Raw genomic sequence first — 56619 nt, forward strand, 5'->3', positions numbered from 1 at the left:
CCCCCGGCGGGCACCGCGTCCCTCGCGCATCGCGGTGGTGGCCGGGGGCTATGGCGATGGCTACGACCGCCACGCCCAGGATGGCACGCCAGTGCTGGTGAACGGTCAGCGCTGTTCGCTGGCAGGCAAGGTCTCCATGGACATGTTCACGGTGGATGTCAGCGGCGTGCCCGATGCCGTCATTGGCAGCGAGGTGGTGCTTTGGGGGCGTGCAAGCAATGGCACGGTGCTATCGGTGGATGACGTTGCTCGCCACTGCGATACCATCAGCTATACCTTGCTGACAGGGGTGTTGCCCCGCGTGCCGCGCCGTTATCATGGCGCTTTTGTATAAATGGCGACGAGACACATGTCAGGTTCATCGTATCCCCGTTCTTTCGCGCACCCGCGCTTTTGGCCCACCTGGGCGGCCATTGCGTCCATGCATGTCGTGGCATGGCTTCCCTGGCGATTGAACATGGCGATCGGGTCGGCAATCGGGCGTTTGGCCTGGCGCTTTGCCAAACGCCGTCGGCACATTACCGACGTCAATATAAGGCTTTGTTTTCCTGAAAAAAGTCCTGACGAACAGCGCCGGTTGGTCAAGCAGACCTTTATTGCCAATGGTATCGGGCTGATGGAAACCGCCGTTGCGTGGTGCCGCAGCCCCGAGGACTTTCGCCATCGCGTCGCGTGCATCGGCGAAGAAAATCTGGCCAGGGCCCAGGCGCAGGGGAAGGGGGTGCTGATTATCGGCGTGCATTTTTCGCCGCTGGATCTGGGAGGCGCGCTGCATTCGCTGTTTTTCCGCTCGGACGCGGTCTACCGCCCGCACAATAACCCGCTGTTCGACCGCTTCATGACCCGCGCCCGTCGGCGGGTGTTCGATGAGATGATTCACCGTCATGACCTGCGCAGCGTTATACGGCGGCTGAAGGCCGGACACTCGGTATGGTATTCACCCGACCAGGACTTTGGCCGTGATGCCAGCGTGTTTGCCCCGTTTTTTGGTCAACAGGCCGCGACCGTGCGGTTAACCGCCAAAATTGCGCGGATGACCGGGGCGCAGGTCGTGCCGTTGATTTTCTACCGCAACCCCGATAACCGTACCTACACCTACGAGTGGCTGCCCGCGCTGGAAGATTATCCCAGCCACGATGAAGTGGCCGATGCCACTCGGGTCAATGCCTTTATCGAGCAGGCGATTCGCCAGCACCCCGAGCAGTATCTCTGGTTGCATCGGCGTTTCAAGACCCGGCCCGAGGGTGAGCCGGGGGTTTACTAGCCGAACGCCCTCAGTCGAGGTTGCGCGAGTAGAAGATCTCGAGCATTTCCTTGCGCAAGCGGTCTTCAATGTCTCGCGCTTCCTCGAAGGTGATATCCCGGCTCGAGGTGCCGAACAGGTAGTTGTCCAGCTCGAAGTCCTTGAGCAGCATCTTGGTATGGAACATGTTTTCCTGGTACACGTTCACGTCGATCATTTGATAGGCATGCTTGGTGTCTTCGGCCAGGTAATCCTGGATCGAGGTGATGTCGTGGTCGATAAACAGCTTCTTGCCGTCCACGTCGCGGGTAAAGCCGCGAACACGGTAATCCATCGTCACGATGTCGGAGTCGAAGCTGTGGATCAGGTAGTTCAGCGCCTTGAGGGGGCTGATATGACCACAGGTCGAGACATCGATATCCAGACGGAAGGTGCTGATGCCGTTATCCGGATGTGACTCAGGGTAGCTGTGCACCGTGACATGGCTTTTATCCAGGTGCGCGACCACGGTTTCAGGTAATGGCCCCGGCCCGGGTTCTATTTGCTCGGGATCTGTTTCATCCAACTCATGTTCGGCAATCAGAATCGTCACGCTGGCGCCGTGGGGCTCATAATCCTGACGTGAAATGTTCAGCACATGGGCGCCAATGATGTTGGTCACGTCTTTAAGAATCTGCGTTAGCCGTTCGGCATTGTAGAGCTCATCGATGTAATCGATATAAGCCGCACGCTGCTCTTCTGTCTTGGCGTAACAGATATCGTAAATGTTGAAGCTTAGCGAGCTGGTCAGGTTGTTAAACCCGTGGAGTCGGAGATTATCTGACACGTCCGAGCCTCCCTATGGCAGATGAAAACACCCCGACGAGCCAACGCCGGAACCGATCATGCGTTAGCGACGCATGGTGATGAGCACTCAATTCAACACCTGGTCATCCCAGGCACTCAATAAGCGGGCGTATTATGCCCGCCCCGGACGCAGGATGCATCCAACAGGGCAAGTTTTTTGGCCTGCCTGCCTAAGCTTGAATGCTTTTCAATGCCACGGCGTTCAAGCGTCGACGATCTCGTAAGAATGGGTGATCTCGACGCCGCCGTTGGTCAGCATGATCGATGCACTGCAGTATTTTTCTGCGGACAGCTCGACGGCGCGCTGGACCTGTTTTTCTTTCAGCGCGCGACCGGTGACCACAAAGTGCACGTGAATACGCGTAAACACCGAAGGCACGCTGTCGGCCCGCTCAGCGTCAAGCTCTGCCACGCAGTCGGTGACGTCGGCGCGGGCCTTGTCGAGAATGTTCAGGATATCAAATGCCGTGCAGCTGCCCATGCCCATCAGCAGCATTTCCATGGGCCTTGGGCCGGTGTTGCGGCCGCCGTGATCGGGCGGGCCGTCAATCACCACGCTGTGGCCGCTGCCCGACTCAGCGACGAACTGGCGACCATCTGTCCATTTTACGCGTGCTTTCACGTTGCTCTCCTCATTCAGGCGGCTGGCTGATAAAAAGTAAGTCGCGCAGCATAACATCTCTTACCTGGTTCGCACTGCACTGTCTCATGGTGGCCTCATTGGGGCGGCCAGCCACCCTCGGCAATCATCACGCGGCCGTCGACGCTGGGGTTATAAATATACACCCAAGCCTTGCCGAAACGGGTCGTGAGCAGTTGGCGCTGGTACTCGCCCTGTTCAGGCGCCTCGTGGCGGTGATCTTCCAGAGCGTCCAGGTGGGCAAGCTGGCTGGCCGTCACGCGATACACCTCAAGGCTTATCCCGCACGATGCCTGCCATTTTGCCCCGGGGTAGGGGCCGATGTCGTAGAGGGTCAGTGCCGTGCAGGTATCGCCGCCCAGCCGGGTTGCTGTCGACAGCCAGTGGGCGTTATTCAGGCCTTGCTTAAGCGTGCCGTATACCGCCACCAGGGGAGTCGTGGCGACGGCGGCTTCCAGGTGCCTGGCGGTCATTGGGGATACCTCCGGTCTTGCAGGTGAGTGTCCAGCTCGGCAAGGCGTTCCGGGGTGCCCACATCGACCCAGTGCTGTGCGGTGTATTCGCCGCTGACGCGCTGGCTGTCGATGGCGTGTTTCAACAGCGGCGCCAGGGCAAAGGCGCCTGCCGGGTGATTCGCCACCAGCGCCGGGCGTATCAGGCTGATGCCCGCGAAGGTCAGGCGCGGGGCAGGGCCTTGGTAGATGCGATTGCCGCGCAAGGCGAAATCCCCGTCAGGGTGGTGCCCAGGGTTATCCACCAGCACCAGATGCGCCAGATCATCCTTCGCCAGGGCGCCTACATCCGGCAGGTGATCGCACCAGACATCGCCATTGATGAGTAAAAACGGGTTCTCGCCCAGTAAAGGCAAGGCGTGAAGAATACCGCCGCCGGTCTCGAGCGGGGTGGCTTCACGGCTCCACTGGATATGGACCCCATGGGCGTGGCCGTCGCCCAATGCCTCGATAATCTGCTCGCCGCGGTAGCTGACGTTGATCACCACCTGATCAATGCCCGCGCGTTTGAGCCGTTCAAGATGGTGGACGATGAGCGGCTTACCGGCAACGGGCAGCAAGGGCTTGGGGCAGTGGTCGGTGAGTGGGCGCATGCGTTTGCCGAGACCGGCCGCCAGAATCATTGCCTTCATTCGCCTACCTCACTTAAACGTGCCGTGATGGCGGGGCGCAGGGTGCTGGACGCCCAGTGGGCGAACTCGGCATGGTTGGGCAGGCCGGCCAGGCTGTCGTCCAGGTGGTCCAAAAAGTGCGGCAGGCGCGCCAGGTAACCGGCTTTTTGGTCGCGCAGGGTAAGGCGGCAGAAAATACCCAGTACTTTAAGGGTCCGCTGGGCGGCCATGGCCTGGCTCTGGGTGAGAAACGTGTCGGCATCAAGGTGCTGCGACAGGCGGCCGTCCTGTTGAGCCTGCGCGTGAAAGGCACGAATGAACGCCGCAAACTGCTGTTCGCTGAAACGCAGGTAGCGTCCCCGCAGCAGCGAGATGGCATCGTAGCTGAGTGGCCCGGCGACGGCGTCCTGAAAGTCGATCATGTAAAGGCGCTGATCCAGCACCATCAAATTCATGGCGTCAAAGTCGCGGTGCACGCAGACCACGGGCTGGGTCAGGGACTGTTCAATGAGCTCGGCCCGCAACGCCGTCCAGCTCCCGGGCGCCTCGATGCCCAGCCATTCGCTGAGGCACCACTCGGGAAACAGGTCGAGCTCCCGGCCCAATAGCGCGGCGTCATAAACGGGCAGCGCCTCGGGCGATACACGATTTTGCAAATCGGCAATCAGCGATAGCGCCTGATTATGATAGCCTCTAATACGCGCATCATCAGAGAACAACTGCTGCAAGGGCGTGTTACCCAGATCGTCCAGCAGTAAAAAACCCTGCGCCAGGTCGGCCGCATGTACCTGAGGGACGGGTAAGCCTGCGCTGCGAAAGCGTCGAGCGATGGTCACGAACGGTTGACTATCTTCCTGCAGGGGAGGGGCATCCATGACCACCCGGGTCGTACCGTCGGGTAGCGTGAGCCGGAAGTAGCGCCGAAAACTGGCGTCACCCCCGGCCGGGGCAAGGGAAATAGCGTCTATGGAAAGACCGTGTTGTTGCGCGGCCCATGAAATGAGGGCGTTAATCCGCGATGAAGACATGCAAGCTCCTGGCTGGTCGGGCATGATGCGGACTGTATAATACCGATTCTCGATGCCAAGGATAACGAACATGGGCAAGCGATTTTCGCGCGCGGTGCCAGTGGCGCAAACATTGATGGGCAGTTTGCTGGCAAGCGCCTCTTTTTCCGTCGTGGCACAGAGCGAGCCACTCTCGGCGGAGGCGCTGGACTGGCAGCCTTGGGGACGAGAAGAAGCGGCAACTCAGCTATGCCGTGGGCGTTACGTGATGCCCGGCTACCGCCTGGCGGAACAGGACAATCCGGAAACGCTGGCGGCCGAGGCCACTGAGGCTGACTACGCTACCGATGGAAAAACGATTCTGCGTGGCGACGTGGTATTGCGACGAGCGAACGAAGAGGTTGAAGCGGAACAGGTCACCATGCCCGCTGACCGCGAGCGGGTATACGCCGAGGGCAATATTGCGCTGCGCGACGGCACTGCCCTGGTGCGGGGCAATACGGCTGAGATCATGCTCAACGAGGACCGCACGCAGCTGGACGATAGTCAATTCGTGCTTTACGACCAGCATCTGCGCGGGCAGGCGGTCCAGCTGGAACAACTGGAAAAGGACCAGTACCGCCTGCAGGATGCCAGCTTCACCACCTGTGATCCCGGCCAAAATACCTGGCAGCTGGTGAGTAGCGATATTCGCCTGGATCAGGCGGCGGGTTTCGGCACTGCGCGTCATGCGCGTCTGGAAATCAAGGACGTGCCCGTGATGTACGTCCCCTGGGTACGCTTCCCGATCGATGACCGTCGCCACACCGGCCTGTTGACCCCGGCGATTTCTGTGTCCGGTGACGGGGTCGACTATACACAGCCGTTTTACTGGAACATTGCGCCCAATCGCGACGCGACCATCACCCCCCGCTGGATGACCGACCACGGGCTGCTGCTGAACGGCGAGTTCCGCTATCTGCAGGACGATATTGCCGGCACCGTAGAAGCGGGCTATCTGAACAGCGATGACGGCGGCTCGGGTGGCGCGGAAGGCCGTTTTGCCGGGCAGGATCGCTGGTATTTCGAGACCCAGAACGCCGGGCGCATCAACCCGCGGAGTCGTTACCGTTTAAATTACGGCGCCGCCAGCGACGGGCGTTACTTCGATGACTTCGGCGGTGAGTTCGGCAGCAGTGACCGGGTCAGCATGGAGCGCCTGGCGCAGGTCGATTACCGTGGCGAACGTTGGCAACTGGATGCCCGGGCTCAGGGGTTTCAGCGCCTGGATGACCCGCTTAACGAACGCAACAAGCCTTTTTACCGCCTGCCAAGCCTGACCGCCAACGCCCGTTGGCAACTGGGTAACGGTTTTTACAGCCAGTGGCGCTCCAACGCGACCTACTTCTGGCGTGATGTGAACGAACAGCGCGTTATTGAGCGCGAAGCGGCGACAGGGAGTCGCTTGCACCTAACCCCCGCCGTGGGTTGGCGGTTCGAGCGCCCGTGGGGTTATATCGAGCCCCGCACAGAGCTTTGGCACACCGATTATCAGTTGGACTATGGTAACCGGGTGACCGAAAACAGCGAATCGCCGAGTCGTAGCGTTGCGGTGACGTCCGTGGACAGCGGCCTGGTGTTTGAGCGTGAACTGGCGCTGGGTGGGCGTGACTACCGGCAAACCCTGGAGCCACGCTTGAACTACGCCTTTGTGCCGCGTACCGACCAGAGTGATCTACCTAGTTTCGACAGTCGCGAGCGCCCCTTTTCCTGGAATCAGCTTTGGTCGGCCCAGCGTTTTTCCGGTGCCGACCGGGTGGGTGATTTGAATCGACTGTCGTTGGGGGTCGAGTCACGGGTGCTTGAAGACGCAACCGGCCGCGAACGGCTATCCGTGGGTGTCGGGCAAAGCGTCTACTTCGACGAGCGAAGAATAGATATTGAAGGCAACGCCGATGAGCTGCCAGACAGAGGCACTGAAAGCCGCTATAAAGCCACCCGTGATCGCTCGCCGCTGGTGACGCAGGTTGACTGGCAGATTAATGACCGCTGGAGCACCGGCTACGAGTGGCTCTACGACGACAAGCGCGAGCGTACAGAAAGCTCTACCGTCGACGTACGCTATCGTCACCCTGAGGGCCATGTAGTGAACCTTGGCTACCGTTGGGAAATCGAAGATTTCAACCCGGGCGTGGAACCCAGCGATGACGAATTCCGCAACTATGATCGTGAAGAATGGGACCTGTCCTTTGCCTGGAAGGCCAGTCCACAGATTGATCTGATCGGCCGTTACCTTCACGATCAAACCAATGACCGCTCACTTGAGCAACTGGTGGGCGTGCAGTGGAACGACTGTTGCTATGGTCTGCAGCTGGTGTGGCGTGAATGGGTCGATGACAGTGACACTGCGCGTATCGATGATGATTTTAACGACCGCGGTATCTTCCTGCGCTTTGTGTTCCGCGGTTTAGGCGGCGTTGGCCAGAATGCCGATGGGTTCTTTGAACAAACCATTCCGGGTTACCGCCCGACGCCTTTATAAATTAGCCTTTAGAATGGCGACTGATTGAGACTGACGTTATGAAATTGAGAAAGACCTTGTTCGCCCGTGCCACCCTGCTTTCATTGGGAGGTGCGCTGGCTCTTTGCATGGCGGCCGCTGTGCCTCTGAGTGCTCAGGCCCAGACCTCGGCGCCCACGGAGCGCCAGGCGCTGGACAGTGTGGTCGCGGTGGTCAACGACGGCGTTATCATGCGCAGTGAGCTGGATAACCGGTTGGCGCAGATCGAAAGTCAGGCGCAGTCGCGGGGTGAATCGCTCCCCTCCCGCCAGCAGTTGGAAGAACAGGTGCTGGAGCGCATGGTGCTTGAAGAGATTCAGTTGCAGATGGCTCGCGATGCCAACATCACCATCGACGATACCGAACTGAACCGGCAAGTCCGTTCCATCGCCGAATCCAACAACATGACCCTTGAAGAGTTTGCCGATGCGGTGGAAGCCGATGGCATGACGCTGGCCAGTGTTCGTGAGAATGTGCGTAGAGAAATGTTGATACGCCAAGTTCAACAGAGACAGGTCGGTCGTCAGGTCAATGTCAGCGACAGCGAGGTTGACCGCTATTTGAGCCAGCAGATGGGGCAGGCAGACGAAGAAGCCGTTATCCAGGAGACCCGTGCCCGTCACGTGCTCATTGAGCTGACCCCCACCCGGGGTGAGGACCAGGCGCGGGCGCAAGCCGAGGAAGTGCGCGAGCGCCTGGCGCAGGGCGAAGATTTCGCCAAGGTGGCCCGTGAAATGAGCGACGACGATGGCAGTGCGCTTAACGGGGGAGATCTCGGCTGGTTGCGCCCTGGGCAGACGGTGCCAGCGTTTGAAGAAGCCATGCGTGGCCTAGCGGTCAACCAGATCTCCGAGCCGGTCCGTTCGCAGTTCGGTTATCACATTATCGAGGTGCTTGATCGGCGTCAGCAAGATGTGACCCAGGAAGCCCAGCGTGAAGAAGTCCGCCAGGCCATCTTCCAGCGCCGCGCCAATCAGGAGCTGGAAACCTGGCAGCAGCAAATCCGCTCGCAAGCCTTCGTTGATATTCGTCTTTGATGGAAGCTCGTGGCTCAACGCCGTTGGCGATAACCACCGGTGAACCCGCCGGTATCGGACCTGAATTGACGCTGATGCTGGCAGCTCAGGGGGCCTTGCCCGCCGGTACCGTCGCGATTGGCGACCTGCAGATGTTGCGGCAACGCGCCGCGGCCTTGTCGCTTGAGGTCGACATCATTGAGGTATCGCCGTCGCAAGCACTGCCGGCACAGCGGGCGGCAACGCTTGCGGTCTGGCCGGTTGAACTCGCCGAACCCGCGGTTCCAGGCGAGCTCAACACCGCTAACAGTCGCTACGTGCTTGAGACCTTGGCGCTTGCCGTGACGGCTTGCCAGGCTGGACAGGCGGCGGCGATGGTCACCGCGCCGTTGCACAAAGGCGTGATTATCGACGCAGGTTTTGCGGGCTTTACCGGGCACACCGAATGGCTGCGCGACGCCTGCGGCGTTGACGAGGTGGTCATGATGCTAGCCACCGATCGCGCCCTGCATGCGCAAGCGCCTGGTTGGGAGGGCAGCGGTGACCTGCGCGTGGCGCTCGCGACCACGCACTTACCGCTGCGTGAGGTGGCGGATGCCATTACCTTTGAGCGTGTGATACGTATCAGCCGCCTGCTGGAGGCCGATTTACGCCACCAGTTCGGCCTTTCGACCCCGCGCATTGCGGTGTGCGGCCTGAACCCCCATGCCGGGGAAGACGGCCATCTCGGGCGCGAAGAGCTGGATGTCATTATTCCCGCCCTCGACAAGCTGCGCCAGACGGGCATGGCGATCAGCGGCCCTTTCCCCGCCGATACGCTGTTTACCCCGCGCCATCTGGCCGGTGTCGATGCTGTCCTCGCCATGTATCATGACCAGGGACTGGCGGTGTTAAAATACGCAGGCTTTGGGCAGGCCGCCAACATCACCCTGGGCCTGCCGATAGTGCGTACCTCTGTTGACCATGGCACGGCGTTAACGCTGGCAGGCAAGGGCGTTGCCGACCCCGGTAGCCTGCAAGTGGCGCTATCGCTGGCGCGGCGGCTCGCCGACCAGCGCGACGCCTCGTTGGGCTAGCACCGCGCGACGCAACCATGTAGTTATTCAGGCCTTTTGGCCAACGACCGACCCCCAAGGAATCGTGTTAGATGTCTCACGCGCCCCAGCAGCACCGCGCCCGTAAACGTTTTGGTCAGAACTTTCTCCGTGACCTGGGGATCATTTCGCGCATTGTGCGGGCCATTGGCCCACGCGAAGGCGACCGGCTGATTGAAATTGGCCCGGGTCAGGGCGCGCTTACCGAGCCCCTGCTGGAGGCCGCCGGTGCGCTGGAGGTTGTCGAGCTCGACCGCGACCTGATTCCAGGCTTGCGCGTGCAGTTTTTCAATTACCCGGATTTTGTCATCCATGAAGGCGACGCGCTGAAATTCGATTTCACCGCCCTCAAAGGCGATGGCCCCGGGTTACGTGTGGTGGGCAACCTGCCCTACAACATCTCGACGCCCTTGATTGTGCACCTGCTGACCATGGGCGATGCCATTGCCGACATGCATTTCATGCTGCAAAAAGAGGTGGTGGAACGCTTGGCGGCCGAGCCTGGCGGCCCTGACTGGGGGCGCTTATCGGTCATGGCCCAGTATTACTGCCAGGTCGAGCAACTCTTTATTGTCCCGCCTGAGGCCTTTGTACCGCGTCCAAGTGTCGACTCAGCCATTGTCCGCCTCACGCCCCATGCAACGCTGCCCCATCCGGCCGATGACCCAGCGCTGTTATTTGAACTGGTCAAGCTTGCCTTCGGTCAGCGGCGCAAAACGCTGCGCAATAACCTGAAAGGGCGAGTGAGTGCCGATGTTTTGGAGGCGCTCGGTATTGACCCGGTGCGCCGCCCGCAAACGCTGACGGTGGCCGAGTTCGTGGCGATCGCCAACCGCGTGGCAGCCAGCGAAGGGGGTGTCACACAATGAGCGACCTGGCGATCGATGTCACGGTGACCCCCGAATACCGTGCTGAAGAATCCAGCGAAGCAGAATCACGCTTCGTATTCAGTTATACCGTCAGCGTCCACAACGGCAGCCCGCACAGTGTTCAACTGATGGCGCGCTACTGGAAAATCACCCATGGCAGCGGCGAACACCAGGAAGTGCGCGGCAAGGGGGTCGTGGGTCAGCAACCGCTGATTGGCCCGGGCCAGCAGTTTCGTTATACAAGCCGCGCCATGCTGCAGACGCCCGTGGGGGTCATGGAAGGCGTCTACACCTTGCTGGATACCTCGACCCAACGGGTTTTTGAAGTGGCAGTTCCTACCTTTCGACTTGCGGTACCTTATCAACTGCACTGACGACCCATGACCGGAAAGGCCTTTGACAATGAGCACCTATGCGATTGGCGACCTGCACGGCTGTTATAGCGAATGGATGGTCCTGCTGGATAAGCTAAGTTTCAATCCGGCGCAGGATACCCTCTGGCTGGTCGGCGACCTGGTCAACCGAGGGCCCGACTCCCTGGCCTGCCTGCGCGAAGCTGAAAGGTTGGGCAGTCGCGTTCGCTGTGTGCTGGGCAATCATGACTTTCACTTGCTGGTAGCCGCACGGGGCGGTGGCAAGGTCAAGAAGCATGCCAGCCTCGAGGCCGTGTTGGCGGCGCCTGACCGTGAGCGTTTGCTCGACTGGCTTCAGAGTCAGCCACTGGCGGTGCATGAAGGGAACCGGCTGATGACCCACGCAGGCCTGCTGCCCCAATGGGATCTTGCCCAGGTGGTATCACTTTCCGGCGAAGTGCAGGCGGCATTGATGAGCGAGACCTCAGGGCGCTTTTTAAACCAGCTTTACGGTAACCACCCGGCGCAGTGGAGCAACGCGCTTGACGGTATGGATCGCCTGCGCTGCATTGTCAATGTGCTCACCCGCATGCGCTTTATCGATGCCGCAGGGCGCCTGGATTTCGATGCCAATCAGGGGCTTGAAAGCGCTCCTCCGGGGTTTGCGCCGTGGTTCCAGTTCCCCCGCGACGATGATCCTCAACTAGTGTTTGGCCACTGGGCGGCACTCGGTGGAGAAACGCCCGGTGCCCGTGTGCGAGTTGACGCCCTGGATACTGGCTGCGCCTGGGGCGGGAAGCTGACCGCCCTTGATCTGGCGACGGGGGAGTGTACCAGTGTACCAAGCCATCAATCACAAGGTTCACCACGATGACGGACGCCAGCGATCCGCGTATCGCCGGTCTGGATGTTTACCGAGTAGGCGGGGCGGTGCGCGACAAGCTATTGGGCTGGCCGGTCTATGACAACGACTGGGTGGTGGTCGGCGCCACGCCTGATGAGATGCTGAAGCGTGGGTTCAAGCCAGTGGGGCGCGACTTTCCGGTGTTTCTTCATCCTGAGAGCGCTGAAGAATATGCTCTGGCACGCACCGAGCGGAAAGCCGGGCATGGCTACGCAGGTTTCGAAGTGATCGCCAGCCCCGACGTCACCCTTGAGGATGACTTGCTGCGTCGCGATCTGACCGTCAATGCGATCGCGGAAGCACCGGATGGCACCCTGATCGATCCTTTTGATGGTCAGCAGGACATCGAGCAGCGACAGTTACGGCATGTCTCCCCCGCGTTTCGCGAAGATCCGCTGCGTGTGTTGCGCACGGCGCGCTTTCTGGCGCGCTACACAACGCTGGGCTTTGTGATTGCGCCGGATACGATGGCGTTGATGGGTGAGGTCAGCCGCAGCGGTGAGCTGGCCTATCTGGCCGCTGAACGGGTATGGCGGGAAACCGAAAAGGCGCTGGGTGAAGAGCAGCCGGCGAGCTACTTCACCACGCTTGACCAGTGTGAAGCGCTGACGACCTGGTGGCCTGAATTAACGGGTGGTCGCTTGAGTGATTGTCTCAACGCTATGTCGCCGGGGCTGGATGATGATGCGCTGGCCAGTGCCGAATGGCGCTATGCGCTGCTGGTGTCGCCACTGGACGATGCCGCACGCGAGTCGCTGGCCAGGCGGCTACGGTTGCCGAATGCGGTGGCACAGCTAGCGCGGCATGCGGCCCTGAGTCGCCACCTGGTCGAGGGTGCGCTCGATGCCGCGGCGGTATCTCACTGGCTCGAGCGCCTCGATGCCTGGCGGAAGCCTGCTCAGGTATATACCCAGTTGACGCTGGTGGCGGCGTTGGCCCCGGAGCAAGTGGATGCCTTGAATGCCGCTTGGCAGGCCGCGCAACAGGTAAGTCCACAGTCGCTGATGGCCGAAGGTTTTCAGGGGGCCGAGCTGGGGGCTGCGCTAAAAGAGCGTCGTTACCTGGCTATCGAGAAAACGCTCCATTGACGTTGCCGGTTTAGCGGGCCAGCGCTTGGCGCAGCGGTGTGTCGGCCCGGGAAATCCACCTGCCTTGCCATTCGAAATCGATGGCCCACAAGCGCTGGGCGCCCAGGTCAAATGCTGCCCAGAGCGTTGCATAGGGGGTGCGACAGTGGGGGTGGCAGTGCGTGGGCAGGAGTTCGGCCAGGGGCTGCAAGACAAAGGCGTTGTAGTTGATTTCGGCGCGGGGTAGCGTGATCCCGTCGACGATGCCGCAGGTATCACCCACTGTCAGCAGGTCGATATCCAGCGCGCGGGGGCTGTATTTTGTTGTCTCCGGCGTTCGGCCGTGGTTGGCTTCCAGCTGTTTGGCCCAGGCTTGAAGCTCGCCGGGTCGCCAGTCGCTCTCGAATGCCACCACCAGGTTGAAAAAATTGCGCCGATCGCTGAAGCCAACGGGTTCACTCTCGAACACCCGGGATACCTCAAGCGTACCGAAGGTGTCGGCCAGCGCATCAAGGCATAGGCGAATGTGTCTGGCGGGCTCGATATTGCTGCCCAGGCTCACGGTCACTAAGCTCATGAGGCGGGTGCTCCGGTTTCTTCGGGGAGCGTACCGCGGGTGATTTCCAGGCCGACGCTGCGCGCATTGGGGACGGCGCCGGGTTTGTGGACGGTAAGTCGTAGCCAGCTGATCGGAAAATCATTGCGTAGGCAGGCGGCCAGGCGCTCGGCGAAGGTCTCCACCAGGGCAAACTGATGCGTATCAGCAAACTGTTGAATACGCTGGCAAATGGTAGCGTAATCCAGCGTCAGCCGAAGGTCATCGGTGGCCGCTGCCGAGCGGATATCGGTCGCCAGGGTTAAATCCAGGCGCAGTGACTGATGAATGGTGCGCTCCCATTCGTAGACGCCAATAATGGTATCTACCTCAAGCGCTTCGATGAAAATGCGGTCCATGAGCCTTCCCCAACACAACGAGCGAGCGATTGTACGTGAGCAAAGCGCTCAGCAACAGTAGCCAACGTGAGCACAATGGCATGATATGGATACTAGTGGGATACGCGAGCGGTAGTTGGCTGGCGGCGCTTAGCGTCTGCCGCTGGGCAGGGGTGCCCGACCCCCGCCAGCACGGCTCGCACAACCCCGGCTTTTCCAATGTGCTGCGCCTGTACGGCGCCCGTCTGGCGGCAGCCACGCTGCTGCTGGATGCGCTGAAAGGCATGCCCGCGGTGCTCGCCGCCAAGCTGCTGGATTTTCCCGTCTGGCTTCAGGGGATGGTGGGGCTGGCCGTCTTGCTGGGCCACAGCTACCCGTTATGGCATGGGTTTCGTGGTGGCAAGGCAGTGGCCAGTGCATTCGGTGTGCTACTGGTATTGGTGCCCGCCGTGGCGCTAATCAGTGCCCTGGTCTGGGCCCTGCTTGCCTGGCGGCTGAAAACAGCAGCGCTGGCGTCGCTTTGGAGCGCTATGGCGGCGCCGCTGGTATGCAGTTGGCTGGCACCGTCTTATGTGCTGGTGGTTGGCGGGTTCAGCCTGCTGGTGCTGACCCGTCATGCGCTGAATATTCGTCGGCTAAAGCGTGGTGAGGAGCCGCCATTTGGCGGCTCCTGAGAGGCGGCTAGGGTGCGGCCGGTGCCACCAGGTCGGCGAGCGGCCAGCGCGGTGTGGCCTGCATGATGCCGCTGGCGTCCTGCTCGCCGGTGGCGAGTCGTTGGGCCCCCACGTAGGCAATCATCGCGCCGTTGTCGGTACAAAAACGCCCGCGTGGGTAGTAGGCCTTTGCCCGGCGTTTTTCACAGGCCTGGGCGAGTCGTTCGCGGAGACGGTGATTGGCGCTTACGCCGCCCGCCACGACCAGGCGCTTAAGGCCGGTTTGATCCAGCGCCCGGCGGCACTTGATGACCAGGGTGTCTACCACGGCTTCTTCAAAGGCGCGGGCAACGTCAGCACGGGCCTGCTCATTTAGCTCGCCCGCCGCTTCCAACTGGCGAATCGCCGTGAGGGTGTGGGTTTTCAACCCGGAAAAGCTGAAATCCAGCCCCGGGCGGTCGGTCATCGGGCGGGGAAAGCGAAAACGCTCAGGGTCTCCCTGTTCGGCCAGCGCTGCCACGTGAGGGCCGCCCGGGTAGGCCAGTCCAAGCATTTTGGCGGCTTTGTCGAAGGCTTCGCCAGCGGCATCGTCGACAGACTCGCCGAGCAGTTGGTAGTGGCCAAGCCCCTGCACGTTCACCAGTTGGGTATGGCCGCCGGACACCAGCAGCGCCACAAATGGGAAGTCCGGGGCATCGTCTTCGAGCATGGGGGCCAGTAAATGGCCTTCCATGTGGTGCACGCCAAGCACGGGAATGCCCAGCCCGCGGGCCATGCCATGGGCGGTGCTGGCGCCCACCATCAAGGCACCGACCAGCCCGGGGCCAGCGGTGTAGGCGATGCCGTCAAGGTCGTGGCGCTGGAGCCCGGCGTCGTCCAGAACTTGCTCGATGAGCGGCAGCAGCTTGCGGGTGTGGTCGCGGGAGGCCAGTTCGGGCACAACGCCACCGTAATCGGTGTGCATGGCAATTTGACTGTAAAGTGCATCGGCGAGCAGGCCTTGGCCGCCGCTCAGCGAGGTGTCGTAAATGGCGACGCCGGTTTCGTCGCAGGACGTTTCAATGCCCAGTACGCGCATAGGACAATAACTCTGTGAAAAAATAGTTGCCGTAGTCTAGCATTCTCAGCGCCAGGCGGGTGGTAGCATTTGCAAAGCGTGTCCAGCAGGATTAGAATATTGTGCGCTGTAAAACTGAGTCGTGCACTGCGCTCGCATAACATGCGTCACGGTGCGCGTACTATCCGAACTCAAGACTCCTTAAGGTAGGTGAGTGCTTAATGCCTTCTGTAAAAGTACGTGATAACGAGCCGTTTGACGTCGCCCTGCGTCGCTTCAAGCGTTCTTGCGAAAAAGCTGGCGTTCTCTCTGAAGTACGTCGTCGCGAGCACTACGAGAAGCCAACTGCTGAGCGCAAGCGCAAAGCGGCTGCGGCCGTAAAGCGTCACGCCAAGAAGATTCAGCGTGAACAAAAGCGTTTCGAACGGCTCTATTGATCCGTACCGAAACACGCTGTGTTATGCATAGTGTGTTTCTAGAGGGATGCCGAGCGGCCGCCATCTAGGTGGCCGCTTGTTTTGCGTTTATCAAAGCGTGTTTAAGGTGATCGGGCATGGCCGTTTCTGGCGATAGTGTCTGATGACGTTAGGTTCGCGAATCAGCGCCCCGCGCGAGGATGCCTGCATCCATGGCTGGCCAAATTCCACAGCGTTTTATCGACGATCTTCTGGGCCGCGTTGATGTGGTGGAGGTGGTCGGTGAGCGTGTACAGCTGAAAAAGGCAGGCCGCAACTACTCGGGGCTATGTCCTTTCCATCAAGAGAAAACCCCTTCGTTTACGGTGAGCGCCGACAAGCAGTTCTATCACTGTTTCGGCTGTGGGGCACACGGCAATGCGCTGCGGTTTTTGATGGAGTACGACAAGCTGCCGTTTCCCGAAGCAGTTGAGCAGTTGGCCGGGCGCTTGGGAATTGAAGTGCCCCGGGAAGGGGCTGATGACCCGCGCGCTCAGCAACGCGAAAAAAAGCGTAAAGAGGGCGTTAACCTGCTCGAGCTTGCCGCCAGCTTTTACCGCGAACGGCTCAAGATGCAGGAGGGTGGCGAAGCCAAGCGGTACCTGCATGAGCGTGGTCTTTCCAGTGATGTCATCAGTGACTATGGCATTGGCTATGCACCAGGGGGCTGGGAAGCGCTCAAGCAGCATCTGAGCGAACGGGGTGTCAGCGAGTCGGTACAGGTTGAATATGGTCTGTTGATTCACCGTGAAGACACGGGGCGCACCTACGACCGCTTTCGTGACCGGGTCATGTTCCCGATTCGTGATCTGCGCGGTCGTACAATCGCTTTCGGTGGTCGGGTAATGGGGGATGGTCAGCCCAAGTACCTCAACTCCCCGGAAACCCCCGTGTTTCATAAAGGGCGTGAGCTTTACGGCCTTTATGAAGCCCGCCAAGCTTCCAGCAGGCTTGAGCAACTGGTGATGGTCGAGGGCTACATGGACGTCGTGGCGCTGGCCCAGTACGGCATCCATAATGCCGTAGCCACCCTGGGAACGGCCACCACGGAAGACCACTTGAGTCGCCTGTTCCGTCTTGTGGGGCGCGTGGTGTTCTGTTTCGACGGCGACCGGGCTGGCCGCGAGGCGGCCAGTCGGGCACTCGAAACCGCGCTGCCGATGATGATTGACGGCCGAGAGGCGCGATTCCTGTTTCTGCCGGAAGGCGATGACCCGGATACGCTGGTACGCCGGGAAGGAACCGAGGCTTTTCAGGACCGCGTCACCTGTGCCATGCCGCTGTCCGAGTTTCTCTTCGAGCAGGCAGCCCAGGGGCGTGACCTGAATACCGTGGAGGGGCGTGAACGGTTTGCCAGTCAGGTGCTTGAGGCATTGAACAAGGTGCCGGACGGCATGCTCAAGTCATTGATGCTTGAGGCGCTTGCCAAGCGTAGCGGCTTGGCTCAGGAGCAGTTGAAAGAACTGCTTGAAAAGCGTGTCAAGGCGGTGGCGCGCCAGCAGCAGGCGCGTGGGGAGTCGGTTGAAGCCCCCGGTACGGCGGATTCCAGGCAGAAGAGCGCGCCTGGGCGTCGGTCGGTTCGTGAGCAGGCGCTGTCGCCGGTTGGGCGAATTATACAGCTACTGCTTCACGAACCCGGCCTGGTGGCGAGCCTGCCTGAGAGTGACGCCTGGTTGCCGGACAGTGACGGGCCGGAGGGTAGTGATGTGCGTCTCTGCCAGGAATTGCTGGCACTCTTGAGGGCCGGGCGTTATCGCAGTCCTCAGGTGGTTCTGGCGCATTTTCAAGGCAGTGCGGAGGGTGCCCGGCTGGCTGATTTTGCAAAGCGGGAACTGCTGATCCCAAGGGCAACGCGGGAAACAGAGCTAACGGGGTTAGTGGCGCATTTGAGCCATGTACAGCGCCAGCAATCGCCGCGAGAGGAATATGAAGCATTGCTGGCGCAAGAGCGCGACGGGCAAAAGCTCGATAAAGCACAGCGGCAGCGTCTGGCTAGCTTGGTAATGGAACTGTCCCGGCGACCGCATTAACGCTGCTTGTGCAGCATGACATGAAGAGAGGCGGGTTGAATTATTACCGTGCCGCCTCCAGATCTAATGCCACGGGTTAAAAAGTGGCTAACCAATCAACCTAACACACCTGAATGACAGCGCAAATACACAAACTGGAAAAACTCAAGCCATTCACGCTATAATGTTAGGCTTGCAGGTTTTTACATCAGCGCTTCAGGTGCTTCATTCTTCTTCGTCGAGATAGGGTTTCTATGGCTGGAAATGCACAGCAGCAGTCGCGTCTGAAGGAGTTGATCGCGCGCGGCAAGGAACAGGGTTACCTGACCTATGCCGAGGTCAACGACCATCTACCCGAGGATATCGCCGACCCGGATCAAGTGGAAGACATCATTGGCATGATCAACGACATGGGTATCAGTGTCGTTGAAGAAGCGCCAGATGAAGACACTTTGATGATGTCGGATCACTCCACGGACGAGTCCGCTGCGGAAGAGGCCGTTGCGGCCCTTGCCGCCGTGGAAAGCGACGTCGGTCGCACTACCGACCCAGTGCGCATGTACATGCGTGAAATGGGCACGGTTGAGCTCTTGACCCGCGAAGGCGAGATTGAAATCGCCAAGCGGATTGAAGAGGGGACACGCGAAGTCATGTCGGCGCTGGCCTATTTGCCTGGTGCCGTGGCCTCTATTCTGGACGCCTACGACGCGACACAGGATGAAGAGGCTCCCGGTCGGCTGTCCGACCTCTTCTCGGGGTTTATCGACCCGGATGAAGGGATCCCTGGCGTGGCGGAAGCAGAAGTGCCCGAACCGGAGCCCGTGTCAGAGATTGATGAAGACGTTGAAGGCGACGACGAAGACGATGACTCCACCGCGAGCGAAGGCGGCCCGGATCCCGAAGAGGCGCGTGCGCGTTTCGAACAGATTCGTGAGCAGAACGCAGCGGTGGAAGCGGCCTTTACCAAGTACGGTCGTGGAAGCGCTGAGCTGAAAGCAGAGCAGGCGCGTCTGGCGGTGCTGTTCTCCCCGATCAAGCTGGTGCCCAAGCATTTCGAGCGATTGGTGGGGCAGGTGCGCATTAGCATTGAGCAGGTGCGTGCTCAGGAAAAAGCTGTCATGCAGATGTGCGTGAAGAAAGCCAAGGTGCCGCGCAAGACCTTCATCAAGTCGTTTCCGGGCAGCGAGTCAGACCCGAAATGGCTGGATGCGTTTCAGTCCGAGCAGCCCAAGTACGCCGACCGTCTGGAATCGCTGCGCGCCGATATTGCCCGCTGTCAGCGCAAGATTGCCTTTGAAGAGGACATGGTGCAGCTCAAAGTGTCTGACCTGAAAGAGGTCAACCGCAAGCTGTCGATCGGCGAAGCGAAAGCCCGCCGTGCCAAGAAAGAGATGGTGGAAGCCAACCTGCGCTTGGTGATCTCGATTGCCAAGAAGTATACCAATCGCGGTTTGCAGTTCCTGGATCTGATTCAGGAAGGCAATATTGGTCTGATGAAAGCGGTCGACAAGTTCGAATATCGCCGTGGCTACAAGTTCTCGACCTATGCGACCTGGTGGATTCGTCAGGCGATTACCCGGTCGATTGCCGATCAGGCCCGCACGATCCGTATTCCGGTGCACATGATCGAAACGATCAACAAGCTCAACCGCGTATCGCGTCAGATGCTGCAGGAAATGGGCCGCGAGCCGACACCGGAAGAACTGGGTGAGCGCCTGGAAATGCCGGAAGATAAGGTCCGCAAGGTGCTCAAGATTGCCAAAGAGCCGATCTCCATGGAGACGCCCATTGGCGACGACGACGACTCGCACCTGGGTGACTTTATCGAGGACGGCACCATGCTGCTGCCGATCGATCTGGCCACCGGCGAAGGCTTGGTCGAAGCCACGCGCAATGTGTTGGGCGGCTTGACGGCGCGTGAGGCCAAGGTGCTGCGCATGCGGTTTGGTATCGATATGAACACCGACCACACGCTTGAAGAGGTCGGCAAGCAGTTCGATGTGACCCGTGAGCGAATTCGCCAGATTGAAGCCAAGGCGTTACGTAAGCTGCGTCATCCGAGCCGCTCCGAACCGCTGCGTTCGTTCCTCGACGAGTAACCCGAAAGGCTTGAAGTGGTATTAAAAAACCCCGCCGTTCATCATCGAACGGCGGGGGTTTTCTGTATGGCGAGTATATGGGGCTATGGGGCCTGCTTGCGCGCCCGATGGACGCGGCGAGCAAGCAGTAGCAGCTCCAGGGTGGCGATAAGAATCNAAGCCAAGGCGTTACGTAAGCTGCGTCATCCGAGCCGCTCCGAACCGCTGCGTTCGTTCCTCGACGAGTAACCCGAAAGGCTTGAAGTGGTATTAAAAACCCCCGCCGTTCATCATCGAACGGCGGGGTTTTTCTGTATGGCGAGTATATGGGGCTATGGGGCCTGCTTGCGCGCCCGATGGACGCGGCGAGCAAGCAGTAGCAGCTCCAGGGTGGCGATAAGAATCAAGCTGTAACCGAGCAGCTCAACCACCTCTTCAGCGACGCTCTTGAACGTTCCTGAGTAGCTATCTTCAAGCACGGCTTGCCAAAACTCCTGCCGCCCGTACAGGCGAGAAAAAATGTAGGTGGTCAGCACCCCGGCGGTAAACAAGCCAAACGCAAAGGTATTGCTGTAGTCAGCAAACTCGTCCAGAAAGCGCTGGCGATGTTTGATGACTAAGAAAAGCGTCGGCAATACAATCAGCGCAACCAGTGCCTTCCATGTATGTTCAGCAACGTAGGTGTCTAGAAAATGATCCTGTTCGCGTACCAGTGAGGCGGCAACGAACCCTAGAAGCAGCAACGTAACGGTTGGCCAGACCTTCAGTGCCTGTCGAATGTAGATCAACATCGCGCAGCATGTTGCCAATACCAGTGTCTGCGTAAACTCGGTAAAGCCAAGTTCTGAAAAGCGAATATCGGGAAGGTACAGGGCTTCTAGATAGGCACCTTGCGCGATAGCGCCAATAAATAACACGTACAGCACGGCACGTAGAAAGAGGGGTTTAAAGCCGATTGGCCAGGAAAAGGGGGTCGACATACCAACGTCCTTTGTGGGTAAGCAGTGATGCTAAGCAGAAAGAAAAACATGCCTGGATGGACGTTCATTATATCGTCATCTTTCTGTGATCGCACGTCGAGCTAGCATGTCGTTGTCGCGATTCGAATGTCGATCTTGCCTGGATGAGCGGTTAACGCCATTGCGTATCAGGCAGTAAATTATCGATATGGTCGACAAGGTAATCCACCAGCTGGCGTATCTTGGGTGAAAGGTGGCGGTGGCGAGGGTAGACCGCCCAGACGGCGGTGTCGTGATGCTGGAAAGGCTCGAGCACGGCAACCAGTTCCCCGCTGGCGAGGTAAGGTACGACGTAATAGTCGGGGAGTTGCGCAAGGCCCAGGCCCTTGCGTGTGGCGTCGAGCAGGGCTGGCCCTGAATTGGCCTGCCAGCAACCGTTGACCTTGACTTCACGTCGCTGACCATTGACTTCAAACAGCCAGTTTGGCCGCGAACCCACCAGGCAGCGGTGCTGGCTCAGTTCGCCGAGCGTATGGGGGCGGGTCGCCTGGCGAAAGTACGCTTGAGAGCCAACAATATACTCACGGCGTTTGCATAGGCGACGGGCAATCAAGCTGGAATCTTTAAGGACGCCCATGCGAATCGCAATATCAAAGCCTTCATCGATCAACTCGACCGGGCGGTTGGTGAAGTGCATCTGCACGTCCAACTGAGGGTGCAGACATTGAAAATCGTTGACCAGCGGTGCGATGTAGCGTTCGCCAAAGGTCGTTGCCGAGGTGAGTTTCAATACGCCATGGGGTTTGCCCTGTTGTTCACTCAGTGCCTGTTCGGCATCACGCAAGCCGTCAAACAGATGTCGACAGTGTTCTACGTAGATAGAGCCTGCATCGGTCAGGCGGATTTGTCGGGTCGTCCGGTACAGTAGCTGAACGCCCAACTGGTTCTCGAGTTGACTGACCAGGCGGCTGATGTGAGAGGTCGATACCTTCAGGTGGCGCGCTGCTGCCGAGAAGCTTTCCAGACGGACCACCTCAATAAAGGCTTCAATTCGGTCCCAGCGCTGCATGCGATTCACCTGCTTGAATTTGGATTGTTGCACAATAGCAATAATCTTATGAGTGTATCCCGCTTTATTCTTGTCGGCTAGCTGACCTACACTGTGACCAGTTACGCCGTTGTGTACTGGCCTTGTAAAGTGAGCCGCCGTGAATTTTGGATAACCGCAAACCATTGGCGTAACAGCTTTTTAAACCAGGAGGTGATGGATGTCTCACTATCAGTGGGTTCCGGCAGTAGGTAAAGCAGCAATAACCCTGACGTTAGGCGTGTCATTAAATGCGGCAGCAGCGCCTGACCAACGGCCAGAACAGGTATCGGGCTGGTTCAGGATGATGGTTGATGACCACGAAGTCACCGCGCTATACGACGGCTATACGGCGATTGAAACGCAGTTGCTCAAGGGCATGGAGCAATCAGAGATACGTGAGCACCTCAATGCGTTGTTCATCGACTCCGAAGATGGCGTTCAGACCGCCGTCAATGCGTTTCTGATCAATACCGGTGAAAACCTTGTCCTGGTGGATGCCGGGTCGTCGGCGTGTTTTGGTCCGACGCTTGGGCATGTTGAAGACAACATGCGTGCGTCCGGTTACCAGCCAGAGGACGTGGATACCATCCTGATGACCCACCTTCATCCGGACCACGTTTGCGGGTTGACCCGCGACGGTGAGGCGGTGTATCCCAACGCCGAGCTGCGGGCTAGCCAGCAGGATGCCGATTTCTGGCTGAGTGAGTCGCGTGCGGAAGCTGCGGGTGAGGGCCAGCGCGCCTTCTTCGAGATGGCTCAGGACGCCGTGGCACCCTACGTGGAGGATGGTCGTTTTACACCCTTTGAGCCGGGCGACGAGATGCTGATGGGCATCGTGGCGCAGGATACCCACGGCCATACCCCGGGCCACACCAGCTTCATGTTGAACGGAGACGATGATGCCATGCTGGTGTGGGGGGATGTGGTGCATAGCTACGGCGTGCAGTTTGACGATCCCACGGTCGCCATCGAGTTTGATTCCGACCCCGAGCAGGCCATTGAAACCCGTCAAGCGGTGCTTGAAGAGGCCGTCAATGACAAGCATTGGGTCGCTGGCGCACATATGCCGTTCCCGGGGATCGGGCATATTATCGAGGACGGCGACGGTTATCAGTGGCTGCCCATTGAGTATCAACCGGTTACGTCCGACGAAGAGTAAACACTACGCCCGCGCTGAATGGCGCGGCGCTGACAGGCTGTAAAGGAGCAATAGAATGAAGTCACGTGCGGCGGTAGCACTGGAAGCAGGCAAGCCCCTGGAACTGGTCGAGATTGACGTAGAGGGGCCCAAGGCAGGCGAAGTGCTGGTCAAGATGGCGGCAACCAGCGTGTGCCATACCGATGCCTATACGCTTTCCGGCGCAGACCCTGAGGGCAATTTTCCTTCTGTGCTGGGCCACGAAGGGGCCGGCGTTGTGCAAGAGGTTGGCGAAGGCGTGACCAGCCTTAAACCCGGTGACCACGTCATTCCTCTCTATACGGCCGAATGCGGGCAGTGCAAGTTCTGTCTGTCGGGCAAGACCAACCTGTGCGGTAGCGTACGCGCCACTCAGGGCAAGGGGGTGATGCCCGATGGCACCTCGCGCTTTTCGCTGGATGGCAAGATGCTTCACCATTACATGGGGACGTCCACGTTCAGCGAATACACCGTGTTGCCCGAAGTCTCCCTGGCAGTAGTGTCCAAAGAGGCACCGATGGATAAAATCTGCCTGCTGGGTTGTGGCGTAACCACCGGTATTGGCGCGGTGCTGAACACCGCCAAGGTGGAGCCCGGCGCGACGATTGCCGTCTTTGGCCTTGGCGCGATTGGCCTGGCGGTCATTCAAGGGGCCGCCATGGCCAAGGCGTCAAAAATCATTGCCATTGACGTTAATCCCGACAAATTCGAGCTGGCCAAGCAGTTCGGCGCCACGGATTTCGTTAATCCCAAGGATTACAGCGACCCGATTCAGCAAGTGATCGTTGACATGACTGACGGCGGGGTGGATTACTCCTTTGAGTGCATCGGCAACGTCAACGTCATGCGTTCCGCGCTTGAGTGCTGCCACAAAGGCTGGGGTGAATCGATCATCATCGGGGTGGCCGGTGCCGGTGAGGAAATTTCCACACGGCCCTTCCAACTGGTGACCGGCCGGGTCTGGAAAGGCTCCGCCTTTGGCGGCGTCAAAGGGCGTACCGAACTGCCCGGCTATGTCGAGCGCTACATGAACGGTGAGATCAATATCGACGACTTCATTACCCACGATATGCCGTTCGAGAAGATCAATGAGGCCTTCGATTTACTGCACGCGGGCAAGAGCATTCGTACCGTCCTGCATTACTGAGTATGATGGTGAGAAAAAGATAGTACGAACAACACAGGGCGCGGCGGGGCTACCCGCCGCGTTTGCTGCTTTAAAGGAGCCTGCTCATGAGCATGAGTGAAACCCTGGAACTGGTGTCGGCCAACCGCAGCCACGGTGGCTGGCATAAACGTTATCGGCATTACTCCCGTGCGCTGGATTGCGACATGGTGTTTGCGGTTTATTTGCCACCTCAGGCCGAGGAAGAGCGGGTGCCGCTGTTATGGTGGCTCTCGGGGCTAACCTGTACCGACGAAAACTTTATGCAAAAAGCCGGTGCACATCGTCTGGCAGCGGAGTTGGGTATCGCGATCGTCTGCCCTGATACCAGCCCGCGAGGGACCGACTTGCCGGGCGAACACGATAGCTATGACCTTGGTTCTGGCGCGGGCTTTTACGTCAATGCCACCCAGGCGCCGTGGAAGCCGCAATACCGCATGTACGATTATGTGATCGAGGAACTGCCATCCGTCGTTCGTCAGCACTTTCCGGTGAATGGCCGCGAATCCATCAGCGGGCACTCGATGGGCGGTCATGGCGCCCTCATCATGGCATTGCGCCACCCGGGGCGCTTTCGTTCGGTATCGGCATTTGCCCCGATTGTTAACCCGATGAACTGTCCGTGGGGGGAAAAGGCGTTTTCCAACTACCTGGGAGACGATCCGGCGCAATGGCGCCAGTACGATGCCTGCGAACTGGTGGCCAATGGCGCTTCACGGCAACGCCTGTTTATCGACCAGGGCGAAGCCGACCAATTCCTTGACGAGCAGCTCAAGCCTGAACGCCTTGAAGCCGTGTGCGAAGCGCACGACCATCCGCTTACCCTGCGTCGGCAACCTGGCTATGACCATAGCTACTTCTTCATTGCGACCTTTATCGACGACCATCTTCGCTACCATGCCGACCACTTGTTGAAGCGGTGAGGAAGCTTTTATGTTGAAACGTACGCTGCGTCGCTCGGCAAGCTGGCTATGGTGGTGGGTCTGGCGTGGCGTATTTCTGTTTGTGGTGCTGTCGGTGAGCCTGGTGATGCTTTTTCGCGTGGTGCCCCCACCGGGTTCGATGGTCATGGTCGAGCGTAAAATCCAGAGCTGGGTGCACAGCGAGCCGATACAGCTGCAGCGGGAATGGCGAAGTTGGTCGCAGCTTGCCGACTCGGCAAAAGTCGCGGTCATGGCGGCGGAAGATCAGCGATTTCCCCACCACCATGGTTTCGATCTCACTGAGCTTCGCCGCGCCCTGCAGGTCAGCATGGACGGTGGGCGCTTGAGGGGAGCCAGTACCATCAGTCAGCAAACTGCCAAAAATGTCTTTTTATGGACGGGCAGGAACTGGGTGCGTAAAGGACTCGAAGCCTGGTTTACCGTGCTCATTGAGCTGATATGGGGCAAACAGCGAATCCTTGAAGTCTACCTCAATGTTGCCGAGTGGGATGCCGGGGTGTTCGGGTTGGAAGCGGCCGCGCAGCACTACTTTGGTGTCCCGGCCAGCGCGCTGACCGATCGCCAGGCCAGTCTTCTGGCTGCCATATTACCGAGCCCGCGAACACGCAGTGCCTCGCGTCCAAGCCCCCAGGTGGAGCAGCGCAGCCAGTGGGTGCGCCAACAGATGCGTAATCTGGGCGGTGCCAGCTATCTGCAACATATCGCCGATTGATGAGGCTGTGGCGCCATCGTCGGCGGCGACCCGGCGCCACCGGTCTGGATTGCCTGGCTGAATCAGTCGTAAAGGGCGTCGTTGATGACCGGTAGCGCTTCCAGTTGCGGGCGGGCAAAGTAGAAGCCTTGCTGTACCGGAATGCCCAGCGCCATCAAACAGCGCGATTCTTCTCGGGTTTCCACGCCTTCCGCTACCAATTGGGTACCCAGCGTATCCGCCAGAGCCACCAGACTGCGCAGAATCGCCTGGCGGCGCTTGTTGCTGTTGCAGTCCATGACAATCTCACGGTCAACCTTCAGAGTATCCGGGCGCAGGTCGGTGAGCAGATCCAGGTTCGCGAAGCCGTTGCCGAAGTCGTCAAGGGAGGTGGTAAAGCCCATCGCCCGGTAACTCTCGATAATGTTACGCATGTGCTGCCGGTCCTGAACGCGCTCGGTCTCGGTGATCTCGAAGTTCAGCCGCTCGGTAGGCCATCCCACCCGCTGGGAGGTTTCCAGGGTCGCCTGGATACACGCCTCTGGCTCGTAAACGGCATTAGGCAGGAAGTTGATCGATAAACGCGCCTGCATCCCTAGCGTGCTGGCTAATTCAATCGCTTTTATGCGGCAGGCTTGATCGAACCGATAGAGCAAGTCGTCGGTGACCTTTTCAAGAATCGATCCTGCCGACTCGCCATCGGGTCCCCGTACCAGCGCTTCGTAATAAACTACCTGCCGCGCGGCGACATCGACAATGGGTTGAAAGGCCATGGTAAAGGCAAAGGGAACCGGTGTATCACACCGGTTACAGCGCCCATCCACACGCGCGCAATGGTGATGTTCAGACGTCTTCATACTAGCCCTGAGAAATTCTGTATCGTTATGTTGGTGATGCCTTGGCAGCGGGTTTGCGCACTGCCAGTACGACGCCGGTGATGGCAATGAACATCCCTCCAAGCCCTATCCAGGAAAGCCGTTCATCGAATAGCCACCACGCTTGTAGTGCGGTGACGGGTGGCACCAGATAAAACAGGCTCGCCACCCGGGACGCTTCGCCGCGTTTGATCAGCGCCATCAATAGAAGAATAGCGGCTATCGATAGAATCAGTACTAACCAACCAAGCGTCAAGATAAAAGTGAGTGACCAGGTGACGTCGCGTGTTTCGAATAACAGCGCCCCAACACCCAATACCCCACCCGCAGCAAGGTATTGAATGACGGCCCCCGAAAGCAGCGGCATACGCGTGCAAAAGCGTTTCTGGTAAAGCGTGCCCAGTGAAATGCCCATTAAAGCGGCCATCACACTCAACAGGGCGCCCAGCCCAAAACCGCTGAATAGCGATTGCCCCAGCTCCAGTTGACTGCCGAGTACCGCACTGATGCCGAGCAACCCCAAACCCAGCCCCAGCCACTGCTGCCTGGCCAGGCGCTCACCCAACAGCGGGCCGGCACAGGCGGCCGTCAGCAGGGGTTGCAGGCCGACCAACAGCGACGCCAAACCGGCAGGCATGCCAAGCGAAATCCCATAGAAGACGCCACCTAAATAGGTACCGTGAACAAGGAGACCTGAAATGGCGATGTGGATCCATAACCTGGGTGATGAAGGCCAGGATATTTTAAGTATCCATACCAGCGGCGTCAGCAGTAGCACCGTCATCACAAAGCGAATAAATAGAAACGTGAAGGGCTCTGCGTAGGGAAGGCCGAACTTGGCGCCGATAAAGCCGGTGCTCCAGAGCAGCACAAAGAGTGCGGGCATGGCGAGTAATCCGAGTGACGCGGCATCTCGTTGGCGTACGAGCGATATAACACCTTTCATAAGGCTCTCAATATCCAATATGGTTGAGGGTTGGTTACTTAACGTTCTTTTTGTTACATTACTTTACTTAAAAGTTTGAACCTCGACGCTATGTCCGCGTCACATAAACCACATTCATAACGTGTTAACCGAGGTTTTTTTATGCAACGTATGACTGCCCTGTTTTCTGCCGCACTGCTCGCGACTGGCTTGATGACAGCAACGGCCCATGCCCAGCAGGATCAAGAGTCCACACAGGGCTCGATGGCCACTCAAGAAGCGGCACCGACGCAAGATTTTTCTGATGAACAGCTTCAGCAGTTTGCCGATGCATCACAAGAAATTGCGGTCATCTCTCAGGAATACACTGAGCGTCTGCAGGAAGCCGACGATGAAGCCGCTCAGCAGGAAGTCCGTACCGAAGCCAATGACCGCATGATCGAAGTCGTTGAAGACAGCGGCCTAGATGTTGATACGTTCAACGCCATTGGTCAAACAATCCAGCAGGATCCTGAAATGATGCAGCGTGTTCAGGAAATGGCGGAATCGTAAGCAGTCATTGAGCGTTGCACCCAGTTGTAACGTCATTCTATGACATCGCTACGTAGCGGTCTTGAAGCCCGGCGCAAAAAGCGCCGGGCTTTTTCGTGGTTAGGGTTTACGGGTCTTATGCTTAGCGCCACACTTGTATAAATGCCCGTATCAGCGTGGATACGAGGCTAGGTGTTGAAGTCCGGTTATACGGTCTGGGGAGAGAGCATTGGACGTCGAACTACTAGAAATACGCCAGCATATGGGGCAGCACCCCCCTTTCGATAGGCTTTCGGACAGCTTGCTGGATGAAATCGCCAGCCGTGTCGAGGTCAGTTACTTCAAGACAGGCAGCGACATTCTGACGCTAAACGATACGGTGTCCGACCTGTGCTATATCCGTAGCGGTGCCGTCGAGGTGTATCGGCGGCAGGGAGACCTCTATAACCGGCTGGGGGAAGGCGATATCTTTGGCCACTTCAGCTTGTTGCGTAACCAGAAGGTGCGCTTTCCGGCCAAGGCTATCGAAGACACGCTGCTTTACTTTATCCCCAAAGCTGTCTTTCAGCAGCTTTGCGAGGAGGACGAGGACTTCGCTGATTTCGTCGAAGTGGAACGTCCGCGACTGGAAACCGCCGCAGAGCAGCAAAAGAAATCCAACGACATGATGGTGACGCGGATCCGCAAGCTGGTGGTGCGTTACCCGGTCATGGTGGAAGCATCGACCACGGTGCAGCAAGCGGCCCAGCAGGTGAGTCAGGCTCAAGCCTCAGCCGTTCTGGTGCTTAAAGAAGGCAGCAGTAATCCGCGTTACAGCTTCAAGGATAGCGAAGGGCAAACCTGGCAGGTATGCGGCATCCTGACCGACAGTGATTTTCGAACCCGGGTTGTGGCCGAAGGACTCTCGCCCCAAACGCCGGTGGGAGAGGTGGTCTCCTCACGGCTTATCACGGTTCAGTCGGACGTTTCGATCTACGAAGCAATGCTCACCATGCTGCGTAACAACGTTCACCACCTGCCGGTGCTTTATCGTCAGCGGCCAATGGGGGTGGTGCACCTTTCCGATATCATTCGCTATGAAACCCACAGCGGGCTTTATCTGGTGAGCAATATTTTCCACCAGTCGAGCATCGAGGGATTGGCGCGTTTGGCACCGGACGTGAGCGCCTCCTTTGTCAGGATGGTTCAGGAGGGGGCCAATTCCCACATGGTGGGCAGTGCACTCTCGACCATCGGGCGCAGTTTTTCGCGCCGTCTGCTGGAGCTTGCCGAGGAAAAACTGGGACCCCCGCCGGTGTCCTACTGTTTCATGGTCAACGGGTCGATGGCGCGCAATGAGCAGAGTATTGTCACTGACCAGGATAATGCGCTGATTCTGTCGGATGACTTTGTTCCCGAAGAGCACGACGACTATTTCAAGGCGCTGGCGGACTTTGTGAGTGAGGGCCTGGATGCCTGTGGTTATACCTACTGCAAGGGCGACGTGATGGCGACCAACTCACAGTGGCGTCAGCCGTTGCGCGTCTGGAAAAGTTACTTTACCGACTGGATCAACAATCCAACCCCGGAAAGGCTGCTGCACAGTTCGATCTTTTTCGATCTTGATAGCCTCTACGGCGAAGACCTTTTCGTGGAAGCGCTCCAGGACCTGATTGCTGAAAAGGCCCCGCAGTCACCGCTCTTCTTGGCCGCCATGGCGCGTAATGCCCTGAATCGGACACCGCCGCTGGGCTTTTTCCGCACTTTTGTAATGGAAAAAGACGGTAAGCATAATAACTCCATCAACTTGAAGCGCCGTGGTACAGCGCCCATGGTCGACCTGATCCGCGTGCATGCGTTGGCTTGCGGCTCAAAAGCCCAGAACACTTTCCAGCGGCTGGACGACATTGCCAATACGCAACTCCTGGCCACCGGTATGAGCGACAAGTTGAGCTATGCGTTTGAGTTCATGTGCATGTCGCGCATTCGCCACCAGGTGATCGATCTGCAGGAAGAGCGTGTACCCGACAATAATATCGAGCCGGAAAACGTGGCCGATAGTGAACGACACAACTTGAAAGATGCCTTTCAGGTGCTCAGCAATGCGCAAAAGTTTCTGAAGTTCCGTTATCCCGTGCCATCTAGCCGGACGGGACGCTAATATGACGTTTATCCGCCCGCGCCGGAAAATCACCCAGGCAGACTGGGCGATGTATATGCAAAAACGTGCGCCGCTGGCGCAGGATCCAGCCATTCAGCGTTTTTTCGAGACGCCGCCCCCGAGCCTCGACACGCCCATTGCCGAGGTGCCGATGGTCGCGCTGGACATGGAGACGACGGGACTGGATGAGCGTCGCCACGCCATTGTGAGCATCGGACTGGTGCCGTTTACATTAGGGCGCATCAAACTTGCCGAGCGCCGCTACTGGGTGGTGAAACCGCCGCGCCCACTTAATGAGGCCTCAATTACCTTTCACCACATCACCCACTCCGAGATCGCCAATGCTCCGGATCTGGATGAGATTATCAATCCTTTGCTGGAGGCCTTGGCAGGGCGGATCGTGGTGGTGCACTTTCGCCATATTGAACGCCCGTTTTTGGATGCGGCGATCAAGGCGCGGCGCGGTGAGGGCGCCATGTTTCCGATGATTGACACGATGTCGCTTGAAGCGCGGCTTCACCGCCAGAAGCTATGGGCGCGTTTTCGTCGCTGGTTGGGGCGCCCGCCGGTCTCTATTCGCCTTGATGCGAGCCGCCGTCGCTACGGGTTGCCGAGTTATCAAGGGCATCATGCGCTAATCGATGCCATGGCGACGGCGGAGCTGTTGCAGGCGCAGATTGCAACGCACTATGAGCCCAGCACACCCTTGAGGGCGCTTTGGACTTGATGCGCCAAGCGTCACCCACATCTTTCTGAGCATAAAAAACGGGCAGCCCATTGGGCTGCCCGTTCAAGCTTGGCATTACCGTCTTTTTAGACCGCTTTTGGCTCGCTCATCAACCCTTTGATAATGGCATAGCAGGCCACCAGCAGGATGATGGTGAACGGGAAGCCGGTCGAGACCGCCATGGTTTGCAACGCGGTCAGGCCGCCACCGAGCAACAGTGCAATGGCAATCGCGCCTTCGATGATCGCCCAGAATACACGCTGTGGTTTAGGCGCATCGACCTTGCCACCAGCGGTAATCGAGTCGATTACCAGCGAACCTGAATCCGACGAGGTCACGAAGAACACGATGACCAGCACAATGGCCACGAAGGAGGTGATCTGGGACAGCGGCAACTGCTCAAGCATGATGAACAGCTGCAGGTCGATACCTGCATCGCGAACGGCTTCGATGCCCTGGCTGACGTATTGATCGATGGCTGTGCCACCGAAGGTGGTCATCCAAAGTACTGAGACCGTGGACGGCACCAGCATTACCGAGATAATGAACTCACGTACGGTACGGCCGCGCGAAACACGGGCGATGAACATACCGACGTACGGAGACCAGGAAATCCACCATGCCCAGTAGAAGGCCGTCCAGCCTTGGCTGAAGTTGGCATCTTCGCGACCAAACGGGTTGGAAAGCGCTGGCAGATGGGTGGCATAGTTGATCAGGTTTTCGAAGAAGCCGGTAGCGATCAACAGCGTCGGGCCAACCGCAATCACGAAGAACAACAGTACCGCCGCCATGGCGATATTGATCTTGGAAAGTAGCTGAACACCTTTGTCCACGCCCGCCATGATAGAACCGATCGCAATGATCGTGATGCCGATGATCAGCAGAATCATGGTGACATCGGATTCTGGCGCACCAAACAGGTAGGTTAACCCCGCCGCTGCCTGGGTAGCCCCCAAGCCAAGCGAGGTGGCAAGGCCAAACAGCGTGGCGAACACGGCCAGGATATCGATCAAGTGGCCAGGCCAGCCCCAGACACGCTCACCCAGAATGGGGTAAAACACCGAGCGCATGGAAAGGGGAAGCCCTTTGTTAAAGGAAAACAGCGCCAAAGACAATGCCACGACCGAGTAGATGGCCCAAGGGTGCAAGCCCCAGTGGAAGATGGTCGCCGCCATGCCAAGCGCCGCTGCACCGGCCTGGTCGCCTTCAGCACCGGCCAGCGGTGCCCAGCTGCCCCCATCGAAAGACGTGCCAAAGTGGGTCAATGGCTCATTCACACCATAAAACATCAGGCCGATGCCCATGCCTGCTGCGAAGAGCATCGAGAACCAGCCCATATAGGTAAAATCGGGCTTGGCGTCTGCCCCACCCAGGCGAATCTTGCCGAGTGGAGAGAAAACCAGGCCGATACATAAAATGACGAATATGTTGGCCGCCAGGATAAAGAACCAGGCGAGATTACCGGTCAGGAAGCTGAAGACAGCGTCGTAGATTGGCGCAATGGTGTCTTGCAGGGCCAACGTAAGTATCACGAACAGCAGTACGACGATGGAAGATATGGTGAAAACCTTGCCGTGCAGGTCAAGGTTAACCCCCATCGTTTTGGTCGTGATGTTGTCCTGGCCGATAACGTAATCGGTATCGATCAGGTTGGCTGGCCCCTCCGGAGCAGGAATCCCTTCCGAAGGAGCGGTCTCATCTGGCGATTGGTCTTGCGATTTGTTATCCACAAAGTTGCTCCCTTAGCTATTTACAACAGTACGCCATAGAACAGTACGCATTCTTATTTGCTCGGGCGAAGTAGGAAGACGGAGGCGTCGGTGTGTGTGGCTACCTTGCCGCCATGAGAGGGCATGACGATATCCAGATGGCTTGGTAAATGGGTCGCCATCATGACCAGATCCGCGCCTGTTTCATCGATGGCTTTCACCAACAAGTCATCGACATTGGCAATGGGGTCGGTCGAGCTATAGACCTTGATGCTGACAGGTTGCCCATGCACCTTATGACGGTCCTGAGCGAAAGCGTCCAGCTTTTGCTCATATTCCTGAGGCGTGCGGGCGACGCTGGTGGGCGTATTGGCCGTAACGCTGACGTAGGTAATCTTCGCGTCATATTGTTTGGCCATGTCCGCGACGACGCCTAAAGCGGGCTCCAGCGTTTCCAGGTGAGCAAGGTCTACGGGCACCATAATGTTGTTAAACACGGCAATCTCCTCGCTATACTTCCGTAATGATCAACATTGGTAAAAGGCATGCTGGTCATCGCTATGGTTTAGACGAGATTAAAAAACTGAACTGGTGCGCAAGTACGCACCAGTTCATTTCTTCTATCGTCCAGGCGAGAAATTAGTTGTTAAGCCATTCCTCGACGACGTCCTGGTTATCTTCAACCCACTGCTTGGCATTTTCGTAGGGGTTGCTGTCTTCTTCCTGGTTCATGAGCATGACCTCGCCCATCTGTTCAGGCGTCCACTCGAAGGCATCAAGAATGGCATAGGCTTCCGGCATGTCGTCTTCCAGGCCATCGCGCACGACAGTGTGAATCTGCTCGGCGCCACCGTAGACGTTTTCCGGATCTTCCAGGTATTTCACGTCAAAGCGGGCGAACATCCAGTGCGGTGTCCAGCCCGTAACGACGATGTCTTCCTCGTTTTCAATAGCGCTTGCGAGTGCGGCGGTCATGGTGGCACCGCTGCCGCTGCGCAATTGAAGATCAAGATCATAGGTATCCACAACCTCTTCGGTGAGGGACATCAGGCCCGCACCAGGATCAATACCGATAATCTCGCCGTTAAAGTCGTCGGCGTTGTCGTTCAGGTCGGCAATGGAATCGACATCGGTATACTCGGGAACCACCAGGCCTAGCTTGGTGCCATCCAGGTTGGGTCCGAGATCGTCAACGTTGTCGCCAACGCGCTCCATATAGTTCTCATGGGTCGAAGGCAGCCAGGCAGCCACAATAGCGTCAGCATCCCCGGTAGACAGCGCCTGGAACATGGCCGCCGCCGAGAGTGATGTCATATCGACATCGTAGCCTTCTTGCTCAAGTACAGCGCGAACCACGTTGGTTGACGCGACTTCAGATGACCACTCCACATAAGCCAGGTTGACGGTGCCTTTGTCCTGAGCCTGAACCATGCCACCAGCGGCAAGGCCAGCGCCTGAGACGAGTGCCAACGAGGCGAGACGGATACGGCGATTCAGCATACGAGTTTTCATTCACTTGCTCCCTTGGATGGAGAGGTGGCATTAGCCACCTCAAACAAAGTCGTGTTTACTTCGTATCGCTTACAGCATGGGCATGTATCCCATGCTGTGCAAGTCCCACCAGCTTGAACGCCGGTGCCGTAAAAGGCCAGTAGGGACTTTTAACGGCGCGACTTACTGAACGATTGAGTCAGGCGATCAAGCACCATGGCGAGAATAACAACCGCAATGCCGGCTTCAAAGCCGTCACCCGGACGTAGACGTTGGATGGCACGCCATACTTCGCTGCCCAGACCATCCGCGCCGATCATGGCGGCGATGACCACCATGGAGAGCGCCAGCATGATCGTTTGGTTAATGCCGGCCATGACCGTCGGAAGCGATAACGGCAGCTGCACCTTGAAAAGCTTCTGACCGCGGGTCGCCCCGTAGGCATCAGCGGCTTCAATCAGCTCTACGGGTACCTGGCGAATGCCGAGGGTGGTGAAGCGGATCGCTGGCGGCATCGAGAAAATGACGGTCGCAAAAATGGCCGAGACCGAACCGATCCCGAAAAACGGGATGGCCGGAATCAAGTACACAAACGCCGGCATGGTCTGCATGAAGTCGAGGATTGGCATGATAACGCGGTACAGGCGCTGGGATAGCGCGGCGGCAATGCCGACCGGAATCGCCATGACCACGGCCACCAGCGTGGCGATGACCACCAGCGTCAAGGTTTCGATCATGGGATCCCAGAGTCCCAGGTTCCATATCAAGGCCATCCCGGCGGCTGCGCCGATGGCAAGGCGCGGTGATGCGGCTTTCCAGCACAACAGCGCGATAATGGCCAATAATGCCCACGGCGGGAGCCACATCAGGCCATCATTGAGACCGCCGATCCCGGTTTGTGTAACGCGAGAAATGGCACGTGTGACCAGTGAGTATTCGCTGGTCAGCCAGGTCAGACTGCTTTCAATCCAGTAACCTAACGGAATGCTTGGAATATCCATGATTATTCTCCTGCCCGAGCGAGTTCATCGAGTACTGCCCCTTTCACCACGACGCCGAGCAGCCGTTGCTGTTCGTCTATCACGGCGATTGGGAAGCTCTTGTCGCTGAACATGGCGAACAGGTTATGAAGCGGTTCGTCAGTGGTGACTTTGCGAAAGTCCTGGGTCAAGTAATCGGTAATGGCATCGGCACCTGCCTCGATAGCGCGGCTGGCCTCCTCGGCTTCGAGAAGCCCGAGTAGTTTACGGTCCCGGTCAGTCACGTAAATCGAGTCGACACTGTTTTCACGCATGCGGTGCAAGGCGGTGCGTGGTCCATCGCTTTCCCGGGCGGTCGTGCGCACCGGGCGCATGGCGCTCTCGGCCGTCAGTATGCGCGAGCGGTCAACGCCTTCGATAAAGCGGCGCACGTAGTCGTCGGCCGGTTTGGTCAGGATGTCTTCTGGGGTACCGATTTGCACAACTTCACCGTCCTTCAACAGCACGATGCGGTCGCCAATATTCAGTGCTTCGTCCAGGTCGTGAGTAATGAAGACGGTGGTTTTCTGCATTCTGGACTGCAGCTGCAGGAGTTCCTGCTGCATATCCTTGCGAATCAAGGGGTCCAGCGCCGAAAAGGCTTCGTCCATCAGCAGGACGCTGGCATCGTTTGCCAGTGCCCGGGCAAGACCAACCCGCTGCTGCATACCGCCGGATAGCTGGTTGGGATACGCATCCTCCCAACCATCCAGGCCTACCTGGGTGAGTGACTCGCGCGCCTTTTTATCGCGTTCAGCGGGGGCGATGCCGCGGATTTCCAAGCCAAACTGAGCGTTTTGCAGCACCGTTTTGTGGGGGAAAAGGGCAAAGTTCTGGAACACCATTGAAAAGTGCCGACGACGGCACTCGAGCAACGCCTTCTCGCTCAGCGAAGGGATATGCTCATCGTCGATGAGTATATCCCCTTCGCTGGTGTCGATAAGTCGGTTTAGGCAGCGGATAAGGGTGGATTTACCCGATCCCGATAGCCCCATGATGACCAGTAGCTCGCCTTCATAAACATCAAAAGAGATGTCGGAAAGCCCCAGTGTTTGGCCCGTTTTTTCAAGAATTTCAGGGCGTTTTAATCCCTGGTCGCGAAGTTTGAGAGCGCTTTTGGGATTTTTCCCAAAGACCTTGCTTACGCCTCGTACCTGAATTTTGACATTTCGTGTCTCGTCCATCGGCGATGCCTTTTGTTAACTGGGTTAGGTGCTGGCGCCTGTTTAGCCACAAAAAATGACCCATAAGGCCAGCGAATACCGTCACCCATAAGTAGAAAGATGAGATGAAGTGCTTAAAAGATTACCAATTATTATACATAAGTGTTTTGGGTGTGTCACAACGCCTCGCCATGGGTGGCTGCATAGTGTCTCATGTGTCATTTTTCACCCACTGGCCAGCGCGGCACAGGCCCAAAAAAATATCAGTTATATTTTTTAAGATACTGATTAATATAATTTTTATTCTATTTAGGCAAAGGTTGGCGTAGAGTTTGTACGAAGTTTCGTTAAATGTACTCTATGTGACTTTACTCAAGTCTTTAGTGAACGATAATTACCTGATTAAACGCAATATAAACGCATGTACAGTAAGCAACCCACACAGATGTAGATTGAAAATTGCTGTCTGTGAACTTGTTGCTTAATGCTGACGTCACAGGGCAGTAACGTCCAAGCTGGAATGGAGTAAGCGCGTGAAGTTATATCGTTTTAATGGTCAATCAAGTGTCCTGGCAGCCTTGCTTTTGAGCGGTGTTTTATTGGCAGGCTGCGGTCAGGAAGAAGAAGCAGATGGCACAGACGTGCCAGAGGCAACAACCCAGGACCAGCAGAATAGCGAAGCAGCCGACGGAGCTTCCACCCAGGATGATCAATTCGTTTCTGAGCAGGAAAATGATCCGGCGATGGAAAGCGAAGCAGGCATGCAAGGTGAATCAGGAATGGAAGGCGAGTCCACTGGCACTGAGGCCGCACAAGAAGGCGAGCCATTGGCAGGTGACGCCACTGAAGAGCCTGGCTTTGGTGATGGGACGGATCCCATGCCCGGTGACGGCGAGGATGCAAGCGATCTGTCAGCAAATGACTCGGCCAGCGGTGACAGTAACGGTGGCGATCAGTCAGAAAACGCGGATGGCGAGGAAGAAGATAGCAGCCAGTAAGTCAGTTTAGTTACCAAGTCCCTACGATGGTAAACCGTTCAACTGTTTGTTCCCTGCGGTTGTTTTCACGGTTTATCATCCCTTCAGCCCCCGCGCCCGCGGGGGCTTTTTTTATCTATCCGTTTTTTATATATCCGTTTTTAATCAGGACTCTTCGCTATCTTCCAGGCGACGGTAAAGCGTGCGGCGGGCGATGCCCAACACTTCTGCGGTGCGCCGTTTGTTGCCGCCTGTCGCTTCCAATACCTTGCGGATGTAACGCTTCTCGACTTCTTCCAGGCTGGGCCAGGGCGCCGCTGTGGCCGCAGGCATCCTGGGTGTGGGTAGCACTTCACCGGTAACCGTCGCGGTGGTCTGGGCGGCATCCTGAGAGAGTTGTTCGCGCAGTCGTTCAGGCAGGTGCTGATGGCGTAGCGTGCCATCTTCACTGAGCGTAACGGCGCGCATAATGGCATTTTCAAGCTCGCGCACGTTACCGGGGTAGGGGTAGTGGAGCAGGCAGTGCAGCGCATCGGGCTCGATTTGCTCAATCTGTTTGTGCTGAGCGTCGGCATGCTTGTCGATCAGGGTGAATACCAGGTGCTCAATGTCGGGACCACGCTCACGCAAGGGGGGGATGCGTAACGAGAAGGTTTCCAACCGGTAGAATAAATCGCTTCGAAAGTTGGCCTGCTCGATTTCCTTTTCCAAATGCCGATGTGTGGCGGCGATGATCCGTACATCAACCGGTTCTTCGCGCTCGCCGCCAACGGGGCGGACGGTTTTTTCCTGCAGCGCGCGGAGCAGTTTTGCCTGAAGGTTGATCGGCATTTCGCCGATTTCATCCAGGAAGAGACTCCCGCCCTGGGCGCTGTGAAAGAGGCCCTGTCGTGCCTCATTGGCGCCGGTAAAGGCCCCTTTAACGTGGCCAAAAAACTCGCTTTCCATCAGCTCAGCGGGAATGCTGGCGCAATTGACCGCCACAAAAGGCGCATCGTGACGCCAGCTTTCCTGATGAATCGCCTGAGCCAGAAGTTCCTTGCCGGTGCCGCTTTCACCCAGCAGTAGAATGGGGGCATCACTTTTTGCCAGGCGCGAGGCGTCCTTGAACAGCGCCTGCATGGCGTCGCTTTGACCCACAATGCCGTGAAAGTGGCTAGTGTCAGCCACGTGGGACACCGCCAGACGCTGGCGTTCCAGCACGCGAAATACCGATTCCCGTACGGCGTCGAGATCCAGCGGTTTGGTCAGGAAGTCGTCGGCTCCGAGCTTGAGCGCTTCAACGGCCTGATCAATGGTACCAAAGGCCGTAATCACAATAATGCCCAGCTCACTGCCTTCATGACGTAGCTGCTGGAGCAGTTGAATGCCGCTGATACCCGGCAGACGTACATCGGTAATGATCAGGGATACGGCCGTGTGGCTTAACAGGGCAATGGCATCCTCCGCGCTGGAAACACCGTGGGTAGCGTAACCAGCGTCCTGTAATTCTTCTTCCAGCAGCTCGCGTATGGCGCTGTCATCTTCCACTACCAACAAAGGTAAAAAATGTTCCGGGTGCTTCACAGACATGGCCCTCATGCAGGTGTGGTGTCGTAAAGAGGCAGCGTGATTTCAAAACCGGCGCCGCCCAGGGGGCTGTTGAAAACGCCGATCGTGCCGCCATGATCGTTGATGATTCGATGTACCATCGAAAGTCCTAACCCGCTGCCCTGGCCAACGGGTTTGGTGGTAAAGAAAGGGTCAAATACCTGTTGATGGTGCGAGGTGGGGATACCAGGGCCGTCATCCTCAACCCATAAATGAAGCTCGTGTTGCTGCTGCTCGGCGCGGACACGGATGTGACGAACGCCCTCCGCCTGGGCCGCATTGCGCAACAGGTTGGTTAGCACCTGAATAATTTGCTGCCCGTTGGCCAGCAATGTTGGCGTTGGTCGGGGCAGGTGGGTTTCCAGATGTACCCCACGGGGTTCCAATTCGTCTTCCACCAGGGCGCTGGCGTTGTGCATCAACTCGTCGAGGGGTTGCTGGTCTTTTTCAACGTTATGCTGGCGGCCCAGCTCCATCAGTTGACGGACAATCTCGACGATCCGTTCCACCTCGCCGCGAATACGGCTCAACCGGGCACGTTCGTCGTCGCCGATGACGTCACGCCGGGCCAGACGCTGCGCCTGGCCGTTGATCACGGTCAGCGGTGCGCCAATTTCATGAGCAACCCCCGCCGCGAGGACGCCCAGCTCGGCAAGCTTCTTGGATTTACGCAGCCGCTTTTCAAGCTCGATTTCGCGCTGTTGGCGATCTTCGATGTCGTGATCTTTCTCGGCCATGGCATCCAGCATGCCGTTAAGCCCTGACGCCAGCCGACGGTACTCCGCTGGCCCTTCAATGTTGGCGCGCTGACTACGATCCCCTTCCTCGACGCGCTGCATGACCATCAGCAAACGATTCAAGGGCCGTTCGATATACTGACGAAATCCCCACCAGATGCTCAGTACAATGCCCGCGGCGCCAAACACGAACACCAGCCCGGCCACGATGCTGAGAAACCCGGTGTAGTTTTCGATGCCGGTATTTAAACGGTTGACCTGCAGTACGCCACTTATTTCACCATCCGGTGTGCGCAGGGGTTTGAGAGCCGAGTAGTAGGTCCAGCCTTCAAACTGTCGGTAGTCACCGTAAAGTTCGTCGTCCGCGATCACCTGCTGGATCTCCTCGCGGCTAAACAACTCGCGGCCGAGCCCCAGGCCGTAGATTTCCCGTCCATCGGTATCGAACACATAGGCCCCGTAGATGCGATGAAACGAGAAAGCGGCTTCCAGCGCTTCCTCGAGCGAGGCGTCACTTTCCCTGGCAACGGCATAGCCCAGCGTCGTACTTAGTGCATGGGTGATCATGTCGACTTCATTCTGCAGCTTCGAGCGAACGTTATCTTCCATGGACTTGATCGCCACCAGGCTAAACACCACTAAGACAACGAATAGCGGGACAATGACGGTCAGAATAATCAAGTTTCGTAAACGCATGCGTTAACCGGGGTTATGGATCGTCAATTAGCGAATAGCCGTTAGTCGACAGGACGTAGACGATAAAGACCACCGTCGGCGGCATCAGTCAGCAGATAAATCGCCTCGTCAGGCCCCTGATACACGTCGCGGATGCGGCCGATCTCTCCATCAAGGATAACTTCGTGGCGAGCCACCTGATTATCTTCGATCTGCAGCCTGACCAACTGTTCACTGCTCAGGCCGCCTGCTAACAGCTGGCCTTGCCAATCGCCAAAAGCGCTACTGGTGACTTCTGCCAGACCGGACGGCGCAAACCGGCCTTCGAATACGTACACCGGGTCAACCATACCGGGTTTGGAGGCTTCGCCGATTGGTTCGTTGGTCGCATAGTCGTTGCCTCGGCTGACCTCGGGCCAGCCGTAATTTTCACCCGCCATCAGGCGATTCAGCTCATCGCCGGTTCTGGGGCCATGTTCCGTAGCCCAGGGTTCGCCATCTTGCCGGACCACCATGCCCTGAATGTTGCGGTTGCCCTGGGTGTAGATTTCATCAAGCGTGGACGCATCGCCCACAAAGGGATTGTCGTCGGGTGCGTCGCCGGTCTCGGTCAGGCGCAGTGTAGAGCCTGCGTGATCGTCATCAGCCTGGGCACGGGTCGGCTTTTGACCGCGATCGCCAATGCTCATCAGCAGGGTGCCGTCCGGCAGCCAGGCAAGGCGTGAGCCGTAATGGCGCCCTGGTGAGGAAGCACGATCCTGGGCAAACAGATGTTCGACATCACCCAGCTTGTCCCCCTGCCACTTCACACGGGACAGCGCGCTGCGACTGCCCCCGTCCGTGGGTTCGCTCCAGGTGAAATAGACCCAGTCATGGTCGCCGTCGCCAAATTGCGGGTGCAGGGCAATATCCAGGAGTCCGCCCTGGCCGCGTTGACTGACGTCGGGCAACCCGTCAAGGGCACGCGGTTCGCCGCCCTCGGCGTCAATCACGTTCAACTGCCCAGGCCGCTCGCTGACCAGAAAATGACCGTCCGGGAGTACGGCTACCGACCAGGGATGTTCGAGACCACCGGCGACCTTTTCGATCGAAAAAGCCAACTGGTCGGTCTCAACGCGTTCCTCGATCATTTCGGCGGCGCTGACAGGGGCGCTGGCGAATAACCCAAAAAGAACAGCGGTCAACCAGCGCTGACGGAATACATAGGCAGATAAGCGGCGCATTGGGGCTCTCCCAAAAGGTGGCAGATATTAGGCGCGTTTAGCAGAGACGCTTTTAGGGCCGAGAGGTTCCCTGTTTAGGTCCTCAGCTCACGGCATCAGCCAGATAAGTAACAGCGGGAGATAAACCAATGCCAGCAGGGTGGAACAAAACACCAGGCTTGCCACATAGGCGGGTTCACGCTGAGAACGCTGGGCAAACAGGTAGTTAAATACCGCGACCGGCATGCTCATTTGCAGCACCAAAATCCCCTGGGCCAACGGGGGAAGCCCCATCAGGTCGGCAATCACCCAGGCTGCCGTTGCGGCGAGCGGAATGCGCACCAGACTGAAACCGAGGCCCGAGCGCAGGTTTTTGACCTTAATGCTGGCCAGTGACACGCCAAGGGTGATCAGCATCAGCGGCACGGTAAAGCCCGACATCAAATCCACACTGTTGGCCAGCCAAAGCGGCAGTTCGGTGTCGGTCAGCAACAACGCCATGGCAATGGCGATGGCGTAGACCGTCGGCGTCTTGGCCAGTGACTTGAGCGGATTCCCCCGGCTGGCCAGCATGGTACCCACGGTAAATTGAAATAGGGACACCGTGACCATCACGGTAATACCGTAGACAAAACCGGCACTGCCAAAGGCGTAAAGCACCACCGGCAGCCCCATATTGCCGGTATTGGGGTACATCATGGGGGACAATAATACACGCCAGTCACGACGCAAAAGCTTGGCCACAAAAAACGTTGCCCCGGCCATGCAGATGATCACCAGCGCGGTTGAGAGCATGGTGCGGCCAAAGGTGCTGGCGTCTATCTCCGCCCCGGCGAGCGACGCCAGCACCAGCGAGGGCGTCCCGATATTGAAAACCAGCCGGGTGACAAAATCGACCGGATAGGGGTGGCCCAGTCGTACCCAGGTAAACCCCAGGCCAGCGCCCGCCAGCACGGGGGCCATTACCGCAAATAGTTCCGCCAGCATGGCGCGTCCTTGGCAATGAATGGCCGACTATTGTGAATAGGTAGCGGACTAACTGGCAAGTCGTTAAAGCAAAACCTAAGCCGCGACCTCGTTGTGCTGCCATTGGCGTGGCATTGTCTGGCGCAAAAATGCCAGCAGCGCCTTCACGCGCCTGGGCTGGTAGCCGTAGGCGTAGAGCAGCGTGATGGGAAGCGGCGCTGGCTGCCAATTGGGAAGGCAGGGCGTCAGTTCACCGGGATGGTGGGCCTCGCGTTTGTCGGCCAGCCAGTGAGGCAGCAGGCCGATCCCCTTGCCGTGGGCGATGGCATCCAGGTGAAGTGCTGTCATGTCCACCCGCAAGCGTGAGCGGGGCGGATAGAAGTGGTAATTGCCGTGGCTTTCATGGTGCAGCAGCAAGCCATCCTGAGTCGTGCTCAACAGGTCGATCCAGGGGTGGTTGGCAAGGTCGCGCGGGTGTTCAAGCAATGGTTGCTGGTTGAGGTACGACGGGCTGGCATAGAGACCACGCGTCAGACTGCCTAGTGGCTCCTGGTGGAGGCCGTTTTCCGGCACCGGCCCCAGGCACACATGAACACTGTGACTGTTAAGCGAACTGGGCGGCTCATCCCGGGTACGCAAGGTGAGCTCGACTTGGGGGTAGCGTGCCATGAAGGTATCCAGGACCTGCCCCATCCAGCCTCTTGCCAGCGCGCTGTGAACCTCCAGAGTCACCGTCCCGCTGATATCTTCACGCAGCTCGGCCAGCGCTTCATGGCTGCTTGCCGCCAGTTTCAGCATGTCCTGGCAGTAGCGATGGAAGACAAGCCCCGCCTCGGTAGGCAGCAGCCGATTAGCCTGGCGACGCAGCAGCGGTTGTTCCAGGCGCGCTTCCAGATGGCTGATACGCCGGCTCAGGGTGGATTTGGCCAACCCTAACTTGCGCGCGCTGCGCGTCAGACTGCCGGATTCCATTACCTCTGCAAAGGCCTTTAGTTCGTCGAAATCATGCATGGGGTACACCGCAGAAACGGGGGAAACGGGCGTATTGTGCCAGTATTTTAAACGAATAAAAATTATTGCGATTTGTGTTGCGGTTATTTGAACATGCTGTTCCACCCCGAGAGGGGCTAAATTGTGCAAGAATTCAGATGCTAATGGTTCTTATTAGTTTTTATTTTTCGTTAATTGATTAAATAGCACGCCACTGGGGACCCCGCATGCCGAAGCATTTATACAGAACATATCTGACCACAGCCATTGCCGGTTTGGTAACACCACCACTACTCGCCCAGGAAGCCGAGTCGCTGGACAACATGGTCGTTACGGCGTCAGGTTTTGAACAGCAGGTCGTTAATGCGCCAGCTTCTATCAGCGTGTTAAGCCGTGAACAGCTGGAGGACGGCCACTATCAAAACGTCACCGATGCCCTACGCGATGTACCTGGGGTGATCGTGACCGGCGGCGGGGCAGGCGATAACGGAAAAGATATCACCATGCGGGGCATGCCCGCGCAATACACATTGATCCTGGTGGATGGCCGCCCGCAGAACTCACGCGAGTCTCGCCCCAACGGCAGCGCCGGGTTCGAGCAGGACTGGCTGCCACCACTGCAAGCGATCGAGCGCATTGAAGTGGTTCGTGGGCCGATGTCGACGCTTTATGGCTCCGACGCCATTGGCGGGGTTATCAATGTGATTACCCGCAAGGTAGCTGATACCTGGCACGGCAATGTGCAGCTCGACACAGTGCTACAGGAAGATAACGATTCCGGCGATAGCCGCCAGGCTAACGTCTACCTGAGCGGGCCGCTGATCGAAGACCGTCTGGGCCTGCAGCTGTTTGGGCGCACCTCGCAACGTGACGAGGACAATATTGTTAACGGCTATGAGGAGAAAAACCTGCAAAGCGTCACCGCGCGCTTGAGTCTGGCCGCGAGTGACAACCATGACTTTACTGCCGAGGCAGGCATCACCGAGCAGGATCGCACCTCACTGATGGGCAATTCAGCTCCGTCGGATGGCTGCCGCGGTGGCTGTGAAGACAGCTTCAACGATTACACTAATGAGCACGTAGCGTTGACGCATGACGGGCGTTTTGAGTGGGGCACCAGTGAAACCTTTGTGCAGCGTGAACGTAGTGAAAATACGTCGCGAGATATCGAAATCACCAACACCACAGCGAAAACTAGTGCGGTGGTGCCGCTGGGCATGCATATGCTAACGGTGGGTGCAAGCTATGAAGAAGAGTCGCTTGACGATGGCACCACCAATCAGATTTCCGACCGTAGGACGATTGAGCAACGTCAGTGGGCGCTGTTTGTCGAAGACGAATGGATGCTGACCCACGATGTTGCGCTGACCGGCGGCTTGCGCATGGACGACGATGAAAACTACGGCAGCCACCTGAGTCCACGGCTCTACAGCGTGTGGAACATGACCCCGGAGTGGACCCTGAAAGGCGGTGTCTCTACCGGCTTTCGCTCGCCCAACCTACGCGAAATAACCTCCGATTGGGGGGCGATTAGTCGCGGGGGCACGACCTATGGGAATCCCGATCTTGAGCCGGAAACCTCACTCAACAAAGAGATCGGTCTGCTGTACGCGAGTGAGAATGGCCTTAGCGGCAGCTTCACGGTGTTCCATAATGATTTTGAAGACAAGATTACACGGTTGCCGTGCACATCCGTAGGCTTATCAGCCACAGAGTGCCCGGTAGCGACGCAGTATGATAGAGACGAAAATGGCAACCTAAATACAAATACACGCGTCAATGTCGATGAAGCGGTGACTCAGGGCGTAGAGGCGACTGTGGCGGCGCCGTTAACTGATACCGTTGAGCTAATAGCCAGTTACACTTTTACCGATAGCGAGCAAAAAAGCGGTGAATATGCAGGCGAGCCGTTAACTCAGCTACCGCGTCACCAAGTGTCGGCCACGCTGAATTGGCAAGCCTCGGCTAAGCTCAGCCAGTGGACGAAGGTGACTTATCGCGGTGAGGAGACCCAGCCCAACACCGGGCCGTCACAGGATGCAACGGTGGCCCCGTCTTATACCTTTGTGGATACGGGGATCGGCTACCAGCTGACCGACAATACCAAGGTGAATGCCGGGATCTACAACCTGTTCGACGAAGACATCGACTACGATGAGTACGGCTACGTCGAAGACGGCCGCCGGGTTTGGCTGGGGTTGAACGTGGCCTTCTAACTGTTGGTGAGATAATCACAGTGCTAACGCCATAAGCAAAGCGGGGAGCCACGATATAAAGTGGTTCCCCGCTTTGTGCATGGCGTCGAGGGTTAACCGGTCATCGCCTGCCAAACCAGGCGAATGGCCAGCAGTGTCAGAACCCAATTGAAGATAGGGGCGAAATGGCGTTCCGGCATGTGCTTCAAAATGCGCAGTCCCGCCCAGGTGCCGATGGCACCGCTTGTGATCATGGCGGCCGCTAGCGGCAGCCAGGGCACAAGGGAAAAGCTCGCCTGCTGAAAAACCGCGATTTTAATGACGTGCTGCAAGCTCATGACCGCCGCCAGCGTCGCGACGATCGTGAAGCGTTGATGATAGAGCTGCTTGAGATAGGCGCCGATCAACGGGCCGGTCGCCCCGACAAAGAGCGTCAAAAACGTTGTGAGGGCACCCATCAGGAGGGTTCCTCTCCGGCCCATGACGATTCTGGGCAGTGACGGGCCCCAGCATAAATACACAATAAAGCTGGCAATGCTCAAATAGAGGAGATCAGGGGGCAGGGAAATCAGCACCAGGCTACCAAACAACGCACCCACCGCGGCACCGGGTAAAAAAGTGACAACCATCTGACGGTCAATATCACGCCAAAGCATCGCCGCCCGGTTGGCGTTGGAGCCTAGTTGCACCATGCCATGCAGCGGGATAATGGCCTGGGGTGGAACTACTTGGGCCATGATGCCCAGTAGCAAGACACCGCCGCCGGCGCCCAGGCAGGCGGTGAGCAGTGAGGTCAGGAAGGATGTCCCTATCAACAGAATCAATACGAAGGGCGATAAGCCATTAAGTAAATGTTCCAGTGAACTAACTCCTTGATCAGTACCCGCATGCTCCCGTTACCAAGGCCCCATAACCTAGCAGATATTGCCTTATGACTGCCATGGCAGTTATCTCCAGGCTGAAAATATTAGCGGCGGGGCGTTGCGTGGAAAGGAACACACCATTCGCCTGAATCTTGATGAAAGTGCTTTTGATAATCGTTATTATCCATGCCTTTCTAACCAGCGAGGCATAACGTATGCGAGCTAACGTACTGCGCGTCGGCATTGTGGGACTACTGTTGAGTGGCTTATGGGTAGGCGCCGCCCAGGCACGCACCCTGGATACCGCTTTTGGCGATGTGGAAGTCACCGGCACCCCCGAGCGTGTGGTGACCCTGTACGAAGGCGCGTTGGATGCCTCGCTGGCGGCGGGGGTAACCCCACTGGGCGCGGTGACTACCCGCGGCGGCGATAACGTCGCCGAGTATGTGGAAGCGCATTTGGGTGATGAGCGACCCGCCATCATGGGGGTGGTGCGCGAAATCAACATTGAGGCCGTGCTTGAGCAGCGCCCGGATTTGATCTTAGCGCCCGCTCGGCTCACTGAAGAGCAGTATCAGCTGCTTTCGCGCATTGCCCCCACCGTGGTGCCGCCCACTCAGCCGATTGCTCCGGATAACTGGAAAGCCGAAGCGCGCCTGTACGGCAACGCCCTGAATCGCCAGGACGCCATCGAAGACGCCATCAGCGCCGTTGACCAACGCGCCGCGGAATTAGCGAGCGCTCTGGAAAACGCGGACGTCGGCGGCACGGCCTTTGTGGTGCGCTGGATGCCGGGCGGGCCCATGGTCATGTCGAAAAACCTGTTTGCCGCCGGGCTGCTTGATCAAGTGGGCCTGACGGTGGAAGACGCCGGGCTGGTGGGCGAGCGGGGCGTGCACAGCGATGTGCTGAGCCTTGAAAACCTCTCCCAGGTAGATGGCGACTGGCTGTTTTTGACCACGCTGAATAAAGACGGACGGGAAGCGTTGGAAGCTGCCAAGCAAAGCAGCGCCTTTACGCGGCTCGATGTGGTACAGCGCGACCAGGTCGTGCCGGTGAATGGTCAGCTATGGTCGAGCGCCAACGGCCCACTGGCGGCCCAGGCGATCCTTGACGACATTGAAGCTGCCTTGTTGCCGTGATGCCGCTTCGCGTCGCCCGTCAACGAACGCAGATGACGTTACTCCTCACCGCCCTTGTGGCGGTGAGTCTCGTGAGTCTGCTGGTCGGCGCGGGTGAGGTTGGGCCGCTGCGTGCGCTGGCGGTGCTGGCCGGTAGCCAGGATAGCGATGCCAGCTTTGTGGTTTGGCAACTGCGGGCGCCGCGCACCTTGATTGGCATTGTCGTGGGCATAGCGCTGGGTGTCGCGGGGGCGCTGTTGCAGGCGGTGTCGCGTAATCCGCTGGCCGAACCCGGCCTGCTGGGCGTCAGCGCCGGGGCGGCGTTTGCCGTTGCGTTGACACTGGTGATGGGGTCCAGCGCCGCAACGCTGCGTATTTCGGTTGCCCAGTTGGGGGCTTTGGTGGGCTGTCTGTGTGTGCTCAGCGTGACGCGGGTGCGCGGGGTTGGCAGTGACCCTGTACGGCTGGTGCTGGCGGGGGCGGCGTTTTCGGGGCTGTTGAGCTCGCTGACCTCGCTGATGCTGCTGTATGACCAACGCGCGGCGGATGAAATCCGCTTTTGGGTCATCGGCAGTCTCGCCGGGCGACGCCTGGACGACCTCGCCGCGATGTTGCCCAGCATGCTGGTCGCCGCCATCGCGGTGGTGTTAATGGCGCGCCCGCTGGCGGCGTTGGCACTGGGCGAGCGGGCGGCCTCAGGGCTGGGCCATCACCCCGGGCTGATTCGTTGGTGCGTCGTGGCCTGTGTGGCCTTGCTGGTAGGAGGCGCCACGGCAATGGCCGGGCCCATTGCCTTTGTCGGGCTGGTGGTGCCGTTTGCCGCCCGGGCGATGGCCGGGCCGGACATTCGCCGCACGCTATGGTTTTGCCTGCCGATTGGCCCGCTTATGGTGTTGGCAGCGGATATGATTGCCCGCGTGGCGGTGGCACCGTCGGAACTACCGATTGGTGTGCTCACCGCGCTGTGCGGTGCGCCGGTGCTGGTCGCGGTGGTCCGCGCCAGGCGGCTACCGTCTTTATAACCTCTGGCGTTGGCTTGTCATGAACTCGAAAACAAGTGACTTTTCCACATCGACCTTTATGCCTCAGCGCCGTCCACAGGCGGTGACCGCGCCGTCGGGCTACTGGCGTGTTGCCTGGCGTTCCCCATGGGGGAGCGTCTGCAGCGTGCTGATTGAGCAACGTGCGCTGGTCGTCAGCACGGGGTTGTGCGTCGCCCTGCTGTGCGCCGGTGTGCTTTATTTGAGCCTGGGGAGCATGGCGCTGCCCGTTAGCGCCGTACTGCCAGCGCTATTCGGCCGGGGCGAGATGATCAGCGTGTTTACCGTCCAGGAACTGCGCCTTCCCCGGCTGTTGGCGGCCTGTTTGACTGGGGCGGCTTTCGCGCTTGCCGGTGTGCTGATGCAGACCCTGGCCCGCAACCGGCTCGCCACGCCGGGGATTATCGGTATCGATAACGGCGCCACCGCCTTTGCCGTGGCCTCGGTGGTGGGCATGGGCGTCTCGTTGGCGCCACCCGCCATGGCGCTGGCCGGGGCCGCCACGGCCGCCTCGTTGACCTTTGGGCTGGTGGCGGGCGGCGGCACCCAGGGTTATCGGTTTATCGTCGCGGGGATTGGCGTGGGCGCGGTGTTTGGCGCAGTGACGCAACTGATGCTGGCGCGGGTGGCGATCGATACTGCTAATGCGGCCTATCCCTGGACCGTCGGCTCGCTCAATGCGCGCCCTGGCGGCGCAGTAGCGCTACTTGCTGTGGGGTTGGTAATGGGTATGATCGCCGCTTGGATGGTCGCACGCTCGTTATCGCTGATGCGCTTTAAAGATGCCACCGCCTATGGGCTGGGCATCAACGTCAAAGCCCGCCGCTTCCAGGTGCTGATGCTCTCGGTCGTATTGACCGCGCTGGCGGTGGCAGTGGCAGGCCCTGTCGGCATGGTCGGGTTGATTGGCCCGGAAATCGCCCGCTCGCTTTCCAGCTCACGCCAGGTGCCCCTACTGGCATCGACGCTTGCGGGGGCGTTGGTGATGGTCCTTGCGGATCTCGCCGGGCGAACCCTGCTTGCCCCGATTGAAATTCCTGTCGGCATTGTCACCGCGGTGATCGGCGGCCCTTGGCTGTTATGGATATTAATGCGCCCGCAACGGAGCCACGCATGACGTCTGCTGAACCGTCCCCCACGCTTGCCACCAACGCGCTCGACCTGAGCTATGGCCCGCGACGGGTTATCGCGTCGTTAGGCGTCAGCCTGCCCAGCGGCCAGGTGACCGCGATTGTGGGGCCCAATGGGTGCGGCAAGTCCACGCTGCTGTCGGGCCTTGCCCGTTTGCATAAACCCGACAATGGCACGGTGTTGTTGAGCGGCGAGGACATTCAGCGCCTGCCCGGCCGCGAACTGGCCAGAAAGCTCGCCTTGCTGCCGCAAGAAGCCGTCGCGCCGGAAGGGCTTACGGTCAGCGAGCTGATTCGCTTTGGCCGCCAGCCTCACCAGGGCTGGCTGCGCCAATGGTCGGCGGAGGATCAGCGTGTAGTGGAACATGCGTTGCACGCCGCAGGGCTTGAGGCGTTGGCCGAACGGCCCTTAGAGGCGCTTTCCGGTGGGCAGCGCCAACGGGCATGGATCGCCATGACCATCGCCCAGCAAACACCGCTGTTGCTTCTCGATGAGCCAACCTCAGCGCTGGACCTGGGCCATCAGATCGAGGTGTTTGAGCTGGTACGCCATCTCGCCAACCAAGGGCGTACGGTGGTCATGGTACTTCACGATCTGGCAAGCGCCTGCCGCTACGCGGACCATCTCATCGCCCTGAATGACGGGCAGATTGTCGCCCAGGGAGCACCGGCAGAGGTCGTTACACCGGAACTGGTACGTGCGCTTTACCAGGTGGACTGCACGCTGATTATCGACCCCGATACCGGTAGCCCCTTGCTTGCCAATGTGCGCCGCGCCTGCCCCTGAGCTCGGTTCCCAAGCCCTGTCTCTAAGCCCCGGGCCTAAGGCAGTGCTTGGAAAGTGTTACGATAGGCCGCAAACCTCGACCCCTAACCGCTCAGTAAGGAATGCTTGTGGCTTCTTCCACGCCTCGATCTCAAGCTAATGGTTCCCCGAATCAGAGCTTTCAGGCGCTAATGCGCCTTTTGCGCTACGCCAAGGGCTACCGGCGGCGGATTATCGCCGCCACCGTTTGCTCCATCGTCAACAAGCTGTTCGACATCGCTCCCGAGATTCTCATCGGCGTGGCGATCGACGTGGTGGTCAACCAGGAACAAAGCTTTGTGGCGCGGCTAGGCTTTGAAACGCCCCAGGAGCAGATCACTATTCTCGCCGTGCTGACGTTCTTTATCTGGGCGGGTGAGTCGCTGTTTGAGTACCTGTTCCAGGTGTTGTGGCGCAATCTCGCCCAACGGCTGCAGGCGGATATGCGCCAGGACACCTACGAGCACGCCCAGCGGCTGGACATGGCGTTCTTCGAGTCGAAAAGCTCCGGCCAGTTGGTCGCCACCATGAACGATGACGTCAACCAGCTCGAACGGTTTCTCGACGGCGGGGCCAACGCGCTGATTCAGGTGGGCGTCACGGTGGTCGCTGTGGGGGCTGTCTTCTTCGTGCTCTCGCCGCTGATCGCGCTGCTGGCGTTTACGCCCATCCCGCTGATTATCTGGGGCGCGTTCTATTTCCAGCGCAAGGCAGGACCGCTTTATAGCGACGTGCGTGAAAAGGTCGGCGATCTGGCCAGCCGTCTCTCCAATAATCTGAGCGGTATTGCCACTATCAAGAGCTTTACCAGCGAAGCGCGAGAGGCCGAGCGCCTGCGCGCTGCCAGCGAAGCCTACGTGGATGCCAACCGCCGGGCGATTCAGGTCAGCTCGGCGTTTATTCCGGTCATCCGCATGGCGATTCTGGCGGGCTTTTTGGCCACCTTTACCGTCGGCGGCATGATGGCGCTCAACGGTGACTTGAACGTGGGTGCTTACGGCGTGCTGGTGTTCTTGACCCAGCGCCTGCTGTGGCCACTGACCGGCCTGGCTCAAGTGATTGACCTGTTCGAGCGCGCCATGGCAAGTACCAAGCGCATCCTTGACCTGCTGGAAGAGCCCATCACGGTGAAAGATGACAGCACCACGCCGCTGGCCCAGCCCGTTCAGGGCGAGGTGCGTTTCGAGTCGGTGTGCTTTCATTACAAGTCAAGCGACGTCGGCGTTGACGGCATTGACCTTCACGCGCCTGCCGGGCATACCCTGGCGCTAGTCGGTGCCACCGGTTCCGGCAAGTCGACGCTGGTGAAGCTGTTACTCCGCTTTTACGACCCCGAAAGCGGGCGGGTGCTGATCGATGGCCAGCCGGTCATGGACGTGAGTATGCACTCACTGCGCCAGGCGATTGGCCTGGTCAGCCAGGACGTTTACCTGTTTGAAGGCAGCATTCGCGACAATATCGCTTACGGCAAGCCGGACGCTGATGAAGAGGCGATTATCGATGCGGCCAAAACCGCCGAGGCGTGGAGTTTTATCGAAACGCTTCCCCAGGGGCTGGACACGCCGGTAGGCGAGCGGGGAGTGCGGCTTTCCGGCGGCCAGCGTCAGCGGCTTTCGCTGGCCCGGGCGCTGCTCAAGGATCCGCCGATTCTGGTGCTGGACGAGGCCACCAGCGCCGTCGATAACGAGACTGAGGCGGCCATTCAGCGCTCGCTGAAACGCATTGCCCACGGGCGCACGGTGATCATGATCGCCCACCGGCTATCCACCATCGTGCACGCCGATGAAATCGTGGTGATCGAAAAGGGCCGAGTGGCCGAGCGTGGCACCCATAAAAGCCTGCTGGCGGCCAACGGCCACTATGCCGCCCAATGGCGGGTGCAAACCGGCGAGGCCGAGATGGGAGACGCCGACACTATAAGCGCTTAACGGTTAACTAGCCGCGCATCGAGCGTGACCGGCACGTGCTCGTCGATCTCCTGGTAGCCCAGCAGCGAGAGCACGCTGCGCAGCGTCGCGTTGGCCATCAGTGCGCGGCCATCCAAGGCCATGGGTTCGGCGTGGGTCACGCGTACTTCATTCAAGCCCTCGCGGGTGAAGCGCAGCGGGACGGCTTCTTCCTGGTTGACCATGTCGCTTTGCAACCGAAAGGTCAGCGTTTCCACCAGCGACTCGCCAATGTCCAGCGCGTCCAAGCGTTCCGGCGGCATCTGCGCCACCAGCGTGACCAAGGTAGTATTGGCCAGCATCTCGGCCCAGGTGGGCAGCTCGCCAAATCGCGTCAGCATATCCGTCTGGCTGAGCTTGAGCGGCAGGCGCAGCGTGCCATCCTCGGAAATATCGCCCTGGAGGTCGCGTACCTGATGGTGATGGGTTTGCGGTTCATCGCCATTCAGTTGGGTAATGGAGGCCTGCACGTTCGAGCGGTCAGGGTCCAGCTGCCAGTCCGCCTGCGCTGGCACCGCCAACAGCAGCGAAAAAAGCGCCATCAATGCTTTCAAAGCGTATCTCCTTATCAAGGGCCTTTATTAAAAGGGCTTCCCTCAAGACCCGCTAACCGTCAAAAAGTGCCGCCTAAATGACAAGATAGCCCCAACGGGGGCTGGCCTCGCCCCACCACATTCGCTATGATATGCACGCCTTTCGGGCCCATAGCTCAGTTGGTTAGAGCAGGGGACTCATAATCCCTTGGTCGTCCGTTCAAGTCGGACTGGGCCCACCAATTATCAATGGCTTACGCGCCAAAATCCCCTTCCTCGCTGTACTTTTTCCGCAAGGTGTCAACCAAGTGTCAACCGAATATCTTCGGGCCGAACGTGATCGTTTCTTGTAAGCTGTCATCCACAAGTCAGGCTGGCCCGCCGCCGCAAACCCCTTCTGTACCAAACGTGACGCCCAAGATTGGACACGCCGAACTGAAGACGTAATGGCGCGCGGCGTTTATATCTAGTGTAGTGCCTCAGAATGAATGACACTTGAAGCGGCGTCCAAGAGTTACTTGGCCGATATCACTCCTACCAAGAAACCCAGCCAGAAAAGTGAACGGCTCAAGGCCATGACGCTCATTGAACATTTGGGTAAATACTCGCTAGCCGCTTTCATACCAGAACTAGTCGCCAACTACCGTGACAAGCGTTTAAACAGTTTGGGACGCCGAGGGGAGCTAATCAGCCCCAATACGGTACGCTTAGAGCTTGCACTACTTGGTCATTTTTTCACGGTGTCCAATAGTGGGGGGGGCTGACGTATAACGCTGTTCAGAATATTCGCAAGCCTAGCCCAGGCGAGGGCCGGAGTAGACGCCTTCGTTCTGATGAAGAGAAACGACTATTCGTGGTGTTACGCCAGCACAGCAACCCTATGCTTGCATGGATCGCCAGAATCGCTTTAGAGACGGGTATGCGTTCGTCTGAAATCCTAACCTCACTCGCAGTCAGGTAGACGTTAAACGCCGCTTGGTGCGCCTTACAGACACCAAAAACAACGAAGCCCGCCTAGTGCCGCTAACTCAAGCCGCGACGGAGGTGTTCAAGCAGGCCCTGAATAACCCAGTGCGTCCACTCGACTGTGATCTAGTGTTCTTCGGTGAGCCTGGTAAAAAAGGCAAGCTGGGCCCCTACGCCTATACCAAGCTCTGGAACCAGGCAAAGAAGCAAGCCAGGCTCGATGACTTTCGCTTTCATGACCTGCGCCATGAGGCCGTCAGCCGGTTGGTGGAGGCAGGGCTATCAGGAGGTCGCTTCGATCAGTGGGCACAAGTCCATGCAGATGCTGAGGAGATATACCCACCTGAGGGCGGAGGACCTGGTCGCAAAGCTGGATAGAATTAGCAATATTTAATATTTTTTATAAAATGTAGTGGTAACTTCGTTTTGGATAGCTGCGGAGAGTGAGGTGGATACTATTTATACATTAGAAGCCAGAGATCACGGTATGCTTGAGGTGATGGCTGATTATTTTGAAATGGATCATGATGCTATCTATCGCGAAATTAACCGTATGTTCCAAGAGTTGCTAAAGCTTCTGAAAAGCAAGGCAGTGAACTATCAAGAATTACGAGCCTGCCTTACTCCTTCTACTGAAAAAAAAGAAGTTATATTCGTCTTTGATTCTCAACAGATAGATAGTAATTGGTATGGGAGTGAGGTGTTTAAAAAAATAATACCTTTGCTCGACAAACGAACTAGCCATAGTTTTTTGTGTGGGGATTATATCTCGCACGGGCTGGAGCAAGATAGGCTTTATCATGAGTTGGTTTCTAGTATAAATATTAGGAATGCAAGTGATTATAGTCATAGTACTCAATACTATTTTGTATATATGAACAATGTTTCAGATCATCTGTTGAAATTGATGGATGAAGGGTTGAAGGGTTATAAGCCCTATACGGGCTATGTGGATATAACTTTTTCATGTTTTATGAAAAAGTATGCGTCAGTTACTTTGGTAGATTCATTTATTAAGCATAAGGGCGTGGTAATTTGTGGCCATGAAGATGACAGAGACAACTCTGAGAATGTGAATATGCCAGGGTATGCCTTTGAAGAGAATGGATATAAGTGCCTTAGCTTACAAGATTCACTGGCTGGCGTCTTTCTCTCTTATAAGATTGAACGTCCAGTATATGAAGGTTTTAGAAGAGATGCGGAATTTTCAATAAACTCAATCAGTAAAAATGTATCAGCCATAGATGATTTTGATGTAGAGATTGATGAGGGAAAGCTAAAATACTTGGAAGAGAATAAATATGGAAGGATGAAAAAAGCTGAGCTATTAGGCTTCGAACGCGAGGAGATCGAAGCGCATATAAAAGGAAAAATAAATAATAACTACATATATAACATGACCCTTTTGAAAGATCATGGGGTTGCTAAGTTTAATGTGCTGCTTGAAAAGGATGTAAGTAATGGAATTCCAGTTAGGTTGATGGTCGCGTTAGAGTACATGCCGACCCAAAGAAAATTAAGGCTTATAACGATGGTATGAGTATTTGATGATGCTGGCTGATTATTTATTTTTTTAAATCAGTTTTTAGTTGAGTTGACGTATAGTCTTTATGATAAACGCGTGGATAAACAGAGTGCCAAATAATTTTATATCATTTATTAGGGCTGCAATAAGCATTTATGGACGCCACAAGAGAGGTGTGTATGTCTATTCCAATGCCATTTAGTCTAATTGTGAAAATTTCTTCTTGGGTTTGGGACTATATAACTAAACTTCTTTTGTTAAAGACTTTTCGTCGCTCTCACGAGGCTTGGGCTCGTCGTCACCATTTGGGAGCAAGGTGGATTCCTCTGGGGAGCCATCTGGAATACTCCTTACAGTTAGCAAAGCCTATTGATGCCGGTGCGAAAGTATCGAAGGTGGCTTTTCGTTCAAAAAAACATAATATTTTAAATCTTGAAGTTTTCTTTGAGGCTGTTGGAGGAGGAATTCGCTATCAAGAAAAGATCTGTTTGAGTGACATTGATGAGCGACCCATCGTATGCAGCATGGTGAATGTGCCATGCCAAGAGTTGATTGCATTATCGAATAATAAAATAATGTTTTCTATCGAGTCTGTGCAGTTCCGTAAGTGTCAAGTAGAGCTTGAAGGAGGGGAGGTGGTCTCTCAATTCGATTCTCAAGTTTCCTATTTGACACACAGCTGGTTGATGCACGATGAGTGGAAGTTTCGATGGGGCGCTTGGTGGAACTGCAACTCTATAAAATGGGCAAAGCAAAGGCTGCAAGACTACTGGCGATGGGGGTTTGGGGCTCCTAAGTTTAGAGTTGTTAGACCCTCTACAGTATTTTCCCGTCGCGAACCATTGTGGATGTCAGGGGTGAGAGGC

General features: G+C 57.8%; 54 protein-coding genes and 1 tRNA gene (1 of these 55 only partly in view). 31 read left to right on the plus strand and 24 right to left on the minus strand.

Annotated features, from left to right (window positions below; all coding sequences use genetic code 11):
• Both ADS46_RS09850 and lpxL read left to right on the plus strand, forming a co-directional pair.
• The coding region (locus ADS46_RS09850; RefSeq protein WP_324611675.1) for an alanine racemase C-terminal domain-containing protein at positions 1-334 on the plus strand (334 nt) is incomplete at its 5' end.
• 15 nt (positions 335-349) lie between these two features.
• Positions 350-1264 carry an LpxL/LpxP family Kdo(2)-lipid IV(A) lauroyl/palmitoleoyl acyltransferase gene (gene lpxL / locus ADS46_RS09855; protein ID WP_066319495.1) on the plus strand — a complete coding sequence of 305 codons (915 nt, stop codon included), beginning with the start codon at positions 350-352 and terminating at the stop codon, positions 1262-1264.
• 10 nt (positions 1265-1274) lie between these two features.
• On the opposite strand, the gene speD is transcribed toward lpxL, so the two are convergent.
• The 5 genes from speD to ADS46_RS09880 all read right to left on the minus strand — a co-directional run bounded on the left by speD (position 1275) and on the right by ADS46_RS09880 (position 4880).
• Positions 1275-2069: an adenosylmethionine decarboxylase gene (speD, locus tag ADS46_RS09860; protein WP_066319497.1), complete on the minus strand. Its 795-nt coding sequence runs from the start codon at positions 2067-2069 to the stop codon at positions 1275-1277.
• Positions 2070-2291: 222 nt separating this feature from the next.
• Positions 2292-2711, minus strand: coding sequence for an OsmC family protein (locus ADS46_RS09865; RefSeq protein ID WP_066319734.1), 420 nt, complete (start codon positions 2709-2711; stop codon positions 2292-2294).
• A gap of 95 nt (positions 2712-2806) precedes the next feature.
• Entirely contained in the window at positions 2807-3202 is a 396-nt protein-coding gene (locus tag ADS46_RS09870; RefSeq protein WP_066319498.1) for a gamma-glutamylcyclotransferase family protein, read from the minus strand.
• Complete coding sequence (murU, locus tag ADS46_RS09875) at positions 3199-3873, minus strand: N-acetylmuramate alpha-1-phosphate uridylyltransferase MurU (protein WP_066319500.1); 675 nt, start codon at positions 3871-3873, stop codon at positions 3199-3201. Before murU ends, ADS46_RS09870 begins: the two co-directional genes overlap by 4 nt.
• Entirely contained in the window at positions 3870-4880 is a 1011-nt protein-coding gene (locus ADS46_RS09880) for an aminoglycoside phosphotransferase family protein (RefSeq protein WP_066319501.1), read from the minus strand. The genes murU and ADS46_RS09880 overlap by 4 nt, the downstream gene beginning before the upstream one ends.
• A gap of 70 nt (positions 4881-4950) precedes the next feature.
• On the opposite strand from ADS46_RS09880, the gene ADS46_RS09885 reads away from it, so the two are divergent.
• From ADS46_RS09885 to ADS46_RS09915, 7 genes are all read left to right on the plus strand, one after another.
• A complete protein-coding gene (locus ADS46_RS09885) occupies positions 4951-7380 on the plus strand; it encodes an LPS-assembly protein LptD (protein ID WP_066319504.1) in 2430 nt (809 codons plus the stop codon).
• Positions 7381-7418: 38 nt separating this feature from the next.
• Complete coding sequence (locus ADS46_RS09890) at positions 7419-8435, plus strand: peptidylprolyl isomerase (RefSeq protein WP_066319512.1); 1017 nt, start codon at positions 7419-7421, stop codon at positions 8433-8435.
• Complete coding sequence (pdxA, locus tag ADS46_RS09895) at positions 8435-9490, plus strand: 4-hydroxythreonine-4-phosphate dehydrogenase PdxA (protein WP_066319514.1); 1056 nt, start codon at positions 8435-8437, stop codon at positions 9488-9490. The genes ADS46_RS09890 and pdxA overlap by 1 nt, the downstream gene beginning before the upstream one ends.
• Positions 9491-9561: 71 nt before the next feature.
• Positions 9562-10377 carry a 16S rRNA (adenine(1518)-N(6)/adenine(1519)-N(6))-dimethyltransferase RsmA gene (gene rsmA / locus ADS46_RS09900; protein ID WP_066319515.1) on the plus strand — a complete coding sequence of 272 codons (816 nt, stop codon included), beginning with the start codon at positions 9562-9564 and terminating at the stop codon, positions 10375-10377.
• Complete coding sequence (gene apaG / locus ADS46_RS09905; RefSeq protein ID WP_066319518.1) at positions 10374-10751, plus strand: Co2+/Mg2+ efflux protein ApaG; 378 nt, start codon at positions 10374-10376, stop codon at positions 10749-10751. The genes rsmA and apaG overlap by 4 nt, the downstream gene beginning before the upstream one ends.
• Positions 10752-10779: 28 nt before the next feature.
• Positions 10780-11604: a symmetrical bis(5'-nucleosyl)-tetraphosphatase gene (locus tag ADS46_RS09910; RefSeq protein WP_066319521.1), complete on the plus strand. Its 825-nt coding sequence runs from the start codon at positions 10780-10782 to the stop codon at positions 11602-11604.
• Positions 11601-12722 carry a polynucleotide adenylyltransferase gene (locus ADS46_RS09915; RefSeq protein WP_066319522.1) on the plus strand — a complete coding sequence of 374 codons (1122 nt, stop codon included), beginning with the start codon at positions 11601-11603 and terminating at the stop codon, positions 12720-12722. The genes ADS46_RS09910 and ADS46_RS09915 overlap by 4 nt, the downstream gene beginning before the upstream one ends.
• A 10-nt stretch (positions 12723-12732) precedes the next feature.
• Here ADS46_RS09915 and folK read toward each other — a convergent pair whose 3' ends face one another.
• Positions 12733-13278, minus strand: coding sequence for a 2-amino-4-hydroxy-6-hydroxymethyldihydropteridine diphosphokinase (gene folK / locus ADS46_RS09920; RefSeq protein ID WP_066319525.1), 546 nt, complete (start codon positions 13276-13278; stop codon positions 12733-12735).
• Positions 13275-13655, minus strand: a complete 381-nt coding sequence (gene folB / locus ADS46_RS09925; RefSeq protein ID WP_066319526.1) for a dihydroneopterin aldolase — start codon at positions 13653-13655, stop codon at positions 13275-13277. Before folB ends, folK begins: the two co-directional genes overlap by 4 nt.
• An 80-nt stretch (positions 13656-13735) precedes the next feature.
• On the opposite strand from folB, the gene plsY reads away from it, so the two are divergent.
• Positions 13736-14308, plus strand: coding sequence for a glycerol-3-phosphate 1-O-acyltransferase PlsY (gene plsY, locus ADS46_RS09930; protein ID WP_066319737.1), 573 nt, complete (start codon positions 13736-13738; stop codon positions 14306-14308).
• Between the two features lie 7 nt (positions 14309-14315).
• Here the strand turns inward: plsY and tsaD are convergent, their stop codons facing one another.
• Entirely contained in the window at positions 14316-15365 is a 1050-nt protein-coding gene (tsaD, locus tag ADS46_RS09935; protein ID WP_066319527.1) for a tRNA (adenosine(37)-N6)-threonylcarbamoyltransferase complex transferase subunit TsaD, read from the minus strand.
• 200 nt (positions 15366-15565) lie between these two features.
• On the opposite strand from tsaD, the gene rpsU reads away from it, so the two are divergent.
• The 3 genes from rpsU (at position 15566) to rpoD (ending at position 19907) form a co-directional block, all read left to right on the plus strand.
• Entirely contained in the window at positions 15566-15781 is a 216-nt protein-coding gene (gene rpsU, locus ADS46_RS09940; RefSeq protein WP_007113641.1) for a 30S ribosomal protein S21, read from the plus strand.
• Between the two features lie 191 nt (positions 15782-15972).
• On the plus strand, positions 15973-17829 hold the full coding sequence (dnaG, locus tag ADS46_RS09945; RefSeq protein WP_066319529.1) for a DNA primase: 1857 nt from the start codon (positions 15973-15975) through the stop codon (positions 17827-17829).
• 233 nt (positions 17830-18062) lie between these two features.
• A complete protein-coding gene (gene rpoD / locus ADS46_RS09950; RefSeq protein WP_066319531.1) occupies positions 18063-19907 on the plus strand; it encodes an RNA polymerase sigma factor RpoD in 1845 nt (614 codons plus the stop codon).
• 311 nt (positions 19908-20218) lie between these two features.
• On the opposite strand, the gene ADS46_RS09955 is transcribed toward rpoD, so the two are convergent.
• Positions 20219-20866, minus strand: coding sequence for a hypothetical protein (locus ADS46_RS09955; protein ID WP_066319533.1), 648 nt, complete (start codon positions 20864-20866; stop codon positions 20219-20221).
• Positions 20867-21017: 151 nt separating this feature from the next.
• The gene (locus tag ADS46_RS09960) at positions 21018-21914 is read right to left on the minus strand and encodes a LysR family transcriptional regulator (protein ID WP_066319537.1); all 897 of its coding nucleotides are present in this window, start codon (positions 21912-21914) and stop codon (positions 21018-21020) included.
• A 199-nt stretch (positions 21915-22113) separates the two neighbouring features.
• On the opposite strand from ADS46_RS09960, the gene ADS46_RS09965 reads away from it, so the two are divergent.
• The 4 genes from ADS46_RS09965 (at position 22114) to mtgA (ending at position 25933) form a co-directional block, all read left to right on the plus strand.
• Positions 22114-23094, plus strand: coding sequence for an MBL fold metallo-hydrolase (locus ADS46_RS09965; RefSeq protein WP_066319540.1), 981 nt, complete (start codon positions 22114-22116; stop codon positions 23092-23094).
• A gap of 55 nt (positions 23095-23149) precedes the next feature.
• Positions 23150-24259, plus strand: a complete 1110-nt coding sequence (locus ADS46_RS09970) for an S-(hydroxymethyl)glutathione dehydrogenase/class III alcohol dehydrogenase (protein WP_066319542.1) — start codon at positions 23150-23152, stop codon at positions 24257-24259.
• A gap of 86 nt (positions 24260-24345) precedes the next feature.
• Entirely contained in the window at positions 24346-25200 is an 855-nt protein-coding gene (gene fghA, locus ADS46_RS09975; RefSeq protein WP_066319544.1) for an S-formylglutathione hydrolase, read from the plus strand.
• 10 nt (positions 25201-25210) lie between these two features.
• Positions 25211-25933 carry a monofunctional biosynthetic peptidoglycan transglycosylase gene (mtgA, locus tag ADS46_RS09980; RefSeq protein ID WP_066319550.1) on the plus strand — a complete coding sequence of 241 codons (723 nt, stop codon included), beginning with the start codon at positions 25211-25213 and terminating at the stop codon, positions 25931-25933.
• Between the two features lie 62 nt (positions 25934-25995).
• Here the strand turns inward: mtgA and ADS46_RS09985 are convergent, their stop codons facing one another.
• Both ADS46_RS09985 and ADS46_RS09990 read right to left on the minus strand, forming a co-directional pair.
• Positions 25996-26685 carry an EAL domain-containing protein gene (locus ADS46_RS09985; protein WP_066319552.1) on the minus strand — a complete coding sequence of 230 codons (690 nt, stop codon included), beginning with the start codon at positions 26683-26685 and terminating at the stop codon, positions 25996-25998.
• Positions 26686-26794: 109 nt separating this feature from the next.
• Positions 26795-27733, minus strand: a complete 939-nt coding sequence (locus ADS46_RS09990) for a DMT family transporter (RefSeq protein ID WP_066319554.1) — start codon at positions 27731-27733, stop codon at positions 26795-26797.
• Positions 27734-27874: 141 nt separating this feature from the next.
• Here ADS46_RS09990 and ADS46_RS09995 point away from each other — a divergent pair, with 141 nt between their 5' ends.
• From ADS46_RS09995 to ADS46_RS10005, 3 genes are all read left to right on the plus strand, one after another.
• Entirely contained in the window at positions 27875-28264 is a 390-nt protein-coding gene (locus ADS46_RS09995) for a DUF4168 domain-containing protein (protein WP_066319556.1), read from the plus strand.
• Positions 28265-28472: 208 nt separating this feature from the next.
• Entirely contained in the window at positions 28473-30383 is a 1911-nt protein-coding gene (locus tag ADS46_RS10000; protein ID WP_066319559.1) for a DUF294 nucleotidyltransferase-like domain-containing protein, read from the plus strand.
• A 1-nt stretch (position 30384) separates the two neighbouring features.
• Entirely contained in the window at positions 30385-31110 is a 726-nt protein-coding gene (locus ADS46_RS10005; protein WP_066319561.1) for a 3'-5' exonuclease, read from the plus strand.
• Positions 31111-31196: 86 nt separating this feature from the next.
• Here the strand turns inward: ADS46_RS10005 and ADS46_RS10010 are convergent, their stop codons facing one another.
• The 5 genes from ADS46_RS10010 to ADS46_RS10030 all read right to left on the minus strand — a co-directional run bounded on the left by ADS46_RS10010 (position 31197) and on the right by ADS46_RS10030 (position 36513).
• Complete coding sequence (locus ADS46_RS10010; protein ID WP_066319562.1) at positions 31197-32840, minus strand: BCCT family transporter; 1644 nt, start codon at positions 32838-32840, stop codon at positions 31197-31199.
• A 53-nt stretch (positions 32841-32893) separates the two neighbouring features.
• Entirely contained in the window at positions 32894-33316 is a 423-nt protein-coding gene (locus ADS46_RS10015) for a universal stress protein (protein WP_066319564.1), read from the minus strand.
• Positions 33317-33458: 142 nt separating this feature from the next.
• Positions 33459-34331 (minus strand): glycine betaine ABC transporter substrate-binding protein, encoded by an 873-nt coding sequence (locus ADS46_RS10020; RefSeq protein ID WP_066319566.1) that lies wholly within the window; start codon positions 34329-34331, stop codon positions 33459-33461.
• 149 nt (positions 34332-34480) lie between these two features.
• Positions 34481-35311: an ABC transporter permease gene (locus tag ADS46_RS10025; RefSeq protein WP_066319567.1), complete on the minus strand. Its 831-nt coding sequence runs from the start codon at positions 35309-35311 to the stop codon at positions 34481-34483.
• Positions 35312-35313: 2 nt separating this feature from the next.
• Positions 35314-36513, minus strand: coding sequence for a quaternary amine ABC transporter ATP-binding protein (locus tag ADS46_RS10030; protein ID WP_066319570.1), 1200 nt, complete (start codon positions 36511-36513; stop codon positions 35314-35316).
• Between the two features lie 512 nt (positions 36514-37025).
• On the opposite strand from ADS46_RS10030, the gene ADS46_RS10035 reads away from it, so the two are divergent.
• Positions 37026-37490 carry a hypothetical protein gene (locus ADS46_RS10035; protein WP_066319578.1) on the plus strand — a complete coding sequence of 155 codons (465 nt, stop codon included), beginning with the start codon at positions 37026-37028 and terminating at the stop codon, positions 37488-37490.
• Between the two features lie 144 nt (positions 37491-37634).
• Here the strand turns inward: ADS46_RS10035 and ADS46_RS10040 are convergent, their stop codons facing one another.
• The 5 genes from ADS46_RS10040 to ADS46_RS10060 all read right to left on the minus strand — a co-directional run bounded on the left by ADS46_RS10040 (position 37635) and on the right by ADS46_RS10060 (position 43650).
• The gene (locus ADS46_RS10040) at positions 37635-39041 is read right to left on the minus strand and encodes a sigma-54-dependent transcriptional regulator (protein WP_156524497.1); all 1407 of its coding nucleotides are present in this window, start codon (positions 39039-39041) and stop codon (positions 37635-37637) included.
• A 5-nt stretch (positions 39042-39046) separates the two neighbouring features.
• Positions 39047-40492 carry a sensor histidine kinase gene (locus ADS46_RS10045; protein WP_066319580.1) on the minus strand — a complete coding sequence of 482 codons (1446 nt, stop codon included), beginning with the start codon at positions 40490-40492 and terminating at the stop codon, positions 39047-39049.
• 41 nt (positions 40493-40533) lie between these two features.
• Complete coding sequence (locus tag ADS46_RS10050) at positions 40534-41694, minus strand: PQQ-dependent sugar dehydrogenase (protein ID WP_066319582.1); 1161 nt, start codon at positions 41692-41694, stop codon at positions 40534-40536.
• Between the two features lie 87 nt (positions 41695-41781).
• A complete protein-coding gene (locus ADS46_RS10055; protein ID WP_066319584.1) occupies positions 41782-42660 on the minus strand; it encodes an AEC family transporter in 879 nt (292 codons plus the stop codon).
• 75 nt (positions 42661-42735) lie between these two features.
• Entirely contained in the window at positions 42736-43650 is a 915-nt protein-coding gene (locus ADS46_RS10060; protein ID WP_066319589.1) for a LysR family transcriptional regulator, read from the minus strand.
• A 206-nt stretch (positions 43651-43856) separates the two neighbouring features.
• Between ADS46_RS10060 and ADS46_RS10065 the strand changes: the two genes are divergently transcribed.
• Positions 43857-45845: a ligand-gated channel protein gene (locus ADS46_RS10065; RefSeq protein ID WP_066319594.1), complete on the plus strand. Its 1989-nt coding sequence runs from the start codon at positions 43857-43859 to the stop codon at positions 45843-45845.
• A 92-nt stretch (positions 45846-45937) separates the two neighbouring features.
• On the opposite strand, the gene ADS46_RS10070 is transcribed toward ADS46_RS10065, so the two are convergent.
• Positions 45938-46639 carry a sulfite exporter TauE/SafE family protein gene (locus ADS46_RS10070; RefSeq protein ID WP_234346803.1) on the minus strand — a complete coding sequence of 234 codons (702 nt, stop codon included), beginning with the start codon at positions 46637-46639 and terminating at the stop codon, positions 45938-45940.
• Between the two features lie 263 nt (positions 46640-46902).
• Here ADS46_RS10070 and ADS46_RS10075 point away from each other — a divergent pair, with 263 nt between their 5' ends.
• From ADS46_RS10075 to ADS46_RS10095, 5 genes are all read left to right on the plus strand, one after another.
• The gene (locus ADS46_RS10075; protein ID WP_066319598.1) at positions 46903-47829 is read left to right on the plus strand and encodes an iron-siderophore ABC transporter substrate-binding protein; all 927 of its coding nucleotides are present in this window, start codon (positions 46903-46905) and stop codon (positions 47827-47829) included.
• Positions 47830-47861: 32 nt separating this feature from the next.
• Positions 47862-48830, plus strand: a complete 969-nt coding sequence (locus ADS46_RS10080; RefSeq protein ID WP_066319599.1) for a FecCD family ABC transporter permease — start codon at positions 47862-47864, stop codon at positions 48828-48830.
• 58 nt (positions 48831-48888) lie between these two features.
• Positions 48889-49965 (plus strand): FecCD family ABC transporter permease, encoded by a 1077-nt coding sequence (locus ADS46_RS10085; protein WP_066319742.1) that lies wholly within the window; start codon positions 48889-48891, stop codon positions 49963-49965.
• On the plus strand, positions 49962-50765 hold the full coding sequence (locus ADS46_RS10090) for an ABC transporter ATP-binding protein (RefSeq protein WP_066319601.1): 804 nt from the start codon (positions 49962-49964) through the stop codon (positions 50763-50765). The genes ADS46_RS10085 and ADS46_RS10090 overlap by 4 nt, the downstream gene beginning before the upstream one ends.
• A gap of 101 nt (positions 50766-50866) precedes the next feature.
• A complete protein-coding gene (locus tag ADS46_RS10095; RefSeq protein ID WP_066319603.1) occupies positions 50867-52711 on the plus strand; it encodes an ABC transporter ATP-binding protein in 1845 nt (614 codons plus the stop codon).
• Here the strand turns inward: ADS46_RS10095 and ADS46_RS10100 are convergent.
• Positions 52708-53283, minus strand: a complete 576-nt coding sequence (locus tag ADS46_RS10100; protein WP_066319609.1) for a hypothetical protein — start codon at positions 53281-53283, stop codon at positions 52708-52710. The genes ADS46_RS10095 and ADS46_RS10100 overlap by 4 nt on opposite strands.
• A gap of 144 nt (positions 53284-53427) precedes the next feature.
• Between ADS46_RS10100 and ADS46_RS10105 the strand changes: the two genes are divergently transcribed.
• From ADS46_RS10105 to ADS46_RS10120, 4 genes are all read left to right on the plus strand, one after another.
• Positions 53428-53504, plus strand: a tRNA-Ile gene (locus tag ADS46_RS10105).
• A 736-nt stretch (positions 53505-54240) separates the two neighbouring features.
• Entirely contained in the window at positions 54241-54606 is a 366-nt protein-coding gene (locus ADS46_RS19010; protein WP_234346805.1) for a tyrosine-type recombinase/integrase, read from the plus strand.
• Between the two features lie 70 nt (positions 54607-54676).
• The gene (locus ADS46_RS10115) at positions 54677-55768 is read left to right on the plus strand and encodes a hypothetical protein (protein ID WP_199825214.1); all 1092 of its coding nucleotides are present in this window, start codon (positions 54677-54679) and stop codon (positions 55766-55768) included.
• Positions 55769-55932: 164 nt separating this feature from the next.
• A protein-coding gene (locus ADS46_RS10120) for a hypothetical protein (protein ID WP_066319613.1) crosses the window boundary here: on the plus strand, positions 55933-56619 show its 5' portion. Its footprint extends 150 nt past the window's final position; only the first 687 of its 837 coding nucleotides appear in the window; it begins with the start codon at positions 55933-55935; the stop codon falls past the right edge of the window.

It is taken from the genome of Halomonas sp. G11 (genome assembly GCF_001663515.1).
GTDB lineage: Bacteria > Pseudomonadota > Gammaproteobacteria > Pseudomonadales > Halomonadaceae > Vreelandella.

Excerpts from the sequence above, each read along its gene's own strand:
- ADS46_RS09995 (WP_066319556.1), top strand. The coding sequence starts at position 27,875 with ATGCAACGTATGACTGCCCTGTTTTCTGCCGCACTGCTCGCGACTGGC.
- ADS46_RS10020 (WP_066319566.1), bottom strand. The coding sequence starts at position 34,331 with ATGAAAACTCGTATGCTGAATCGCCGTATCCGTCTCGCCTCGTTGGCA.
- ADS46_RS09870 (WP_066319498.1), bottom strand. The coding sequence starts at position 3,202 with ATGACCGCCAGGCACCTGGAAGCCGCCGTCGCCACGACTCCCCTGGTG.
- folB (WP_066319526.1), bottom strand. The coding sequence starts at position 13,655 with ATGGACCGCATTTTCATCGAAGCGCTTGAGGTAGATACCATTATTGGC.
- ADS46_RS09910 (WP_066319521.1), top strand. The coding sequence starts at position 10,780 with ATGAGCACCTATGCGATTGGCGACCTGCACGGCTGTTATAGCGAATGG.
- ADS46_RS10065 (WP_066319594.1), top strand. The coding sequence starts at position 43,857 with ATGCCGAAGCATTTATACAGAACATATCTGACCACAGCCATTGCCGGT.
- ADS46_RS10050 (WP_066319582.1), bottom strand. The coding sequence starts at position 41,694 with ATGCGCCGCTTATCTGCCTATGTATTCCGTCAGCGCTGGTTGACCGCT.
- folK (WP_066319525.1), bottom strand. The coding sequence starts at position 13,278 with ATGAGCTTAGTGACCGTGAGCCTGGGCAGCAATATCGAGCCCGCCAGA.
- ADS46_RS10095 (WP_066319603.1), top strand. The coding sequence starts at position 50,867 with ATGCTTGTGGCTTCTTCCACGCCTCGATCTCAAGCTAATGGTTCCCCG.
- ADS46_RS10080 (WP_066319599.1), top strand. The coding sequence starts at position 47,862 with ATGACGTTACTCCTCACCGCCCTTGTGGCGGTGAGTCTCGTGAGTCTG.
- ADS46_RS09970 (WP_066319542.1), top strand. The coding sequence starts at position 23,150 with ATGAAGTCACGTGCGGCGGTAGCACTGGAAGCAGGCAAGCCCCTGGAA.
- ADS46_RS10060 (WP_066319589.1), bottom strand. The coding sequence starts at position 43,650 with ATGCATGATTTCGACGAACTAAAGGCCTTTGCAGAGGTAATGGAATCC.
- lpxL (WP_066319495.1), top strand. The coding sequence starts at position 350 with ATGTCAGGTTCATCGTATCCCCGTTCTTTCGCGCACCCGCGCTTTTGG.
- murU (WP_066319500.1), bottom strand. The coding sequence starts at position 3,873 with ATGAAGGCAATGATTCTGGCGGCCGGTCTCGGCAAACGCATGCGCCCA.
- fghA (WP_066319544.1), top strand. The coding sequence starts at position 24,346 with ATGAGCATGAGTGAAACCCTGGAACTGGTGTCGGCCAACCGCAGCCAC.
- ADS46_RS10005 (WP_066319561.1), top strand. The coding sequence starts at position 30,385 with ATGACGTTTATCCGCCCGCGCCGGAAAATCACCCAGGCAGACTGGGCG.
- ADS46_RS09960 (WP_066319537.1), bottom strand. The coding sequence starts at position 21,914 with ATGCAGCGCTGGGACCGAATTGAAGCCTTTATTGAGGTGGTCCGTCTG.
- ADS46_RS09885 (WP_066319504.1), top strand. The coding sequence starts at position 4,951 with ATGGGCAAGCGATTTTCGCGCGCGGTGCCAGTGGCGCAAACATTGATG.
- ADS46_RS09985 (WP_066319552.1), bottom strand. The coding sequence starts at position 26,685 with ATGGCCTTTCAACCCATTGTCGATGTCGCCGCGCGGCAGGTAGTTTAT.
- plsY (WP_066319737.1), top strand. The coding sequence starts at position 13,736 with ATGATATGGATACTAGTGGGATACGCGAGCGGTAGTTGGCTGGCGGCG.
- ADS46_RS10055 (WP_066319584.1), bottom strand. The coding sequence starts at position 42,660 with ATGCTGGCGGAACTATTTGCGGTAATGGCCCCCGTGCTGGCGGGCGCT.
- ADS46_RS09965 (WP_066319540.1), top strand. The coding sequence starts at position 22,114 with ATGTCTCACTATCAGTGGGTTCCGGCAGTAGGTAAAGCAGCAATAACC.
- ADS46_RS10040 (WP_156524497.1), bottom strand. The coding sequence starts at position 39,041 with ATGTCTGTGAAGCACCCGGAACATTTTTTACCTTTGTTGGTAGTGGAA.
- ADS46_RS10030 (WP_066319570.1), bottom strand. The coding sequence starts at position 36,513 with ATGGACGAGACACGAAATGTCAAAATTCAGGTACGAGGCGTAAGCAAG.
- ADS46_RS10090 (WP_066319601.1), top strand. The coding sequence starts at position 49,962 with ATGACGTCTGCTGAACCGTCCCCCACGCTTGCCACCAACGCGCTCGAC.
- ADS46_RS09880 (WP_066319501.1), bottom strand. The coding sequence starts at position 4,880 with ATGTCTTCATCGCGGATTAACGCCCTCATTTCATGGGCCGCGCAACAA.
- ADS46_RS10085 (WP_066319742.1), top strand. The coding sequence starts at position 48,889 with ATGCCTCAGCGCCGTCCACAGGCGGTGACCGCGCCGTCGGGCTACTGG.
- ADS46_RS09890 (WP_066319512.1), top strand. The coding sequence starts at position 7,419 with ATGAAATTGAGAAAGACCTTGTTCGCCCGTGCCACCCTGCTTTCATTG.
- rpsU (WP_007113641.1), top strand. The coding sequence starts at position 15,566 with ATGCCTTCTGTAAAAGTACGTGATAACGAGCCGTTTGACGTCGCCCTG.
- apaG (WP_066319518.1), top strand. The coding sequence starts at position 10,374 with ATGAGCGACCTGGCGATCGATGTCACGGTGACCCCCGAATACCGTGCT.
- ADS46_RS09955 (WP_066319533.1), bottom strand. The coding sequence starts at position 20,866 with ATGTCGACCCCCTTTTCCTGGCCAATCGGCTTTAAACCCCTCTTTCTA.
- rsmA (WP_066319515.1), top strand. The coding sequence starts at position 9,562 with ATGTCTCACGCGCCCCAGCAGCACCGCGCCCGTAAACGTTTTGGTCAG.
- ADS46_RS10075 (WP_066319598.1), top strand. The coding sequence starts at position 46,903 with ATGCGAGCTAACGTACTGCGCGTCGGCATTGTGGGACTACTGTTGAGT.
- pdxA (WP_066319514.1), top strand. The coding sequence starts at position 8,435 with ATGGAAGCTCGTGGCTCAACGCCGTTGGCGATAACCACCGGTGAACCC.
- ADS46_RS10045 (WP_066319580.1), bottom strand. The coding sequence starts at position 40,492 with ATGCGTTTACGAAACTTGATTATTCTGACCGTCATTGTCCCGCTATTC.
- rpoD (WP_066319531.1), top strand. The coding sequence starts at position 18,063 with ATGGCTGGAAATGCACAGCAGCAGTCGCGTCTGAAGGAGTTGATCGCG.
- mtgA (WP_066319550.1), top strand. The coding sequence starts at position 25,211 with ATGTTGAAACGTACGCTGCGTCGCTCGGCAAGCTGGCTATGGTGGTGG.
- dnaG (WP_066319529.1), top strand. The coding sequence starts at position 15,973 with ATGGCTGGCCAAATTCCACAGCGTTTTATCGACGATCTTCTGGGCCGC.
- ADS46_RS09915 (WP_066319522.1), top strand. The coding sequence starts at position 11,601 with ATGACGGACGCCAGCGATCCGCGTATCGCCGGTCTGGATGTTTACCGA.
- ADS46_RS09990 (WP_066319554.1), bottom strand. The coding sequence starts at position 27,733 with ATGAAAGGTGTTATATCGCTCGTACGCCAACGAGATGCCGCGTCACTC.
- tsaD (WP_066319527.1), bottom strand. The coding sequence starts at position 15,365 with ATGCGCGTACTGGGCATTGAAACGTCCTGCGACGAAACCGGCGTCGCC.
- ADS46_RS10025 (WP_066319567.1), bottom strand. The coding sequence starts at position 35,311 with ATGGATATTCCAAGCATTCCGTTAGGTTACTGGATTGAAAGCAGTCTG.